Below are 56,239 nucleotides of genomic sequence, written 5' to 3'. Positions count from 1 at the left end.
CGACGGTTTCGTAGGCTCGCAGATAGACCTCCTCGTATTTGACGCTGCGCCACAGCCGTTCGACGAACACATTGTCCCGCCAGGCCCCTTTGCCATCCATGCTGATGGCGATGCCATTGCTGGCGAGCAGGCCGGTGAACGCCGCGCCGGTGAACTGAGAGCCCTGATCGGTGTTGAAGATGTCCGGCTTGCCGTGGCGAGCCAAGGCATCTTCCAGGGTCTCGACGCAGAAGGCCGCCTCCATCGTGATCGACAGCCGCCACGACAGAACACGACGTGTCGCCCAGTCCAGCACCACGGCGAGATAGACGAAGCCGTGCGCCATCGGAATGTACGTGATGTCCATGGCCCAGACCTGGTTCGGCCGCCGGATCTCGATGCCGCGCAGCAGATACGGATAGATCTTGTGGCCGGGCTCGGGCTTGGTGGTGCGCGGACGGCGATAGAGCGCCTCTATCCCCATCCGCCGCATGAGCGTCTTCACATGCCGGCGGCCGATCTTGCACCCCTGCAAAGCCAGCAGGCCTCGCAACATACGCGAACCGGCGAAGGGATACTCCAGGTGCAGCCGATCGAGACGCTGCATGATCTCGAGGTCGGCTGAAGAGACTGGACGCGGCAGATAGTACACGCTGCCGCGACTGACCTTCAAAATCTCTGCCTGCTTGGTGATCGACAGATCGTGCTTACGGTCGATCATCGCTTTGCGCTCAGCAATCCCGCCTTGGTGAGCGCGCCTTCTAAAAAATCGTTCTCCAGCGTCAGCTCCCCGATCTTGGCATGCAGCGACTTCACATCGACCGCGGGCGTGGCCGGCGTCCCGCCCCCCGATCCGAAAATATCAGAGGCGCCGCCCTCAAGCTGTGATTTCCAGGCCGTAATCTGATTGGGGTGAACGTCGAAATGCTCCGCCAGCTGGGCTATCGTCCGATCGCCCTTGATGGCGGCCAGAGCCACCTTCGCCTTGAAGGCCGGTGAGTGGTTCCGCCGGGGTCGTCTGCTCATGGTCTCTCCTGTTCACGGCAATTATCGCCGCTGTCAGGCAGAAATTCCACTTATCGTTCTGTCCAGATTTCCGCGACCGGCTCTAGCATAGGCATTGTCGGAGTCAACACCGCGTGGCTTTCTAAGGATGACGCTGACCGCCACTTATTAACGCTGGGTCCAAATATTTTGGAAGACGCGTTGACGAACATTAAAGGCGCCGCCGTCAGAATAGTTTTGGGACATCATCCACTTCACTGGCTGGCGGATCACGATGCACAACAGATACGAGTCGTCTTAGGAAAATTCAACGCGATATATCTCCACGGCCATCTTCACATGAATGACGTCCGCTACGATGATGGTGGCTCCAATTTGTTTCTGACAATTCAGTCGGGGGCAGCCTTTCAGGGGCGCGCTGAAGACAACCCCCAACTCGTCAGCGGACTTGTGTGGGCGGATTTGAATGTTAACGAAAAGAGCATCTTGCTTCAGCCTGAGCACTGGTCCGTGCAGCATCGTGAATGGAAAATATCGACCGATGCATTTTCGAATCAGAGACGCCTTGCAGGGCTGGACTGGTGGCAATTTCCGTTACCCGGAAACGCACCTTTAGCGCCGCAGTCTCTATCCCCTCCCGAAGCAAAAAAACCTTCCAAACAAAGCCCACAACAATCGCAAGAAGCAATTCCAGTTCGAAATGGATGGGAGTTTGTCGATAAGACCTTTCTGCAATCAAGATCCACTCAAGAGCCTCGAGAGCAACTCTTGCAATGAGCTGGCCCCGGTTGTCTGAACAAAAATTCCGCGTCGATAAGTGGAGCCTCTGCCGAGGTTAGGCCGCCGCGCGGAGCGGCGGAAGATCGAAGTAGGCTTGATCCGGGGTCATGTCGTCAAGACTCGAATGAGGACGTCGGCCGTTGTAAAAGTCGAGATACCGGCCGATCGAATGTCGCGCCTCGCCGACGGTTTCGTAGGCTCGCAGATAGACCTCCTCGTATTTGACGCTGCGCCACAGCCGTTCGACGAACACATTGTCCCGCCAGGCCCCTTTGCCATCCATGCTGATGGCGATGCCATTGCTGGCGAGCAGGCCGGTGAACGCCGCGCCGGTGAACTGAGAGCCCTGATCGGTGTTGAAGATGTCCGGCTTGCCGTGGCGAGCCAAGGCATCTTCCAGGGTCTCGACGCAGAAGGCCGCCTCCATCGTGATCGACAGCCGCCACGACAGAACACGACGTGTCGCCCAGTCCAGCACCACGGCGAGATAGACGAAGCCGTGCGCCATCGGAATGTACGTGATGTCCATGGCCCAGACCTGGTTCGGCCGCCGGATCTCGATGCCGCGCAGCAGATACGGATAGATCTTGTGGCCGGGCTCGGGCTTGGTGGTGCGCGGACGGCGATAGAGCGCCTCTATCCCCATCCGCCGCATGAGCGTCTTCACATGCCGGCGGCCGATCTTGCACCCCTGCAAAGCCAGCAGGCCTCGCAACATACGCGAACCGGCGAAGGGATACTCCAGGTGCAGCCGATCGAGACGCTGCATGATCTCGAGGTCGGCTGAAGAGACTGGACGCGGCAGATAGTACACGCTGCCGCGACTGACCTTCAAAATCTCTGCCTGCTTGGTGATCGACAGATCGTGCTTACGGTCGATCATCGCTTTGCGCTCAGCAATCCCGCCTTGGTGAGCGCGCCTTCTAAAAAATCGTTCTCCAGCGTCAGCTCCCCGATCTTGGCATGCAGCGACTTCACATCGACCGCGGGCGTGGCCGGCGTCCCGCCCCCCGATCCGAAAATATCAGAGGCGCCGCCCTCAAGCTGTGATTTCCAGGCCGTAATCTGATTGGGGTGAACGTCGAAATGCTCCGCCAGCTGGGCTATCGTCCGATCGCCCTTGATGGCGGCCAGAGCCACCTTCGCCTTGAAGGCCGGTGAGTGGTTCCGCCGGGGTCGTCTGCTCATGGTCTCTCCTGTTCACGGCAATTATCGCCGCTGTCAGGCAGAAATTCCACTTATCGTTCTGTCCAGATTTCCGCGACCGGCTCTCAATTCTTCGACGGGAGGCCACCGAATTGGAGGTTGGCGTTATCCTCGTCAGTTCCTCGTAGAGCAATTGTTGAGGTCGTTTGCGGTCGCATGAATTCGATTGAAGACGCTTCAAAGCCAACAATTCTAAATCTGATTGGAGCTGGAGGGGAAGGAAAGTCTACGGCGTTCCTTCAAATCGTTGCTCGGCTGGTGAACGAAGGAAATTGGATAGCGCTTTGGCGTCATAGCGATTCGCAAAGCATCGATGTCGAAACAATAGAACGCTTTTCAAAGCAGTTCCCGCGAGTAATTGTTGCAATCGATGAGGCTCATTCGGCGGCGAGTTGGTTGCCCCCCCTTGCTCGTCAGGATGAAGCGTCTTGCCAGGGCTAACGTACATTTTCTACTTTGCTCGCGGTCAATCGACTGGCGCGCAGAAGCAAAAGAATTGGGTCTGATAACCAGAGATTCCGACTATCAAGAGATCCGATTGCGAGGTCTAACGCAACTTGATGCACGCGAGGTTGTCCGCGCTTGGGGCGCACTTGGCCGAGAGGGTTTACGGAACCTGTTTGGGCAAGAGGAAGAGAGGGCCGCTGAAAACCTGTGCGGAGCGTCGATCAGTCCGGACACCGAGGAACAAGAGGGCGCCTTCTTAGGCGCGATGTTACGCTTGCGCTATGGCGATACCCTAAAAGACAAAATTCGCTCGATTCTTTACAGATTGAAAGATATTCCAACTCCCGGCGGCTCCCTGTTAGATGCTTATGCGATGATTGCGGCCATGCACAACGAGGGACTTAGATTTCTATCCCTCCCGGTTCTCGCCGAAGCTTTAGGCTGCTCACATAGCGAGGTTCAGCGAAAAATTATAAATCCATTAGCTGACGAGGCGATTGCTGCTGGGGGTGGCAGATTTGTGCTTTGCAGACATAAGGCAATCGCTGAAGCCACGGTAGAGGTTCTCAACGAAACAAACCTTTACGGTGAGATTGATGAAAGCTTCGCAACTCTTAGCCGTGCGGCCATCATCGCGCGGCAAAAAGGACAGTATGTCCCCGATTTGCAAAAGTGGGACTATTTACTCCCCGAACATTTTAGTGAATCCGGCCGCAACAAAATTGCCATCGATGCAGCGGAACAAATGCAAGCTGCAGATCCTACTGACATTCGTCTGAGGGTCAATCTTTCGAAAGTTTACCGCCAAACAGACGAGAATTTGAAAGCCGCTAAATTGTTCCGCGACTTCGAAGGCGAGTTGAGCACGCGCGTCGCGTGGCACGAATGGGCCGTCGCGGAACGGGGCAACTCGAATCACCTTCCTTCACTGATCTTGGCCGCAATCAGTATCTGCGACCTGCCATCCTCATTGCCGACAACGAGAAGCTCCGCAGCAAAGGCTTTGAGTACAATGTCGCTGAATTTTTATTCGCTTTATGATCGGTACAAAGATCCGATTTATTTGCAAGCGGTTCTAGTTGTGACCCAACTTGTCGAAACGTTAGGTGTAGTCGACATCGACGCGAACAAGGCGACGAGCGAGCTTAACCAATTTGCTCTTGAGCATGGCGCGACGCTGCCCGAACGAAGCGAATTGCTCTCCGCTTTGAGCGCTATCATTCAGGGTGTTGCAAGCCTCGTCGATTTTGAGCTCTTTGCGAAAGGCCGAGTTCCTCGAGCCGCCATAGCAAAGTATGAAGGGCTTGCAAGCCACTTTAGGTAGTAGGGTGGACAGGGAGACACGACGGCCGCGGGCCACTTGCCATTAACGGTCGGGTCGTTTCCGGTGGCGGTAAGTAAGGGCGGTTGCCCCTGCGAAATCCCCGCTACTCCGCCGCCGCTTCCCTCACATGCCTTGCCGTCGGCGTCCGCATCGTCACCAACTCTTCCGCAGCGGTCGGATGCAGCGCCACCGTCGCGTCGAAATCGGCCTTGGTCGCTTTCATCTTCACGGCGATGCCGACGGCTTGCGTGATCTCGGCGGCGCCGTCGCCGACGATGTGGCAGCCGAGGACGCGGTCGGTGGTGGCATCGACCACGAGCTTCATGAGCACGCGGGTGTCGCGGCCGGACATCGTCGCCTTGATCGGGCGGAAATCGGCCTTGTAGATGTCGACGCGGGAGAATTGCGCGCGCGCCTCGGCTTCGGTCAGTCCGACGGTGCCGACTTCGGGCTGCGAGAACACGGCGGTGGGAATGGTGGCGTGATCGACCGCGACCGGGCGCTTGCCGAACACGGTGTCGGCGAAGGCGTGGCCCTCGCGGATCGCGACCGGCGTCAGGTTGGTGCGATGGGTGACGTCGCCGATGGCGTAGATGTTCGGCGCCGAGGTTTTGGACCAGCCGTCGACCGCGATGCCGCCGTTCTTCGGGTTGAGCGCGACGCCGGCCGTCTCCAGCCCGAGGCCTGCGACGTTCGGATGCCGGCCGATCGCGAACATCACCTTGTCGGAGGCGATGCTGGAGCCGCTCGACAGATGGGTGGTGAAGTCCTTGCCGTGCTTGTCGATCCTGGTGACGGTGCAGCCGGTCAGGATGGTGATGCCCTGCTTCTCCATCTCGGCGCGCAGATGCTTTCGGACATCCTCGTCAAAACCGCGCAGAATGTTGTCGCCGCGATAGATCACGGTGACGTCGGCGCCGTAGCCGGCAAAAATGCCGGCGAATTCCAGCGCGATGTAGCCGCCGCCCTGGATTACGATACGCTTCGGCAATTCGGTCAGATGAAAGGCTTCGTTCGAGGAAATCACGTGTTCGATGCCGGGAATCGCCGGGCCGTGATTGGGCGCGCCGCCGGTGGCGATCAAAACATACTTCGCGGTGACGGCTTCGCCGCTGGCGAGCCGCAGCGTATGGGCGTCTTCCAGCACCGCGCGGGTTTTCACGATGCGCGCGCCTGACTTCTCGACATTGGCGGCGTAGATGCCCTCCAGCCGCGCGATCTCCTTGTCCTTGTTGGCAACCAGCGTCGGCCAGTCGAACGAGACTTCGGGGATGGTCCAGCCGAAGCCCGTGGCATCCTCGATCTCGTGACGGACGTGGCTGCCCATCACGAACAGCTTTTTCGGCACGCAGCCGCGGATCACGCAGGTGCCGCCCATGCGGTATTCTTCGGCGACCATGACCTTTGCGCCGTAGCCGGCGGCGATGCGGGCGGCGCGAACCCCGCCAGAACCGCCCCCGATGACGAACAGATCGACGTCGAACTCTGCCATGGCAACCCCTCTTTATTCTCCCTCGCCCCGCTCTTCGCGGGGAGAGGGGCTGTCTCAACGATTGAGATTCGCGGAGAGTCCCCCTCACCCGAAGCCTTCGGCCGTAGCCGAAGCTTTGCTTCGGCGTTTTAAGAACGACCGCCGAAGGCGGCCTATGCTCTCCCCGCAAGCGGGGCGAGGTAAGAAAGCGAGCGATCAGATTTCCTTGCCGCGCTTTTTCATCTCGCCCCGGAACGCGGCGTTGACGGTTTCGGCAAAGACCTGCGCCCACTGGTTCATATAGGACATCGAGAACTGGATGGCGCGCGGCTCGGTCGAGAGCAGCTTCTGGCCGAGCGGCGATTTGTAGAACGTCACCAGATCCTTCAATTCCTGCTCGGTGAACTCGTTGGCGTAGATCTTCGCCATGCCGTCGCCTATTTCCTTTTCGCGGCCCGCCATGTTCTTGGCGACGATGACGGCCACCTCATTGAGGTCTTTTTGATAGTTGAGGTTGGACTGCAGCAGCGCGTTCTTGGTCTGCTCGACGATGTTGGGAACGGCGCTGGCGTACATCGCGCTCGCGTTCTTCATGCCAAGGATTTCCTTGGCGGCGGCAATGGCGGCCGGCGTCGCTTCCTTGAGCGGCGTAGCGGCCGGTGCGGCCTGCTTTGGCGCCTGCGCCATGGCGGGGCCAGCCAACAGCGCCAGGCCCAGCATCAGACCGGCGGCCGACGAACTTCCCGAAAAACGCTTCATTCCAATTCTCCTCAAGGTTCGGCGCTAGCGCCGTTCAATTACGCGAATTCCCTGCGCGCCCGCCAGAACGGCGATGCTGGCAAGGCCGATAAACAGGCCGTGTTCGACGACGCCCGGGATCAGGCTCAGCAAGCCCGCCAGCCGCGGCGCATCATTGATCCGCACCAGATGGGCATCGATGATCCAGTGGCCGCCATCGGTGATAAAAACGTGGCCGTCCCTGCCCTTTCGGACCCCCATTTGCCCGGAAACGCCACTTTCCGCAAATGCCGCGGCCATGGCGCGCTCCGTCGCCGCCAGGCCGAACGGGATCACCTCCACAGGTAGCGGGAAACGGCCGAGAACATCGACCCATTTGGTGTCGTCGGCGATCACGATCATGCGATCCGAGGCCGCCGCCACGATCTTTTCCCTTAAGAGCGCGCCGCCGCCGCCCTTGATCAGATTGAGCGCGGGATCCATCTCGTCGGCGCCATCCACGGTGAGATCGAGCCGGTCGATGTCGTCGAGCGTGGTCAGCGGGATTCCACATGCTTCCGCCTGCGCGCGGGTCGCTTCCGACGTCGGCACGCCGACGATTTTCATGCCGGCGCGGACCTTCTCGCCGAGCAGGTCGACGAAATGCCTGGCGGTCGAGCCGGTGCCGAGCCCGAGCTTCATGCCGTCCTGCACATGCTCCAGCGCGCGGGCTGCAGCCTGCCGTTTCAATGCGTCCATGTCCACGTGACGACGATGCCCCTTAAGTTGCGGGCGCATATCTAGCGTCGTTTTCAGCCAAGGAACAGCGCTATAAGCGGCTGGCGCCACCTGAAACGCGACCTGGATCAGGGCGCCGGCACCTTGTCCATCGCCGCCAGTATCGCGGCAAACCGCCCCTCCACCTCGGCGCGCATGCCGGGGTGGGTGAAAACGTAGAACTCGTCTTCGCGGATCGCGGCAAGCACGCGGGCTGCGACGAAATCAGGCGCGAGCCCGGTGTCTATCAACCTTTTGATCTCGGCGACCATGGCCGCGGCCGGACTGGCCGGATCGGGCACGCGCGCCGGGCCGTAGCGCTCGGGCCGGTTGCGCCCGCTCTCGCCGATGCCCGTGCGCACGAAACTCGGGCACAGCACGCTGACGCCGATGCCGTGCGGCTTCAGCTGCGCGGCGAGGCCCTCGGACATCGCGACCACGGCGAATTTGCTCGCCGCATAGGGGCTGAAGCCGAGGCCGCCGTTCATGCCGGCCATCGACGCGGTGTTGACGATATGACCGCCTTCGCCGTGCCTGCGCATATGCGGCAGAAAGCTGCGGACGCCGTGCAGCACGCCCATCAGGTTGACGTCGAGCACCCAGCGCCAGTTGTCGAGCGAGATCAGGTCGATGCCGCCGCCGGCGGCGACGCCGGCATTGTTGCAGACGACATGGACCTTGCCGAACGCATCGAACGTGGCTTGCGCGGCGCGCTCGACGCTTACGGGATCGGCGACGTCGCACATGGTGCCGCGGACGTCAGGCCCGATCTCCTTGAGGCTGCCGACCGCGGCCTGCAGCGTTTCGGCCTCGATATCGGCGAGCATCACCTTCATGCCGCTTTGCGCAAACGCGCGGCCGAGCGCTAGGCCAATACCGCTGGCGCCACCGGTCACGAAGGCTGTCTTGCCGGCCAGTTCGCGCATGATTGTTCCCCTCCGGTATTTTTGATGATCACCGATCATCTCTACTTGCATGATCGCGTGGCGATCGATAGCGAATTCAGGATGAACCCTCCCCGCATGCTCGTATTCGATCTCGACGGCACCCTGGTCGACACCGCGCCGGACCTGATCAGCGCGCTCAATTACGTGCTCGATCGCGAAGGCATGGCGCCGGTCCCGCCGGATTCGGCCCGCAACATGATCGGCGCCGGGGCGCGCAAGCTGCTCGAACGCGGCCTCGAGGTCGATGGCCGCGTTATGAGCGTCGCCGATATCGACCGTCTGACCCGCGATTTCATCGATTACTACGCCGACCACATCGCCGACGCCTCGCGTCCGTTCGATGGACTGGAAAGCGCGCTCGACGATCTCGCAGGCCAAGGCTTTCGCTTCGCGGTCTGCACCAACAAGCTGGAGTGGCTGTCGAAACGCCTGCTCGACCAGCTCGGACTGAGCGCGCGGTTCGCCGCGATCTGCGGCGCCGACACCTTTGGCGTCGCAAAGCCGGATCCGGCGATCCTGCGCGAGACGGTGGCGCGGGCCGGCGGGCAGATCGCCGCAACCATCATGGTCGGCGATGCCGGCCCCGATGTCGGGGTGGCCCGGCGCGCCGGCGTTCCCGTGATCGGGGTTGAATTCGGCTACACCGATGTTCCGATCGCGGAACTGAAGCCGGACCGGCTGATCGGGCATATGCGCGACCTGCCGGCGGCCGTGGATAGCATCGTCCGGGCCAATGGAACTTTCTAAGATATTGATTTAACTAAGATATCAAAAAGCTGTCGATTCCTGCGTTAACCATCCTTTAACGATTGCGCCTGCCCCGGTTGACCTCTATTCCCACGCTCATATGGTCGGGCCGGGGATTGTGGCTGTTCGCCGCAGTAGAGTGATTAAATCATGCGTCGTGTCATCGTGATTGCCGTCGCCGGGCTGAGCCTGGCCGGATGCTCCTCGTTCTCGCTGGATTCCTTCAAACCCACGCCACCGCCGATCCAGGTCCAGCTCGACTCAGCACCTCCGGGCGCCGATGCGGTGACCTCGCTCGGACCGGGCTGCAAGACGCCCTGCCAGGTCTCGGTGCCCGCGCCCGACGCCGGGTTCTCCGTCACCTTCAACCTGCCGAAATTCGAGCCGGCGACCGTGGCGGTGCGGGTGATCCGCAACCCCGGCGACTTCGCCACCCCCGCCTCCACCACCGTCGATCCCAGCCCGGTATTCGCGGAACTCAAGCCCGCCGGCCCGCCACCGAAGGTGCACAAGGCGATGCGGCCGAAAAAGCCGAAAAAGCCCAAGGCAGCGCCCGCCGCCGCCGAGGGCTCGCCGTTCCCGGAGCCGAACGCTGCCCCGCCTGCGGCAGCGCCGCCGCCGGCGACCCGCTGATCGCTTGCACTGCACATGCGGACTTGCGCATTGTGAGCCGGTGGCAACGTGCCTAGATTGTGCTAGCGGGACAGGCGGATGTCGTAGCTGCCCGGCGGGACAAGGCACTTCCAGAAATGAGCGGACCCTCGTTGAGCACTCCAGAACTGTTGGCGCCGATGACCGACCCGTTCGGCCGGACCATCCGCTATTTGCGGGTGTCGGTCACCGACCGCTGCGACCTGCGCTGCTTCTACTGCATGTCCGAGGACATGACGTTCCTGCCCAAGGCCGATCTGCTGACACTGGAAGAACTCGACCGGCTGTGCTCGGCCTTCATCGCCAAGGGCGTGCGCAAGATCCGCCTCACCGGCGGCGAGCCCTTGGTCCGCCGCAACGTGATGACGCTGGTGCGTTCGCTGTCGCGGCATCTCGGCACCGGCGCGCTCGATGAACTGACGCTGACCACCAACGGCTCGCAACTTCAGCGCTTCGCCGGCGAATTGCGCGACTGCGGCGTGCGCCGGGTCAACGTCTCCCTGGATACGCTGGATGCCGCAAAATTCCGCGCCATCACCCGCTGGGGCGATATCGACAAGGTTTTGGCCGGCATTGAGGCCGCGCGCGAAGCCGGCCTCGCCGTCAAGATCAACGCGGTGGCGCTGAAGAACATGAACGAGGAGGAGATCCCCGCGCTGATGGAATGGGCGCACGGCAAGGGCATGGCGCTGACGCTGATCGAGGTGATGCCGATGGGCGATATCGGCGAAGGCCGCATCGACCAGTATGTGCCGCTGTCGCTGGTGCGCGCCCGCCTCGCGAAGTCATATACCCTCACCGATCTCGCCGACGACACCGGCGGCCCTGCCCGCTACGTGCGGATCAGCGAAACCGGCGGCAAGCTCGGCTTCATCACGCCGATGACCCATAATTTCTGCGAGTCCTGCAACCGGGTCCGGATCACCTGCACCGGCACGCTGCACACCTGCCTCGGCCATGAGGATGCCTCCGATTTGCGCAAGCCGTTGCGGGCCTCCGCCGACAACATCCTGCTCGCCGCCGCGATCGATCGCGCCATCGGGCTGAAGCCGAAGGGTCACGACTTCATCATCGACCGCCGGCACAACCGCCCGAGCGTCAGCCGCCATATGAGCGTGACGGGTGGCTGAGGATTGCGGCTGAGAGCCGCCGCCGCGGCCGAACCCCGGCCTTTGGCGCAAATTCCCGTTCAACATCAACAAACTTCCAATTGACGACAGCGCTGCCCGCTGGTTTGGTGCGGCTGCTTCATGCTAGCCCGGCTAGATAAGCCGACGGGTGCAGACAAGACGGCAGAAGCGCAACTGGGGGAGGACTATCGTTGCAATCGCTCCTGCGAATGAGCCGTGATTTCACGCGATCTGGCGCTACGCGCTTTTCGCGCGGTGGCGGCGCGATGTCAGTTGAAACGTTCGGCGCGCTTTGATGGCGAGCGCCCAGGAGACCACGATGCGCCCATTACTGGCATTGAGCACCGCGATCGACCTGCTCAATGAAAAGATCGGCTACATCTGCAACTGGCTGGTGCTGTTCGCCTGCGTCGTCAGTGCCGCAAACGCCATGATCCGCTACGCCTTCGGCTACTCTTCCAACGGCTGGCTGGAGCTGCAGTGGTACAGCTTCGCTATCCTGGTGATGTTCGGCGCCTCCTACACCTTCAAGCGCAATGAGCATGTCCGGGTCGAGATCTTCTATCTGTTCCTGACCGAGCGCGGCCAGCTCTGGCTCGACATGATCGGCACGCTGTTCTTCCTGATCCCGTCCTGCCTCTTGCTCAGCTATTTGTCCTGGCCGTTCTTCCTTCAGGCCTACGATGTCGGCGAAATGTCCGGCAATGCCGGCGGCCTGGTCCGCTGGCCGATCAAATTCGTGATTCCTGCCGGCTTCGTGATGCTGGCGTTGCAAGGCGTCTCAGAGGTGATCAAGCGGATCGCCGCACTGCAGGGCTATGTGACGATCGATGCGAAGTACGAGAGGCCGACCCAATGATTACGCTTCAGATGATGCCGCCGCTGATGTTCGGCGGTCTGGTTCTGGCGATGCTGATCGGCTTCCCTGTAGCGTTCACGCTGGCCGCGGTCGGGCTCTGTTTCGGCTTCCTGTCGATCCATCTCGGCTTCTTCGACATGAATTTTCTGCAGGCGATCCCGGGCCGGGTGTTCGGCAGCGTGCTGTCGAATGAACTGCTGCTGGCGATCCCGTTCTTCACCTTCATGGGCGCGATCCTGGAACGCTGTGGGTTGGCCGAAGACATGCTGGATTCGATGGGCCAGCTGTTCGGCCCGATCCGCGGCGGCCTCGGCTATTCCGTCATCATCGTCGGCTTCATCCTCGGCGCGATCACCGGTACGGTGGCGGCGCAGGTCATCGCCATGGCGCTGATCTCGATGCCGGTGATGATCCGCTACGGCTACAACATGCGCTACATCACCGGCGTGCTGGCGGCCTCGGGCACCATCACGCAGCTGGTGCCGCCGTCGCTGGTGCTGATCGTGCTGGCCGACCAGCTCGGCAAGTCGGTCGGCGACATGTATCTCGGCGCCTGGGGCCCATCGATCTTCCAGATCATGCTGTTCGCCGGCTACACTTTCATCCTCGGCCTCGTCAAACCGCATTATTTGCCGGCGGTGCCGAAGACCGAATTGACGCTGACGGGCTGGCCGCTCTGGAAGAAATGCCTGATGGGCATCATCCCGTCGGCGGTGCTGATCTTCGTCGTGCTCGGCACCATGATGATGGGCTTGGCGACGCCGACCGAAGCCGGTGCCATGGGCGCGATCGGCGCGATCGTGCTGGCGGCGATCCATCACAAGGATTTCAGCACGGCCGGCAGCAAGATCCTGATCATCGGCATCATCGGCGCCGGCGTCGGCACGATCGTCGGGATGTTCTTCACCGAAAACCTGCTGTTCAAGCTCGCCTTCGCCGTCACCTATCTCGCCGTGGTCTGGATCTGCCTCGAGGCCGTCCGCATTCCGGAGCTGCGCGACCTGATCAAGCAGGGCTACGAGACCACCATGCGCATCACCACCATGGTCACCTTCATCCTGATCGGCTCGACCTGCTTCTCGGTGGTATTCCTCGGCGTCTCCGGCGGCGTCTGGCTCGAAAACATGCTGACGTCGCTGCCCGGCGGCGTCTGGGGCTTCCTGATCTTCATCAATCTCTTCATCTTCTTCCTGGCGTTCTTCCTCGACTTCTTCGAGATCGCCTTCATCATCCTGCCGATGATCGCGCCGATCGCGCAGAAGGTGCTGGCGCCCGTCGTCGGCCCCGATGCCGCGCTGATCTGGTTCGGCGTCATGCTCTGCGTCAACATGCAGACCTCGTTCCTGCATCCCCCCTTCGGCTTTGCGCTGTTCTATCTGCGCGGCGTCGCGCCGAAGGAGGTCAAGAGTTCCGATATCTACTGGGGCGCCATGCCCTGGATCGGGCTGCAGGCGATCATGGTCGTGCTGGTGATCGCGTTCCCGATCACGGTGACCGGCCTGCTCGACAAGCCGCTCAACGTCGACCTGAACAAGGTCAAGATCGAAGTGCCGCAGATCGACCTGCCGCCGCTGGATTTCGGTCCGCCACCGAAGCAATAGCGATCAGGTGGAAGCCACTTCGCCGGCCAGACGGAAACGCAGGGTAAACTGGGCCCCGCCCGTCGGAAGGTTCTCGACCGCCACCGTGGCGGCGTGATCCTCCGCCACCCCGTGTACGATCGAAAGCCCGAGCCCCGCGCCGTCCGTGCGCCGGCGATCGCCGCGCCAGAAGCGCTGGAAGATCAGGCCATGTTCGCCGGGCGGAATGCCCGGCCCGCAGTCGCGCACCCGGACCGAGCCGTCGTCGCGCACTTCGATATCCACCGAGGTGTCCGGCGCGGTATACTTGATTGCATTATCGGCGAGATTGAAGATCGCGCGCTGCAGCATCTCCGCATTGCCTCTGATGCGGACCGCGTCGGGGGTGCCCTTGAGCGCGATATCTCGCTGCCGGGCGAGTGCATATGGCGCGATCGAACCGACCACCTCGGCGCAGACGGCGCGTAAATCGGCGGTCTCCGACGGATCCAGCACGAGCGTGTCCAGTTCCGCGATCTCGAGCAATTGACCGACGATCCGGCTCATGCCCTCGATGTCCGCATCCAGCTCCTGCGTTCCAACGCGGTCGCCAAGGGTCCCGAGGCGAGTCCGCAGGATCGCCAGCGGCGTCCGCAGCTGATGGGCCGCATCGGCCGTGAACTGGCGCTGCACGCGAAAGCCGTCCTCGAGCCGGTCGAGCGCCTGGTTCACGGCGGTGACCAGCGGCAGGATTTCGCTCGGGATCTGCTCGGTCGGCAGCCGGACGTCGGTACGTGCGGGCCCGATGTTCTTTGCTTCCTCCGATGCGCGGAGCAGCGGGGCAACGGCGCGCCGGAAGATGACGATATCGATCGCAAGCAGGGTCAGCAGTATCGGAATGGTGATCCATCCGACGCGCCGGAAGAAATTGGCGATGATGTCGTCGATGATGACATCCCGGTGCGCGAGATCTTCCGCCACCCGAATGTGCACGGTCTGCCCGCCGATATCCCGGCTGACGCTTGCTCCGGAAATCGTTCCGGGAGATTCCACGTCCGGGCGAACGATCGGCCCGGCATTCTTGTGGGAGGAAAACAGCACGCGGCCCGATCGATCGAAGATATCGTATTGATATCGTCCATAGGCCTCCGAATACAGGTCCTTGAGGCTCTCGGGCAGATCAAGCGCAATCGTGCCGTCCGGCTTGACGGCGAGCCTCTCGCCCAGCGCCTCGGCCTGATCCCGCATCGCGTCGCGATGCAGATGATTGACCTCCGAGTTCAACAGCCAGAGCAGGATCAGGGGCAGGAGAATCGCCGCGACGGCGACCGCCACGATGTGCAGCAGCACGATCCGCGATGTCAGCGATTTGAAACGGATCACGCTATTTCTCCTCGGCCATCAGATAGCCCACTCCGCGGATCGTATGAATCAGGATCTTGGCGCCGTATTCGCCCAGTTGCTTGCGAAGCCGCGATACATAGACTTCCACGGCATTGGAAGCGACATCGCCGGTGAGCCCGAAGATGTGGTCTTCGACGTTCTTCTTTGGCACCACCCGGCCCTGCCTACGCAGCAGGATTTCGAGCACGGAAGTTTCGCGCGAAGAGAACATTCTCGGCGCCCCGTCGATGAATATCTGGCGGCTCTCGGTATCGTAGACGAGATTGGCGAGGTTGAGCGAACTGCCCAGCAACTGGCCGGGGCGGCGCAGGATCGCTTCCAGCCTTGCCACCAACTCCTCCAGCGCGAACGGCTTGGCCAGATAATCATCCGCACCGCTGCGCAGACCGTTGACGCGATCCTGCAGGCCGTTACGCGCGGTCAGCACCAGCACCGGCAGCGGATCCGTCCGGCGCCGAAGCTCGATCAACACTGACAGGCCGTCTCCGTCCGGCAAACCAAGGTCGAGGATCATGGCGGCGTAGCTGACGCTGCGCACCGCGTCGCGCGCCTCGCCGGCGCTGCTCACGACATCCGTCTCGTAGCCTGCCGCCGTCAAACCGGCGGCAACGAGCCGCGAGAGTTCGATGTTATCCTCGACGATCAGAAGCCGCATCTATCCAACCTGAATTACAAACCGCCGGGCCGATATTCGAGAGCCACCGATATCCCCCATTTCCCAAAGCCGATATCGCCTCGACGGAAAAAATTTTTGGCGGACCGGTGTTTGGGCAAACAAGCTGTGCAAACGGTCCACATTTAATCAGACTCTTTCAGGCGAGCCAATCGCGCTATCTTTTCTATATGAAAGGACGCCCGTTTCTTATCGAAATCAGACAAAATTTGCTCCTCGTTCCCGCGCGTGTGCCGACGCTTGTAAGGTTGGCGTAAGCTAGCCTTGATAACAGGTCCCTGTGTGCGTGCGCGACGCAGCGAGATTGGGAATCGCGCGAACTTTTCCAATGCTCCGGGACAAATGGAAGCTGTAATGTCATCTCGCCTGAAGCGTGCAGGCTACGCTGCCGCCGCCGTCACGGCCGCAGGTTTGACCGCTGCATGGTTGCTGACGCACGCCGGCACTTCGCCGGCCCAATCGGCCCCGACACAGGCGAAGGCGGACGTCAACGTCGAGCAACAATATCTCGACATCACCGAAAAGCAGGCCGCTGCTTTCAAGGTCATGCCGGCGGAGCCACGTGCGTTCAAGGTTCTCAAGAATGCGGTCGGCTCCATCGATTTCAATCAGAATATGCTGGTGCAGGCGTTTACCACCAATCCCGGCAGGATCGTCGACACGACCTTCAACGTCGGCGACGAGGTCAACAAGGGCGATACGCTGTTCACGATCGACAGCCCCGATCTGTTGCAAGCCGAATCTTCGCTGCTCGCCGCCTCCGGCGTGCTCGAACTGCAGACGCGGACACTTGCGAGGGTGAAGCAACTGCTGAAAACCGGCGGAGGCGCGCAAAAGGATGTCGACCAGGCCACTTCCGACCAGCAGACCGCCGAAGGCAACTTCAAGGCTGCGCGCGACGCGGTGCGGATTTTCGGTAAGACCGACGCCGAGATCGACCGCATCGTGGCTGATCGCAAGGTCGATTCGATCCTGACCGTGCCGAGCCCGATCTCCGGCCAGATCGTCGCCCGCAACGCCGCGCCGGGGCTCTACGTGCAACCGGGCAATGCGCCGGCACCGTACATGCTCGCCGACCTGACGACGATGTGGATGGTCGCCAACGTGATTGAAACCGACGCGCCGGCCTACCGGCTGGGGCAGCCGGTAGAAGTGACTGTGCCGGCCTATCCCGAAACTGTATTCCGCGGACACGTGACGACGATCGGCCTGAACCTCGACCCGAATTCGCACCGTTTGCTGGTCCGCTCCGTGGTCCAGGATCCGCAGCACAAGCTGCGCGCGGGCATGCTGGCGAGTTTCACCATCGAAACCGAAAGTCCGAAATTGTCAGTGGCGGTCCCCTCGGATGCCGTCGTCCGCGAGGGAGACGGGACCATGACCGTGTGGGTCACCACCGACCGGCGGCGGTTCGAGCGGCGTGCAGTGAAGACCGGGCTCACACAGGACGGATGGCTCCAGATCCTCGCCGGCCTCGATCCCGGTGAGCAGGTTGCCTCGACCGGCGCGATCTTCCTCAGCAACAAGTTTGCTAACGCGATCACGGGATAGAGCGTGACGCGACCTACCACAGAGCGCGTCCGGCCGGCAAAAGCGCGCGCCGGTTCGGCTTGGCTGGAAACGGACCACGCCCGGGAAAACCACCGCGCCGACTTCATTTCGAAAGCAAGTGTGTAGCCTTGGTCAAGAGCATCATTCAATTCGGCCTGACCCGCAGCGCAATCATTGTGCTGGGCCTGGTGGTGTTCTGCGCAGCCGGCATCGCCGCATTTACCAAACTGAACATCGAGGCCTATCCGAATCCGGCACCGGTGATCCTGGAGATCACCGCGCAGGCACCCGGTCTTTCCGCGGAGGAGATGGAGAAGTACTACACTATCCCGATGGAGGTCGGGCTCTATCCCACGCCGGGCGTGGTCAACATACGCTCGACGTCGTTTTACGGCCTTTCCTTCGTCCGCGTGACGTTCAAATACGGCGTCGACTACTACTTCGCGCTGACCCAGGCCGCCAACAGCATCCAGCAGAACATCCAGCTGCCCGGCAATCTGGTCCCCACCATCCAGCAGTCCAGTCTCGTCGGCGAGATCTACCGTTATCAGCTGGTCGGTCCGCCGAATTTCGGCCTGACCAATTTGCGGACGCTGCAGGACTACGTGGTCACCCGCCGACTCATGACCATTCCCGGCGTGGTGCAGATCAATTCCTGGGGCGGCACCACCAAGCAATTCAATGTCGATGCGGACCTGCAGAAGCTCGAGGCCTACAATATCACCGTGCCGCAGCTGGTCTCGGCGCTCGGCAACGCCAACGTCAATGTCGGCGGCCGCGAGATTGCGATCGGTCAGCAGTCCGTCAACATCCGCGGTATCGGCCTGATCGACTCCGGCGGCGCCGACGACATCACCAAGGGTTACAAGGTCGAGGATATCGAAAACATCGTGCTCAGCCAGTCCGGCGGGCTTCCGATCCAGATCAAACAGGTCGCCAAGGTCTCGGTCGGCTATGTGCCGCGGCTCGGGATCGCGGGCAAAGATAGGGATGATGACGTCGCCGCGGCAATCGTGGTGATGGGACGCACCCAGCATACCAACGACATCATCCCGAAGGTGCAGGAAGAGGTCGCCAGGATCAACAGCGACGGCACCCTGCCCGCGGGCGTCAAGATCGTCCCCTATTACGACCGCAGTTCGCTGGTCGGCGTCACCACCCACACCGTGCTGCACAATCTGATGTTCGGCTGCATTCTGGTATTCGTGATCCAATGGATATTCCTGGGCGATCTGCGCAGCGCGCTGATCGTGAGCGCGAATATTCCGTTCGCGCTGTTCTTCGCCATCATCATCCTGGTGCTGCAGGGCGAAGACGCCAATTTGTTGTCGCTCGGGGCGGTGGATTTCGGCATCATCGTCGATTCCGCCGTCATCATGATGGAAAACATCTTTCGTAACTTCCAATCGAATCCGGAAAATCGTCAGCGGGTCCTGCAACATCTGTCGGAAGGCTATTGGGGCGCCGATCCAACCGCCTCGACTCACGGCCAACCCTCGGCGGCTCGCTGGACCGAACGGCTGCGGATGATCTTCGTCAGCGCGCTGCAGGTCGACAAGGCCGTCTTCTTCACCGCCGCCATCACCGTCACCGCCTTCGTGCCGCTGTTCACGATGCAGGGCGTCGAAGGCCAGATCTTCGGGCCGATGGCACGCACCTATGGTTATGCCCTCGCCGGCGCTTTGCTTGCGACATTCACGGTGACGCCGGTACTGGCCTCGCTGTTGCTGCCGAAGCACATCGAGGAAGCCGAGACGATCATCGTCCGCGGCCTGCGCAAGGCCTACACCCCGGTGCTGCGCTGGTCGCTCGGCAATGTGAAGGTCGCGGTCACCGCGGGAATCCTCTTCCTTGCGATAAGCGCGCTGGCCGCCAGCCGGCTCGGCAGCGAATTCCTGCCGGCGCTGGAGGAAGGCAATTTCTGGATCCGTGCCTCGATGCCGCCGACCATTTCGCTCGATGCCGGCACCGAGCCGACGCGCAAGATGCGGGAGATTTTGCTGCGCCATCCCGAAATCATCACGGTGGTGTCGCAGCACGGCCGTCCCGACAATGGCAGCGACGCTTCGGCGTTTTCCAACGTCGAACTGTTCGCGCCGATCAAGCCGTTCGACGAGTGGCCGCCGGGCCTGACCAAGGAAAAGCTCACCGAAGAGCTGCAGAAGGAGTTCGACGAGGAACTGCCCGGCGTCACACTCAACTTCTCGCAGTACATCCAGGACAACATCGAGGAGGCCCTCTCCGGGGTCAAGGGTGCGAACTCGGTGAAGATCATCGGGCCCAACCTCGACGTCCTGGAGCAGACCGCGGCCAAGGTGATGGAGGAAATGGCGAAGGTGCGCGGCGTCGCCGATCTCGGCATCTTCCACCTGACCGGACAACCCAACCTCAACATCAAGGTGAACCGGGAAAAGGCGGCCCGCTACGGTCTCAACACCGGCGACGTCACCACCGTGGTGCAGGCGGCACTCGGCGGCACCAACGCAACCACGGTGCTCGAAGGCGACCGCTCGTTCGGAGTCGCGGTCCGCCTTGACCCCAGATTCCGGCACAGCATCGACGCGGTGCGCGACATCAAGGTCGCCTATCAGACGCCGGCAGGCAGCAACGCCTATATACCCTTAAGCGAACTTGCCGATATTTCGCTCGATACCGGTGCGCTGTTCATCTACCGCGAACGCAGCCAGCGCTACATCCCCATCAAGTTCAGCGTGCGCGGCCGCGATCTCGGCGGCACGGTCGCTGAGGCGCAGCAGCGCGTCGCGCAGGCGGTCCAGCTTCCATCCGGCTATCGCATCATCTGGTCCGGCGAGTTCGACAATCTCGAGGCCGCCAAGGCCCGCCTGATGATCGTGGTGCCGATTACGCTGCTGCTCATCTTCGTGCTGCTCTACAGCCTGTTCAATTCACTGCGCGACAGCCTGCTGGCGCTGGCCGGCATTCCCTTCGCGGTCGGCGGCGGACTGATCGCCCTTTTCCTCGCCGATCTCGATTTCAGCATTTCGGCGGCAATCGGGTTCATCTCGCTGTTCGGCGTCGCCGTCATGGACGGCATCCTCAACATCACCTATTTCCGCGAGTTGCGGGCCTCGGGAATGAGCATTGCGGATGCGGTCTTCAGCGGCGCGGAGCAGCGCATGCGGCCGATGCTGATGACCGCGCTGTCCGCGGGCGTCGGCCTGTTCCCGGCGGCGCTGTCGCACGGCATCGGAAGCCAGGTGCAGCGGCCGCTGGCCACCGTGGTCGTCGGCGGCATGTTCATCGGGCCCTTGTTGCTGCTGATCGTTGCGCCCGCCTTGCGAAAAATCTTCCTGTCGCGGGAGACGGCGGTCACCCCCGAAGAACCCGCTGCCGCAATGCCGCCGGAAGCGGCGCATTGAGGGGGATGTCGTTGATGCGTAACACCCCCACCATGGTTCTTGCCGTCCGCTTCGGCAGATGCAGCGTCGTGCGGCTGCGGGCGCTTTGTGCCGGAGCCGCCGGACTCGTTCTGGCGAGCTGCGCGGTTGGACCAAACTTTGTTCCGCCGCCAGCCCCGGATGTGACCGGCTACACGCCGGAGAAGCTTGCTTCCCCCAACACGGGCGCTGGGGGTCCTCGTTTGTCACAGCAGCATTTCGTCAGCGGAGAGGATGTATCTCTGCGGTGGTGGACGGCGTTTCGTTCGAAGCCACTCGACGAACTGATCAAGATGTCGGTCGAACACAACCCCTCCCTTCAGTCGGCCGAAGCGGCGATCAGAATTGCGCAATACAACGCGTTGGCCCAGCGCGGGCTTTTCTTTCCGCAGATCGGTGCGAATTACACGCCCTCCATCCAGCAAATTTCCGGCGCCTCGAGTTCGGGCCCCGGCGGCCAGTCGCCGTCCGTATTTACACTCCACACCGCGCAACTGAACGTCAGTTTCGTGCCTGATATCTGGGGCCAGAATGTTCGCGCCGTCGAGAATCTCGACGCAATATCCGAGCAGCAATTGTTCCAACTGGAAGCGGCCTATCTCGCGCTGACTGCCAACGTCGTTACTGCCGCGATCCAGGAAGCATCACTTCGCGGCCAAATCGCTGCGATCCAGCGCGTCGTGAAGATTGAGCGCGGCATCCTGGATATCGTGAAAAACCAGTTCACCGCGGGCCAGACCGCCCAGGTCGACGTGCTGGCGCAGGAAGCGGCGCTGGCACAGTCCGAGCAACTCCTGCCGCCGCTCGAAAAGCAGCTCGCCGTTCAGCGCGACCTCTTGACCGCGCTTGCCGGGCAATTCTCCGCGGACGAAATCCTGCAAAAGTTTACGCTCAACGGGTTGACGCTGCCCGCAAATCTGCCGGTGAGCCTGCCGAGCACGCTGGTACGGCAGCGTCCGGACGTCAGGGCCGCGGAGGCGCTGCTGCACTCCGCAAACGCTCTGGTCGGCGTGTCGATCGCAGCCCGGCTGCCGAACGTTACGATCTCCGGAAATGCCGGAGCCGTCGGCTTCAGCCTGGCTGAGTTGTTTACACCGGGGACCAGCTTTTATGTTCTCGCTGCGAGTGCAACCCAGCCAATCTTCGATGGCCTGACGCTTTACCACAAGCAGAAGGCCGCGGAAGCCGCGGTGGACCAGGCGGATGCACTCTATCGCCAGGCCGTCATCACGGCGGTGCAAAACGTCGCCGACGCGCTACGCAGTTTGCAGGCAGATGCGCGCGCCGTGAAAGCCGCGGTCAAGGCCGAACTCGCCGCGAAGGCAAGCCTCGACATCATTCAGAAGCAGCTCGTTCTGGGCCAGGTCAATCAGGTGGTCGTGCTCAACGCCCAGCAGGTATATCTGACGGCTGCGGTCGTCCGCGTTCAGGCCAAGGCTACGCGCCTCTCGGACACCGCCGCCCTGTTCATGGCGCTCGGCGGCGGCTGGCCCGCGGGCTGTTCGACGGCGGTCTGGCGCGAATGTGTGATGCGGGGCGCGGCCGCCGCGCCGGTGTTGGCGGCCGCGGCGCAGTGATTGCCGGCCGAAGCGACGCCTACCAGATGACCACGGCGCAAAGCAGCGCCAGCGGCACCGCGGCTATTCCGATCGGGACCCATTTGCGCATGTCAGCCGGGTCTCTGGAGTAGCGAAAGATCTGCACCGCGACGAAGCAACAGACGGCGGCGCCCAAAACGGCGCGAAGCAGGTCGGAGGGGGTGTCGTAGGCCGATAACAGCGTCTCGGTCTGCGGGCTGGCGACGCGCGCCGTCACCGCGATCACGAGGAGGAGAAACATCGTCCGTAGGGTGAGACCGACAATCCGCATATCGTGCCGTCACTGCGACCGGAACGCATGATAGCACAGGCCCGGCAAAAAAGTAGTCAGATGCCCGGATTTTCGGCCGCCGAACCAACCAGCTGCGCCAAACGAAACCCCGGAGTTTTGCTCCGGGGTTTTGCCGACCTGAACGTCCGCGCGCGATCAGCTCTGCGAGTGGCGCGCCATGAAGCTGTCGTAACCGACTTCGGCGACCTGGAACCAGGAGTAGCCGTTGTTCGCGTAGTTGGTCAGCGACTCATAAACCTTCTTGAAATTCGCATTGGTCGCGGAGACTTCGTTGTGCAGTTCCTTCGCGGCCTTGAAGGAAGCCTCCATGATCGGCGGCGAGAAGGCGTGCAGCTTGGTACCGGCGGCGAGCAATTTGCGCAGCGCCATCGGATTGACCGTATCGTACTTCGCCATCATCCAGTTGTTGGCGTAATGACCGGCCTGTTCGAGCACGCTTTGGTAGTATTTGGGCAGCGCGTTCCACTTGTCCAGGTTGATCAGGGCGAGCAGCATCGGTCCGCCTTCCCACCATCCAGGATAATAGTAATGCGGCGCGACCTTGTAGAGGCCGAGTTTTTCGTCGTCATAGGGACCAACCCATTCGGCCGCATCGATCGTGCCTTTTTCCAGCGCCGGATAGATGTCGCCGCCGGCCAGCTGCTGCGGCACGCAACCGAGCTTCTGCATCACGCGCCCGGCAAAGCCGCCGATGCGGAATTTGAGGCCCTTGAGATCCTCGACGGTATTGATCTCCTTGCGGAAGAAGCCGCCCATCTGGCAGCCGGTGTTGCCCGCGAGCAGCGAGGTGACATTGTAGCTCTTGAAGAAATCGTTCAGCAGTTCCTTGCCGCCGCCCAGCGTGTACCAGGCCTGGTTGATGCGCGAGTTCGGCCCGAACGGTACCGCGCAGCCAAACGTAAAGGTCGGGTCCTTGCCGAAATAATAATATGTGGCGGTATGGCCCATTTCGACGGTGGCGCTCTGTACGGCGTCGAGCACTTGCAGACCCGGAACGATTTCACCGGCGGCAAACGTCTGGATCTGGAATTTGTTGTCGGTCGCTTCACCAACGGCTTTCGCCATCATCTCGGCGCCGCCATGCAGCGTGTCGAGCGATTTCGGCCAGCTCGTGGTCATGCGCCACTTGATCTCCGGCATCGACTGCGCGATCGCCGGTGCGGCCATCGCGGTTGCGCCAGCCGCGCCTAAACCGGTGACCTTGAGAAAATCTCTTCGCTTCATTGGAGTCCATCCCTTGTGGTTGTGTCAGACAGCCTTCGTGTCGAGGCCTGTAGCCAGCATGGAACATCCCTTTGCCGATTTCCATCCCGAACTGGCCGGTATGACACAAAAAGCCCGGCCTCCTTGCGGAGACCGGGCCTCTTTACTTGCTACTAAAGGTGTAGATCAGCCGCGCGTGCGCGAGCGGATCATGAAGCTGTCAAACGTGTATTCGGCGACCTGCCACCACAGATACTGATCGGAGCGATAGGCCTGCATCGCGTCGATCGATTTCTTGAAATCGGCGTTCTTGGCCGAGATCTCGCCCCACAATTCGTTGGTCGCCTTCAGGCAGGCTTCCAGCACTTCGGTGGTGAAGGGACGCAGCTGCGTGCCGCCGGCGACCAGACGCTTCAGCGCCGACGGGTTCTGCATGTCGTAGCGCGCCGCCATCCAGCTATTGGCGTTCGCCATCGCGTTGGTGAGGATCGCCTGATAGTTCTTCGGCAGCGAATTCCACTTCTCGAGATTGGTGAAGGCGTGGACCATCGGGCCGCCTTCCCAGAAGCCGGGATAATAGTAGTACTTCGCGACCTTCTGGAATCCGAGCTTCTCGTCGTCATACGGACCGACCCACTCGGCCGCATCGATGGTGCCCTTTTCCAGCGCCGGATAGATGTCGCCGCCGGCGAGCTGCTGCGGCACCACGCCGACCTTCTGCAGAACCTGTCCGGCGATGCCGCCGATGCGGAATTTGAGGCCGGAGAGATCGGCGACGGTCTTGATCTCCTTGCGGAACCAGCCGCCCATCTGCGTGCCGGTATTGCCGCAGGGAGCGCCGATCACGCCGAACTTCTTGAAGAACTCATTGCCAAGCTCCATGCCGCCGCCCTGATACCACCAGGAGTTCTGCTGGCGCGCGTTGAGGCCGAACGGGACCGAGGCGTAGATCGCAAAGGTCGGATCCTTGCCGACATAATAGTAGGAGACGGTGTGGCACATCTCGACGGTGCCGTTGGACGTCGCATCCAGCGCCTGCAGGCCTGGAACAATTTCGCCCGCCGCGAACACCTGGATCTGAAACTTGTTGTCGGTCATTTCGGCGACGTATTTCGACACCTCGACCGCGCCGCCATAGATGGTGTCGAGCGACTTCGGGAAGCTCGATGTCATGCGCCATTTGATCTCAGGGGACGATTGCGCGATCGCCGGCGAGGCAACGGCTGTCGCGGCAGCACCGGCCGCCGAAACCTTCAAAAAATCACGACGCTTCATTCAGGCATCTCCTTAAAGTCTGGGCGTTTCCCATATTTCCTCGAGCATTCCTCCGGCGGGGCGAATTCCACGTCATCCGGGGCGCTCTGGCCGGGGGGCTTTAACACGGAAGTTGCCGCGCGAAAACGCGACAATGGCATGACTGCACTGATTAAACGAAAGTCGAATGAGGCGAAAAAAGCCCTCAGGCCGCAGCGATGACGCCCTGAAGCTGGTCGCGCACCTTGGTACCGATCGCGCGGTAAATCGCCGCGTGCGGTCCATCCGGTTCGCTGGCCACCACCGGGTTGCCAGAATCCGACGTGGTGCGAATCGACATGTGCAGGGGTATCTCGCCCAAAAACGGCACGCCCAGCCGCTCCGCCTCATGGCGCGCACCACCGTGACCAAAGATGTCCGACCGGGTGCCGCAATGCGGGCACTGGAAATAGCTCATGTTCTCGACAATGCCGAGCACGGGCACGTTGACCTTCTTGAACATCGCGAGGCCCCGCCGCGCGTCGATCAGGGACAGATCCTGCGGCGTCGAGACGATGACGGCGCCCTTCAGCGGCACGTTCTGCGCCAGCGTCAGTTGCGCGTCGCCGGTGCCGGGCGGCATATCGACCACGAGAACATCGAGCGTGCCCCACGCGACATCGCGCAGCATTTGCGTGATCGCCGACATCACCATCGGCCCGCGCCAGATCATCGCCGTGTCTTCCTCGACCAGGAAGCCGATCGACATGATGGCGAGGCCGAAACGGGAAATCGGAATCATTTTCCGGTTGTCGTCGAGCTGCGGCTTCTCGTGAATGCCGGTCAGCCGCGGCACCGACGGCCCGTAAATATCGGCGTCGAGCAGGCCGACGCGCAGGCCGAGATCGCGCAAGCCCAGCGCCAGATTGAGCGCGGTGGTCGATTTGCCGACGCCGCCCTTGCCCGACGCCACCGCGATGACGGCGGCGACGCCCGGAATCTCCGACTGCTTGGACATCGGCGAACTCGGGCTTTGCGGCGGCTTATGCGCTGACACCGGCTGCACGCCGTGAGCATGGCGATGCGGTTGCGGCGGCGGTGCCGCGGCGCCTGCCTTGCGCTCGGCCGTCAGCGCGATCATGGCCACCGTGACGCCGGGAATGGCGCGCACGGCGGCTTCGGCTTGCGCGCGCACGCTTTCCCACGCGCGGGCCTCGGCGGCATCGACATTGATCGAAAAGAACACCTTGCCGTCGGTGACCGTGATCACCGACAGCACATTGGCGTTGGTCAGGGCGACGCCGCGCGGCGACGCCACCTTGGCCAAGGCATCCTGAACCTGTTGCTGGGTTACGCTCACGGCGCATCTCCTGGATAAACTAGGATGCGACCCTTAAAGCGTTACAGCGCGAAAGGCTATATCGCTCGCATATCATCCGCCCGTTCGGCGGGCGCCATGTCGCCGCTTTCCTTGGCAGCCTCGTAGTTCAGTTCGATCATGACGCCATTGGGGTCATTGACGAAGATCTGCCAGAGATCGCCGCCGGGAACCTGGCGCGAGTCGTATTTGAACCCGCCGGACTGCAGCCGCTGCATCATGCCAGCAAATCCCCGGCTGATGAAGGCGACATGATGGACCACGCCGGAATCCGGCTTTTGCGGCTCATCGGTCCGGGAAATATCGACCAGATGCACCACCGGCTTGCCCTCCGAGTACATCCAGGCGCCGGGGAAGGCAAAGTTCGGCCGGGGCCCCTTCTCCAGGCCCAGTACGTCCTCATAGAACCGGACCGTGTCGTCGAGTTTCCGGGTCCGGATGTTGAAATGATCGAGCACGCCAACGCTGACGCCCATGCGATACACTCCCTTTTTTGTGAAGTTTGTTTTCGACGCCCGATCCTAGCACAAACCGCGCCCCGCGCGCCAAACGAAGGCGGTTGCCCTTCGCGGCGCAGGGGTTATGGTGCGGCCTCCCTCCTCCAGAAAGACGCCCGGCCCGCTCCATTCTGCCGGCAAAACCCCAAGGTAATGGCCCGGAAGGGCAAACGATAAGGTAGCACAGATGGCTAAAGTCGCTTTTCTCGGTCTCGGCGTGATGGGTTTCCCGATGGCAGGACACCTCGCAAAAAAGGGTGGCCATGAGGTGACCGTGTACAACCGCACCGCGGCGAAGGCGAAGGAATGGGCCGACAAGTTCGGTGGACGCGCAGCACCAACGCCGAAGGCCGCCGCCGACGGCCAGGATTTCGTGATGTGCTGCGTCGGCAACGACAATGATCTGCGCGCGGTGACACTGGGCTCCGACGGCGCCTTTGCCGGCATGAAGAAGGCCGCCACCTTCGTCGATCACACCACCGCTTCCGCCGAGGTCGCGCGCGAGCTCGATGCCGCCGCCGCCAAGGCCGGCTTCAAGTTCATCGATGCGCCGGTTTCCGGCGGCCAGGCGGGTGCCGAAAACGGCGTGCTGACGGTCATGTGCGGCGGCAAGCAAGACGCCTATGCCGGCGCCGAGCCGGTGATCGCGGCTTACGCCCGGATGTGCAAGCTGCTGGGACCGGCCGGTTCCGGGCAACTGACCAAAATGGTCAACCAGATCTGCATCGCCGGCCTGGTTCAGGGGCTTTCGGAGGGCATTCATTTCGCCAAGAAGTCGGGCCTCGACGTCCATGCCGTGGTCGAGACCATCTCGAAGGGCGCCGCCCAATCCTGGCAGATGGAGAACCGCTACAAGACCATGAATGACGGCAAGTTCGATTTCGGCTTCGCAGTCGAGTGGATGCGCAAGGATCTGTCGATCTGCATCGCCGAATCCCGCCGCAACGGGGCGAACCTGCCGGTGACCGCGCTGGTCGATCAGTTCTACTCCGAAGTGGAGAAGATGGGCGGCAAGCGCTGGGATACGTCGAGCCTGCTGGCGCGGCTGGAGCGCTGAGGAACATCGGCGGCGCAATCCGCCACTGTCATTGCGAGCGCAAGCGAAGCAATCCATCGTGCGGAAGGCGGAAAGCATGGATTGCTTCGTCGCTATCGCTCCTCGCAATGACGACAAGGCTTCCGGCCTACCGGAACCAGAGGTTAATTTAACCCCGCGTTAACGGGATTTTTTAGCTATTTAAGGCATCGCTTAAGGATTTAGGCCCAGAGATAGACAATGCAAAAAGCCCGCGCTCTTCGCGGGCAGGACTTGTGTTGTTTGATGAGTAAACCCGCAGAAAAGCCTGAAGTTGTCCAGCTTCCGGCCGAGCCTCAGGTCGCCGCGCCGGTTAACACCCGCCGCGCCGCAGCCCAGCGGGTGCGTGAGGCCCGCGATCGGTTAACGTCGACCAGCGGAACCCGCCCGGCCTTCGATACCGAACTGCTCCGGCAATATGCCCAGACCCGCATATCGGCATCCTATGTCGTCATGCTGCTGGTGATTGCAACCGGCGTGATGTTCGGCGTCTGGATGCAGCCGGTGCCGGCCGCGGCCTGGACCATCGGCGTGCTCTGCGTCCACGCCGCCATCATTCGCAATTGCCGCAGGTTCCTCGCCGAGCCCCCTTCGCTCGCCGCCACACGCAAATGGCGCACGCAATTCGTGCTGCTCGACCTGCTCTACGGCCTGTGCTGGACCGCGGTCCTGATGCATCCGGCGGGATCGGACATCGTCTCCAACACGCTGATGATGTTCCTGATGCTGCTGGTAATCGCAGTATCGAGCATGCTCGCGGCCTCGCTCCCGATCGCAGCGCTTGCGGCAACCGCGCCAGTGACAGCCGCGATTGCGCTGAATTTCGTGCTCAGCGGCACGTTCGACAATTACGTGCTCGCTTTGCTCGCGATCGCCGCCGAAGGCTATTTTGCGCTGCTCGCCCATCGCCTGCATTCGACGACGCTGGCGACGCTGGAGGCGCGCGCCGAAAAGGACGCGCTGATCGGCGAACTCGAACAGGCCAAGGCGATTTCCGACGAGGCGCGACACCGCGCCGAATCCGCCAACGTCGCCAAGTCGCGTTTTCTGGCGCAGATGAGCCACGAATTGCGCACGCCGCTGAACGCGATCCTCGGCTTCTCCGAAGTGATGAAGAGCGAGATTTTTGGCCCGCACACCGTGCCCGTCTACAAGGAATATTCCGCCGACATCCACAATTCCGGCGTCCACCTGCTCAACCTCATCAATGAAATCCTCGACCTGTCGCGGATCGAGGCCGGACGCTACGAGCTCAATGAAGAGGCCGTCTCGCTGGTGCACGTCGTTGCCGACTGCCATCATCTGCTAAAGCTGCGCGCCACCAGCCGCGGCATCACCATCCATGAGGTGTTCGAGCAGGGCATGCCGCGGATCTGGGGCGACGAACGCGCCACGCGCCAGATCGTGCTCAACCTATTGTCCAACTCGATCAAGTTCACCCCGCAGGGCGGCGAGATCTGGCTGAAGGTCGGCTGGACCGCGTCCGGCGGACAATATCTCAGCGTGAAGGATACCGGCTCCGGCATCGCGGAAGACGAAATCCCAATCGTGCTGGCCTCGTTCGGCCAGGGCTCCAATTCGATCAAGTCGGCGGAGCAAGGCGCCGGCCTCGGCCTGCCGATCGCCAAAAGCCTGATCGACATGCACGGCGGCACGTTTACGCTGAAATCCAAGCTGCGGATCGGCACCGAAGTCATCGTCACCTTCCCGCCGGAGCGCGTGATGTCGGCGTTGGCGCCGATGGCGGAAGAAGCCCCGCCGCTGCAACCGGAAACTGTAACCGTTCCCGCCGACGACAAGCGGCGGGCGCGCAACAAACCGATCATGAGCGCGGGGACCGGGTTGTAACTGGAGCGCTTGCGCAAGCAGGTAAAACCGTTTCACACTTCCAACATGAGCAAAGAAACGCCGTGTATCGCAGTCTGCATGATGGACCCCAAATCGAAACTCTGCTTCGGGTGCGGACGCACGCTTCCGGAGATCGCGCGCTGGCACCGGATGGAGCGCGCGGAACGGCTCGCGGTGATGGAAATGTTGCCGGCACGGATGGCGGACGCCGGGCTGGAGCCGATGGCGGCCAGTTCAACGCCCAACTGACCGGCAGCCGGAGCAACGGAGGCAGGCCATGAGCCGCATCCTGCTCGTCATCCTCCTGCTCGCCGGCACCGCCGGCGCCGTCGTCGCCTATGGCGACCCGGAACAGATCGCGCGCGCCAGCCAGCAGGTCTCGCAGATGCTGCGCCAGCGCAGCACCGCGTCCGCACCCGCGGTGCAGGTCTCGCGCGGACAGGGCGGCGAATTCGCGCTGCGCGCCAAGATCAACGGCGTCACCGCACCGATGGTGATCGATACCGGCGCGACCTCGGTGGTGCTGACCTGGGAGACCGCGAAGGCCATCGGGCTGCCGCTCGAAATGCTCGAATATGATGTCGATGTCGAAACCGCCGGCGGCCACACCAAGGCGGCACGGCTGACGCTCGACCGGCTCGCCGTCGGTCAACTGGTCGAGAAATCTGTGCCGGCGCTGGTGGTGCCGCGCGGGCAGATGAAGACCAACCTGCTCGGCATGAGTTTTCTCGACCGGCTGGAAAGCTGGGGCGTTCGCGCCGACAAGCTGATGCTGCACGGCTACCCCGACGTCTCAGGCCGCCATCGGCGCGACCGCGCGGCCTTCGACTAGCGCGATCGCATCGCGCAGCACATTGACGCCGGCGCCAGGGCGGACGCCGTTCTCGGCGAGATGGCGGCGGAATGCGCGGGCGCCGGGCACGCCGTGGAATGCACCGACGAAATGCCGCGTCATCGAATGCAGCCGCGTGCCCCGCGCCAGCTGATCCTCGATGTAGGGCATCATGGCCTCGAAGACGTCCTTCATCGTCGTATGCGGGGCCGCTTCGCCGAACACTTCCGGATCGACGTTGAGCAAACGCCACGGCTCCTGATAGGCCGCCCGCCCCAGCATCACGCCATCGACATAAGCGAGATGCCGCTTCGCCTCGCCGAGGCTTGCGATGCCGCCATTGATGATGACGGGCACGCCGGGCATGGCGGCCTTCAGCCGATACACCCTGTCGTAATCGAGCGGCGGGATGTCGCGGTTTTCCTTCGGCGACAATCCGTTGAGCCAGGCCTTTCGGGCGTGCACGATCAGCGCATCGGCGCCGGCCGCGACCACGCCGCGCGCCAGCACGTCCAGCGCCAGTTCCGGATCCTGATCGTCGATCCCGATCCGGCATTTGACCGTGACCGGAATTTTCACAGCGCGCTTCATCGCGGCTACGCCCGCGGCTACCAGCGCGGGCTCCGCCATCAGGCAGGCGCCGAAGCGGCCGTCCTTCACCCGGTCCGACGGGCAGCCGACATTGAGGTTGATCTCGTCGTAGCCGAAATCCTCGCCGATTTTGGCGGCGGTTTCGAGATCGCGCGCCTCGGAGCCGCCGAGCTGCAACGCGAGGGGATGCTCGCTCGGATCGAAGCCGAGCAGCCGGCTGCGATCGCCATGAATAATGGCGCCGGTCGTCAGCATCTCCGTGTAAAGCCGCGCCCGCCGCGTCATCAGACGGTGGAACACCCGGCAGTGCCGGTCGGTCCAGTCCATCATCGGAGCGACAGAAAAACGAGCTTCTAACATATTGTTTTCATTGACTTTTGCGACGCGAGTCCGTCCAACCGTCTTCTGGGCCGACAAATGATCGGAGCGATAGACCTAAAGCATTTTCCTTTCTTTTCAACTGGTTGAACCAATTCTGGCAACTTCATGTAACTCGCCCTTGTCAATTTTCTCGATCCTTTAGTGCATTGCTGTACTGGATAAGCACGTGCAGTACCGCGTGCTGCGCGCTGCCGGCTGCGACCTCGGCTGCTGCAATCTCATTAGCGTCAAACGATTGGAAAGCCGACCAAGTCAGAAGCAAAGTATCGCTGCGCTTTGCCGGTGCCTGGGCCGGCAATGCTCCGCTCGTAGATTCGGTGGCCGTATCGCGTGGAAAGTTGCGCGCGGCGGGACGCGCGATCATCCGCGCTTCAACGTCGGCGCAGCTCGGGAAATACCTGAACAGAACGTGAGATACATCCTGGAATTGGATCTCCCCGCAGGAACGGCAAAATATATTTGCACTTGACGCGAGGTAGATCGAAACGGAGACTGATCCGGACACCGAGGCAAATCCAGGTAAATCACCGGATCAAGCGAGAACTCTTCAACCGAAGCGTCGGATTCCAGCGTTTGCCTTGAAGGAACGAGTCCGCAGTTGCCGCAGAAATCAATGACGGGAACATCTAACCGATTTCCGACGGGTTCAACCCGCCGTTCGTATCCGGGCTTTGAAGCCTTGCGCTTCACCAGGCCCCTGCGTTCCTGCAGCGAAGCTTTGGTGCGAAGCTCCACAAACCGGATCAAGCGCATTTCCGGCACCACCGTCCGTTTGCCTTCGTGATCACGAAAGCGCGGTCATTGCTGGCCCTGTTGCGCCGAAGTTTGTCGCAAGACATCCCCTACGTAAGCATCGAACGTCCGGTCCGGGAAGGTACAAGTGCCGTCCTTGCGTTGATCAGCCTGATCGTGATCGTCGCGGGCGTCGGCGCGGCGGTCGCTCTCACCCAGATAAGGTCGTTGAAATCGGAAATCGCCGCGCTTCATCGCGAACTTGCACCGCTCAAGGAGCGAGTCGCACAACTGGATCAAGCCGAGAAGGCAAGACGGCAGGCTGAACAGCAGCAGGATGCAAAGGACAAATCTGCCATCGAGAGAGATAATCGTTTCGGGGAAACGAAAGCCGCATTGAATCTCTCATCCGAGGAAATTCAGCTGGTGAAAGTGTATATCAGGCCGGCTCCTTCGACAGGCGCTCCAGCAGACCCCATCAAGGTTGGCGACATCGTGGACGGTGCGATGATTCCGCTGCCATCACCACTCACGGAGAAAATACCAAAACTGCTTGGTGCCAGATTTGCAATCCGAAACGGAGCGATCATCATCGTCAGGAAAGGTAGTCGCCAGGCAGACGTCGTGTTGCCGGCGTATTGAAGTCAGCTAAACCTCCCGCCTACAAATAGGCTAAGCCTACAAAATCAATTACTTACGCCGGTTCAATTTGCAGAAATACTCGCGTTCGTTGCATGCACGCCTCCTGCAAGCATCGCTTGCAACATAAAATCCGCTGGTATATGACGACCATCATTTTTTGGTTCTGGGAGCGGTATCATCCGGTCCTTTAAGTTGGTTGGATGGCTTGCTTTCGATCAGCTTGGGCTGTCGGGACTGATCAAGTTGACGAGCCATCTTCAGCTGCCACAAACGCTTCAGCGCGCGATCGATGCCTGCGTCCAGGCGCTCTTCCACGTCTAAATCCTCGATGACACGATCACCGGTAAGAAAAGCCGCCGCCGTCTCGAAATAGGCGCTGCGATCAGGAGCGCGGTTGCGCACCATGGGCAACAAAACGGTGTCGACCTCTTTCTTTACAGCCACAATCCGATGAGCAGTCGATTCGAAATGTTGGCTGAGCACTTTCTCGCGAAGATGAGCGGAGAACTCGTCCGGCAACATGCCGATGTTGAATTCCAAAAACCTGTCCTTAAGGTCGCCATAAAGGCTCGCACTGAACCGCAGTAACTGCTGATAGTCGTCACGCGGCTTTGTCCGCGGGCTGCCTAGCATCTCACGCAGGGCATGGATGCTTCTCTCCTCGGATGTGTCGAAAAGCGGAGGAGGATGTTTCCACAACTCGCGATTCTCGACGCGCTCAAGCGCCGCCGCTGTATCGAAGTTACGCTTGTCACGTACCCGGCGCTTACGCCAGATGTACGAAGCGATGGTGTTAACACATTCCGCCTGCAACGGACCTTCTGGTTGATGCTCTTCCATCAAACTACGGCGCAATTCTTCGAATTCGCTCGGATCTTCCCAAGGGAGGAGCTCGCCGCCGGAGAACCCTCCATGTTTGAGAGCATTGGGCTTACGATATCGCTTGACTGACGTCACCGCAGTTTTTCCTTGCATAGTCACCTTCCATGAAGCGCCAAGCGATGCAGCCACGCGCCGTGATCTTTAGTCTGAAGAGGGGGTGTTGGATGGCCGCTTTGCCTTCGGCTCTTGACTGACGGCAGAGCAGGTATCTCGCGATTGGCTCATGCTGAAAGTTTCCGATCTGTATCTACCTTGTTGGTAAAGGAGGCGGGCGCGGATTGCACACGCTCGTCCACAGATTTCTTTTTTTCTGTCTCGTTCGATCCGCCGCGTCGAGGTCCAGAGGGTGCGCGCCGTTGCGACGGGATCGATAGCCCGTCTCTCCCACCAGGCGACTTCGTCTCCATAGTTGTGATTGTCCCTGTGGTGGGCTCTGCACAAAGGCACCATGAATTCGTCGCTGACCTTGAGGCCCATCCCCCGCGACTGGGTGAACCGCAGATGATGGGCATCCAGTCCCCGTTTCCTCGCGAGGCCGACCGCAGCTTTCGCTATGCCTCCTTAGCCAGTGGATTAGATTTGGTGCGCAAGTGTCTCGGCCAGCACGAGATTGCGACCATTCAGACCACGGCGATTGACGATGCAGCGCGGTTGATTCGGCTCACCATGACGCTTGCGCATTCGTCCGGCGAATGGATCTCGTCGGACTGGCCGGTATGCCCGGTCAGCGAGACCAATGCCCCGCATCGGATGGGCGCCGCCCTCCCCGGCGCTATGCGCTGTTCACTTTGGTTGGAATTGCCGGCGAGGATGATCTCGATGCGCCGGACCTGCCGGCGCTGACTGCCGACGCACCGGTACCGGCTGCGAACGGTCATGGACCCGGCAAAACCAATGGACATGCGGCAGCATCCGTTCCCGCAGGCACGGCCCGACGAAAGCAAAGCCCTCCCCCAGCGAAGCCGTCCTTGGATGCGGTAGCTTCCGCCGGCGTCCGCGAGCAGCTCCTGATCGAGCTGGCTGGGCCGACCGTGGGCGAGGATCTCGATCGCTGGGCCCATCGCTGCCTGCCGACCAAGAACACCCTGACTGCTTCCGACGCTCCGACGCCTTGTTAGGGACGAAGGCGGCCAGTGGTTGAAATTCCAGCATTCCAGCCGGCGAGCCCAGCCATGCTTGCAGGGAATTTTATGTCCGCCAGCAGGCAACTTCGCTGGCCAGGCAGGGAAAATGGGTTTGCCACGCGCTTACACGAGTCTGGAAGTCAGACGCTTTCACTAGGTTCTTCAATGGGTTTTCCGACAAATCGCAGCCAACACGCGAGGAACGCTATTTGATCGTCGCGTGTACAGTAATTACCGTCGTGCCAGAAGCCGTCGGCCCCTGACCCGTTGCTTTGATGGCAAAAGTATCGCTTCCCTTATATCTAGCCTTCGCCTTGTATTCGTAAGTAGTTACATTGAGCTTTTTCAACTTGCCATGTACCGGCTTTTGGAAAATGTCGGAGCTACTCACCGTGCCGGGCATCCTGATCGGAAATAGGCAACTTCCCCCAGACGCAACGCTAATGTCGCCGGTCGCATTCTCACCCCAATCCGCTAGTTCTACTGATTTTGGACAGTCAGAAGCGGCCAGCGCTTGAGACACGGACATTGAGCTTGTTGCTCCAACGATAAGCGCGAAAGCAGCGATTTTAGACAACCGCACAGTCAACTTCCTCGTTTTCCTGCAAACACTGTCCAAACTATTATCGTCGCCGATGCGGTGTATGTTTTGGAGGGTCTGTTCCGATAATTGCCCGGTACCACGCGGCGTCTGATTGCGCGCGCGCTCTGGCAGCGGCAAGATCCGATTGTCCACGGTAGAACTGCCTTAGGCCGAGGTAGCAGTCGGTGCGCGCCGGTCCGTGAGGTATCGCGTCGCAGTTCACCTGCGCGCTCACGACGCCCGGAAAACTCGCCAGCAATACTGCGACGACAGTCGCGATCCAACGTGTCATGCTGCCTCCATATGGGGGACCAGATCGAAATTTTACGTCTGCCCTTGGGGCGTGCAAAGAATACTTGGAATTCAATGCGAGACCATCGCGGCGAGGTCCCCCTTTGGACCTGTTGCGGACATTAGCCCTCAGGCACCCCGGCTAGGCGCATGGCCTCAAGGATGCGCTTGCCTCCGACGCGGTAACTCGGATGGTTGCTCGGTGCGCTGGCGCGTAAGCAGCGCAGGTTGAAGTCTGGATTTCACGGGGAGATAGCCGGAGCGCCTCACGGCGGTCGCCTATAATGCCACCGCGTGGATGCGAACCCAGAACATCGTCGCCAACCTGTGACCTAGCGAATACATTGGCTTCGTTCTGCCGTTTTTTGCGACCATGATGACGGTCCCCCTGTGTTGTATCAGTCTGCTTGGTGCCGACTGCGGCGCCAGTTTCCTATCCGTCATTGGTGGGCAGGTCTCCCAGCTTGCTGCGTGACAGCTAGATCACCCGCAATTGCCGCCAAGCGGCCGCAGCCGGTCAATCTCGATTCTGGAGCCGCTTCGCTTAGTCGGACGCTTTTTTTAGAAGCCGCTTGATCGAATCCAATGCTTCAATTAGCGGCGGCGCCAAGACGAAAAACGCGCCCATCGCGACCGAAATAATCAGGTGGCGAAGTGAAAGGGGCTCGTCCTGATCGAAGGGATGGGCGTTCTTGTGGATTGGTGCCGGCGAGAGATCTGCTCCGGATGACGGCGGGGGAGTTCGCGGCTTGCGCGGGGGCGCCATGACCACGACGAACAGCACGTTGATCAGCAGCCATATCCCCAAGATGAGTAGGATCGCACGCAAACTAGCCCGCCAGCAAAAACTTGAATTAAAATATCGGCAGAAGCGTACCCGTTACCCCGTCGCATGGCGTGCACAAATTTGCGCCATCCGAGTGGACCCCTTTGAAAACCTTAATGGCAGGACCAGCCCGGCGGCAACGTTGAACTGGTCGGCGTCGGTGCGCTGTTGAATCGGATGGATCATTTGTGATTCAAGGGTGGTGGCCTGATTCGTAGGAGCCGCCCATGTGGACGACGAACAACCGCGCTCGTTATGATCGTAGCTTCTTGCGCTATCCCAGCGATCTGACTGATGACGAATGGGCGCTTGTTGAGCCGCTGATCCCGCCCGCCAAGCGCGGCGGCGACAAGCGCACGGTGATCATGCGCGAGGTGGTGAACGGCCTCATGTATATTCTGTCGACAGGTTGCCAGTGGCGGGCCATTCCGAAAGACCTGCCGCCGCGTTCGACCATCCATGGATATTTCGATCTGTGGAGCTGGGATGGCACGCTCGATCGCATCCATCACATGCTCTATGTGAAATGTCGCGAAGCGCTTGGCCGGGAAGCCAGTCCCACCGCCGCCGTCATCGACAGCCAGAGCGTCAAAAGCGCTGAAAAAGGGGGTCTTCGATCGATCCGCCGGGTTACGATGCGGGAAAAAAGATCAAGGGCAAGAAGCGCCACATTCTCGTCGATACGCAAGGCCTGCTGATCCACGCCATCGTGCACGCCGCCGACATTCAGGATCGCGATGGCGGCGAACTCGTCATGGCGACGCTATTCGGTCTTTATCCATTCCTGCTGAGGCTCTACGCCGATGGTGGCTATCAAGGCCCCTTGTTTCGCCGCGCTATGGCAAAAATAATGGCGCAAGTAAATGTCGAAATCGTCAAGCGATCCGATCACGCGAAGGGCTTCATCGTCTTGCCCAAGCGATGGGTCGTCGAGCGCACGTTCGCGTGGCTTGGACGATGCAGGCGCCTGGCCAAGGATTGGGAAAATCTCAACCGCCGAGGCCTCGCATTCCTACGTCTCGCGTCGATCAGGCTCATGCTGAGAAAGCTATGCAATCCAACATGATCTTTCCGGACAGACTCTTACCCCGGGAGACGACCGGATAGGTGGGCCTATCGCCGCCTACCGACCAAGAACACCCTGGTCGCCGCTGACGCGAAGCTGGTGGAGGACGCCTTCCGGGCTAAATTGGACGAGTTGGATACCCCTCCCCGGTCCAAAGAGCCGAGCCCTTCTTCACCGGGTCACTCTGGGGCCGCTGTGGCCGCCAACCGTGCGATGCTCATCATTTGCGCTTTGCACAATCACGCGGCCTCGGCCTGAAGGTCAGCGATGAGTTCACTGTGCCGCTTTGCCGGGCGCATCATCGCGAGCTGCACCGCGCCGGCAAAGAAGCGGATTGGTGGGCGAGAGCCAACCGGTATAGTTGACCGTTTGCCGCGGCTTCGAGGATCTTGGAGGCAACGTGCGTTCTGGCACCGGACTCATAGACGGAAATATTCTCGCACACCTCCTCGAGCACGGCCCTGAGTAGTGCAGTCGTTTCGGCGTCGAACATGCCCCCGCGCCCCGCCTCCGGTCATGAGAGGATGCTGACGCCGCGCGAGCGGAGTATGTTCGCTCGGCGGCGCCCGCCACGCATTCCAGTCTGGGCCCTGAAATCCCAGCGAGGAAAACCTTGCACGAAATATGCCACTGGTTTGTGACAGGCCCGCTAACTTGATCGCGCCGCCCCAGATTACCTCACGCTTTTTGGTGCTCATGGCCGTCGATTACGGCGCTGCCGAACGCTCTGCGCAATCCGCTCCCCGGCCGGAGAATCGTTCCTACGCTAGGCCCGCCAGCGTCAACCCGGTGGGGCCTTAGAACGGCCCCGGACGCAAAACACGCCGGGGCCGCCATTCCAATGCTTCCGGATTCTAGCAGGGGCTGGGGGGCCGAAACCCGGAAGCGTCGTATTTTTATTCTGGTTGCGGAAAATTATCACGGCGGCTGCCCCGCCCAGAGCTGGGTCTGATTGGGTACCCCTTAGGCGGCGCCCACACTCGCCTAGCGATTATGCTCGCTGGGGCGGGTCTTGGCGCTGTTCAGATGTTGAAGATATATAGTCCCTGTGCAAGCAGGTCGGTCTTCTGTCGCCATCGAACAGCACGGTGATACCGGTGGTATGGCGGCTCACGCCGACAACGACACCGACCTTGTCCGCCAGGCTTGGGCAACGAATGGCTCGAAGCTTATTCATCTTGAAGCGAGCGCCGATGGCAATTCTATCTTTCAAATCCATGGATCACCCCCCGCGATAAGGACATATCATCTTCAATGAACTGAAACCCCTGAGTGGCAAATTTATTTCCTACAAAACATCTAGATCATTGACCTCCTATGTTTCAGGATCATTTCGTGGCCCTCAGAATTGGCCGGGGAACGGGCCACCGCTGGACTGGTTAGTTGTGGAGGACGCCAGGCGCATTCTCGGAGAATACATCGAACCGGGCCCGCGCGATGCCACGCAAACGGTCGAGCGACTATTGGCGGCCCTCGATAGTGACGATTTTATCCGCGCCTTGGACAGGATGAACCGGCGCCGGATTCTTCGCCTCGTGGAATGAGAACGGCCCCAGCGGAGGCGATGCCGGGGCCGCCACTCCAAGCGCTCGCTGGGAAGGGGCATCCCAGTCTACGCCGAGCCAATTCCCAGGGCGGGGAATTGTACTCGATGCCGCGCGGCGCCCACGCTCGGTCTAACGGGGTACTCCGTAGGCGCCTCTTGTAGAGCTGGGCTGAAAGTGAAGAAATACCTTGTCGCACAGGCTCGGCGGGGAGACCGCGATGCCATTGTTGGAATTACCGCATTGATTGATGATTGCCGGAGCCCTGTTGGTGATGGTCGGAGTCATTGGGCTGGCGCTCAGTCAAAAAACGAGGTCGAAAACGATCCCGTTCTGCTCCCCGGAGATCTAGCCTCATGGAAAGCTCAGCAGCCCACTACGTCATCGGGAGCCCGCCTCCAGGATGAAAAAACACGATCTTGATTTAAGGCATGTCGCAGAGGACGCCAGGAGCTAAAAGAATTAGAGGAAATGGCAGCGGAGTTAAGGGCGAGCGCCCTCAAACTGCCGCCGGGAGCCAATCGCGTCAACGCTCTTCGACGGATCAACAGATTTGACGAGCAGATAGCCGTCTTAAAAGAGACCTACGAAATAAAAAATCTCACTCGATTGAATGAACAGAAGTGCTGAGAGGCGGGGGCCCCGCTCCCGCAGGGCCGAAATAGGCCCACTCTAAAACAGAATTTAATGGTTTGGGCGGGTATGCGAACCGACATCAGGATCGTGCCCAGACTGGAGAAATAGGCAGATGAGGTTCGTGCTGCTCGCAGGGACTGTCCTGGCACTCGGGAATATCGCCGCTGCTCATTCGACCGATGCTGTGCCAGACCTAAAATTTGAGCTTTACTGCAACTTCGCTGCGGACAGAGAGCAAGTTGAACCGGAAAACCGCAGCGCCTTCATCTCAACATGTCAGCATGAAGACGAAGGCGCGATCCCGCTGGTCAGTCAAAAATGGCAATATGTACCGGCCGACATACAGGGCCGGTGCTTGGAAGTTGCCCATGATAGTTATGGCCGCTTGAACCGATGTCTTGACCAGGTGCTCGACGCCGATCCTTCGTCGATCCCGCACACAGACCTTTCCGAGAGCGGCCGAATAACTCGGCGATTCTGGACGATCGGCGAATGCTTGCGTCATCGCCCTGAGGGAGCGGTTTGTATCGCACGCTGACCGGCAGCAGCCCTGCGAAACGTCTGCGCGCACGCCCAATTAGCCTTACGTACGTCGCAAGTCGCCCAAGTGTTGCATCTGATCCCCGCAATCTTCGCAATTGCGAATGCGGACGCTTTCCGGCGGATGGGCGAGTGCGGTCATGGAAGTCATTTGCTTTAAGCTCTGAATCAACAGTCCCACTGAGAGTCCAACTGTTCTGTGAGTCGAAATCGTGTACATTCGCACCCGTAGAAATACGGATATCACTCACACCGATTCTCCCGCCGACCTATCGACACCCGCGACGCTCAGGTTCGTTGCCAGCCATTGACCGCGACGCTTTCGTCCTGGCTATGCATTGGCGTCAGAAACCCAGCCCTCGATTACGCTACTGGATGGGGCGGGACTTTCTCTTACGTGCGCGGGTCGGAACGCTGCGGGCATTGAACGCCGGCGATCCAAACCCGGACGTCACGCCAACGGGAAGGAAAGCTAAGACATACAGGATTGCCCGATGGAACCACATCGGCCGGCGAGCGGCAACAGCGTAGGTTAACAAGCAGGCTTAAAGGTCCCTCCTTCTACATTTGAGACTTCCGCGAGAAGCCGGGAGCGCTATACTCACCTCCATTGCATTCCGTCTTTATTGCGTTGGGGACAGTCATGTTGACCGATGAATTTAAGAAGCAGCGCGCCAGGGTCGTGCGCGATCTCGCCGATCAAGCCATCGACCCTTTCATCAAGAACCGCCTCCTTAATCTCGCAGCACGATACGACGTGAACCCGCCGCCTGCGCGCGCCGCGACAACGCCAATAGACCTGCAGTTCGCTAGCCAGGGCAATGGGCCCGAGCGATAACAGAGATCAGGTTGAGGGCGAATACGATGGCAGCCGCTGAGTTCATCGACTGTTACGAACTTCTAGAAATCAGCCCGAATGCCAATTCGGGAACTATCGAGCGGATGTTTCGCTATTTTGCTCAGCTCTACCATCCCGACAATCGGGATACCGGCGATCGTTCGCGCTTCGACGTAATGTTGGAAGCGCACAATACGCTCAGAGATCCGGTCAAACGCGCAATACGATCTTGAGCACAACAATCAATTGAACGTGCGCGCAAAGTTGGTCGCGGCAGGCCAGATTCATGACTGAGGACTGCGAAGCATGCCAATACGACTGGCCTGCCATCGAAGCTAGGTTAGCGCTTCTGCTCTTCCAGTTTGCGACCAAGGTAATCGGTGAACAGATCAACGTGAACCCGTTAGCGGCTGAAAGCGCGATCCGATATTGCCAGAGCAGGGTTGCGGGCGGGCCCCACAACCCTGCACGTCAAGAGCACTTCATGGACTTCATTTACCGGCATGGCGGTTCGTTAGAGTGGGTCTTGTTCGGCGATATCAGCGGATTGCTCGTCGGGTATGCAGAGGCAAGACCGAAACTTCCGCCGTATCGGGCTGGTCTCTACGACACGAATGACGTTCCCCCGCTCGATGACGAGCCACTACGCGCCTGATCTGCGTTACGAAAGGCCGCCCCTTTTCTATTCGCTCAATTATCGCTACCCTGCGAGACCATCCGCCACCTTGTCGTCAGTGAAGGCTCCGAAATGAAGGCCTTTTGGAAGAAACTGAGGCGCCTGCGAAGGTTCGTGTTCAAAAGGCGGAGAATGCGAAAAGATGCACGGGCAATCGATGTCGGTGAAAACAGACGCGAATGATACTGCCTTTACCTTAGTCGGCGAATACAGGAAGCCCTTGTCTCGGGGGAGGCAATCAAAATGCGCCAGGAGGTAGAAACAAGAACCGTCATCCTGACGGCCGCGGATCCAGTTGAATTGGAGCTGGGCATCATCATGCCCGCTGGACGCTACCGCGGCGCATCGAAACGTATGCTGAATGGCTTGAGTTGGACAGCCCCGGATTACAGCATCAAATTTTCCCGTCAGAAGCTGGTCGCCATGGGGATGAAAGACGCTGAACACGTTGTTTCGATTGATTGGACCGTCACTAAGTTTGTCCGAGACGGTAAGATTGTCGTTCGGCTAGGTTTACGCAGACCCCCATTTCGGTCCGCGCTCAATGCGGGACGGGAGAAAGCCCGGCGGCTAACCAGGCCGGGCTTCCTTCGAACCACGTTCCGCCGGACGGAGCCCAAATAAGGACCCCACATCGGCGAGACGTTCTGCCATTCTTGGCTGGAGGAGTTCATAAGCAACCAATTTTGAGCCCGACATAGCCCGCGTCACCGCTAAGTTGTGGGTCAATTGCAGGCCGAATGACAGCAGCCCTGCGACCCGCATCACCTGCGCTTTGCGCAATCCCGCGGTCTCGGACAAAAGGTCAGTGACGAATTCACCGATCATCGCGAACTGCACCGCGCGGGTAAGGAAGTCGACTGGTGGGCGACGACGGGCATCGAGCCGACCGACATTGCCCAGAGGCTGTGGATCGAGACCCACCCACTTGCCGTCTCTGCAAGCGGTGTGGCTGAGGGTGACGCAGCGCTGGGTCCTTCGCTCCCGATGACCGGAGATGGCACCACGGACCTTCGAAAGCCGGAGCAGCGGACCCGAATCACGAAACGAAGGCAGCCCGGGCATTCGACGTGACTTCGCTAGGCGCTGGCACCATTCCATACCGTTGCAAGAGGCCGGGCTGACCAAGCCCGCCGGCGACGATCATGTTCGAGAAGTTCGGTCAGCATCTGCCCCTGAACCGTCAGGCCGAACGTTACGCTCTGGAGGAGGTGCCGATCGGGCTCTCGACCATGGCCGACGCGGTGGAATCGGTCTGCGCAGCGCTTGATCCGCGAAGCCGCTGTGCCGTTTTTAGTAAGATACACAGCAGAGCTCCAATTTCCTCCAGTACGGCATAGAAATAGAGCAGGTGCGTGATCGCAAAGGACAGCAGGCAAGTCCCTAAAATGGTCGCCATCACGTACAGCCCAGGACCCGACGGGACCGCAACGGGTACCAGCGATGCCTGCGTAATTGTGGGTACGCCAACCTGCCAGGAGAGGACCAAAAAGCCCGCATAGACTGCGCTCAAGTGAGTTGCGATCGTGAACGAGAGCCTCCGCTTGGCTGCGAGCCCCAAGCAGGCCAGCAGGAAGATCGGAAGCGCAAGCCCGAAGAACTGAAACCCATCAATCGGAACGATCTCGCTCAATAATGCGTGGCTTCGCTGAAAGAGGCCGAACATCCTGAGGTTGATGAACCAGAGAAGCTCGGAGCTGGGGAAATATTGAAGGGCACGCGCCGCCAATTCGGCGCAAAGCGTGGCTGCAAAAAGCGCGAGTGGTCCCAGGAATTGCAGTTTGAAAAGACGGTTCATGCGACAAGCCTAACGTCAGAAATGTTTAACTTGTCTTAAGGGTTCCCCGGCGCAAGGGGCACCTTCTAGCCTTTATTAATAAAAATCCAACGATCACGCAGCCTTTATCGATAAAAATCAACCGATCACGGGTAGTTTATGGCTGATTTTCGGCCGGCCTTTCAATGAACCGTCGGCTGCCATTGAGAAGCTGAAGATTATTGGCAATAACAGGGTTAGTCGGATCAAGCGAATAGGCCTTCTCAAACTTCCGGCGCGCTGCACTCAGATTGCCGCGCAGCATATATGAATATCCCTGGTCATTCAGGACTTGCACGGTTACGCCGCCGAGCCGGATCGCTTGCCCATAGGCTTGGTCAGCGAGGTCAAAGCGCCGCAGCCGATCATAGCTCGCCGCGAGCCCGATCCAGGCGGTGACATCCTTCGGCGATTTCTCGACAGCGTCCTTGAAATAGCGCTGGGCGATCCCGTAGCTGCCGCGGTTGAATTGCTCCAATCCCATCCGGACCGGCTCGTCTGAGGGGTAGTATTTGACGTCGGTCGGCTCCTGCACAGGGTCTGGACCGGCTGGAGCAACGGGCGCAACGACAGCAGCGTCTCGCACTGTAGGTTCTTGCACCGTTTCGCAAGCGGCCAAGGCTGTGGCCAATAGAGCGCTAGCAAGCAAAAAAAGAAGGCGCCGCATAATCCGTTATCCCCGCCCCACTTACTGCACCGTTCGAAATCAATCCCACAATAACATAAGCGGGGTTAGAGACGTGTTACCGGTAAGCCACATGCTCCTATTGAAAAAGACGCCGGATAAACTCCCCTGCCCGGCCGACCCCAGCGTTCAAGTATATGACCAAACGCCGCGCTCAACTTTACTACTACCGGTAGCAAAACAACCAAAAGCCCGGGTAAATACAGATTCGGAGGTAGTACCATTTTTACCTGTAATGGTCACGCTGCTTTACCTGTAATGGTCACGCTGCCGACCGTCCAGCCGGGAACGCGCGGTGTCCCTGCCGGTGGCGACGCCGATTCGTTAAATCTGAAGCTCATGTGGCTGACTTTGTCTTCTTTGTCTCTCAACTCATTAACGTGCGGCAGCACCTCCAACGCCCACGCTCACGCCGGCACCGCCCAAGATGACGCCACCACCTGCGTCGACTGTTGCTGCCGTTGCGCCCGCAATTCCCAATGGAAGGCCCCCCAACCCGATCGCAGGTAACGGATCGCGTGGTTGGGTACCGCTACGATAACGCGCAATAGCACCTCCCGTCTTCGCCGCCCCAACAACGATCCTGCGATCGCCGACGTAGCTCGGCCAGGGATTGATCGTGTGGGTCACGGCATTGGCCTGCTTCGCGTCGCCGGCACTTAAGGTGACGGTATCTGAACGCTGGAAATAACGATCCATTTCGTCATTGCCGGCCAAGCCGTTGCAAGACCCGAGTGTAAAGACCGCAAGTAACACCGTGCATGTCATATCGGTCGTCCTTCAGTTGAGGGTCTTGACAACGGGCTGGTCGGTCACAACGGTCGGCGGTTCTGACAGGCGCACATCGGGCGCGATGATGTGCCCGTAAGGCCCCTTGACGTCGCCGCCGGAATTGACGTAGTCGTTATAGCGCTTTTTCACCTCCATCTGGCCGTTGAGGAAGAAATCGACGTCGTTCGCCGGCAGGCGGGAATCTAGCGGTGACGCCAACACCTGCCCAGGCGCCGCCGGCGCCACCAGGCGCGGCGTGACGATGATGACGAGATCAGTCTCCTGCTGCTGGTACGACTTGCTGCTGAACAAGGTCCCAAGCACCGGCACCGAACCGATCCAGGGCAACTGCGAGACATTCTGGACGTTCCGGGTCTGCAACAGGCCGGCAACCGCAAAGCTCTGGCCGTCACGCAGCTCGACGGTAGTTCTTACGCTCCGACTAGTCAGTGCTGGAATTTGAGTTCCGGCAATCGTCACCGCATTCGCGAAGTCCAGTTCGCTTACCGAAGGTTCGATCCTCAAATTGATAGTGCCTCGCGAGAGAACTGTGGGAACGAACACTAATTCCACGCCGAAAGGCTTGTATTGGGTCGTAATGGTGGGGACACCATTTCCGCTTCCCGGCTGCACACTGGGAACTGGGATCTCGCCACCGGCCAGAAACCGCGCAGAGTCGCCCGAGAGCGCGATCAGGTTCGGTTCCGCCAGCGAGCGAACCAAGCCTTTGGTTTCCAATGCGGAGATCAGCAAGTCCACTGAGCCGCCGTTGCTGGTTCGGATAATGCTGGTCAACAAACTTCCGAACGGGGGAGGAGCTGCGTTGCCCGCGACACCCAAGAGCGTCCCCACTGTTCCGAGTACCGGAAGGCTACCCGTTGGAGGAGAACCGACAGAACTCCCCCCAGCACCGAGGGGACCAGGGGCGGTATTAATACCACCAATCGGTGATCGACCGGCGGCGGTCACAGAGCCCGGCCCGGTATTAGCGATGTTAGTGCCGTTTGCATTGGCGGCAAAGAGATTGACACCCAGGTCACGACCGGCAGAACGGGTGACTTCGAGAAAGCGCACCTCCAGCATGACTTGCTGCGGCCCCGCCACATTCATGGCGTTAACCACGACGCCGCCCTTCGGGACGATGCCGGTGGCAATCGCCATGGCTCGCTCGGCGGCGACCGCATCCGTGGCCGTTCCGCTGAGCACAACCTGGCCCTCCGCGGCTGTGACACGGATGCCGCGGGTGCCGGTCGAGGACTGGATGTTCTGCTGCAGATTGCCGGTATCGATCGCGACCTCGACATCGAGGATGCCGATCTGCTTCATCGTATTATCGAACAGGATGACGTTGGTGGTACCGGTCTGCTTGCCCTGGATGTAGATCACGTGATCGCTCAGCGACCTCACCTCGGCGATGTCGGGCGAGCCCGAGACAATGGTCGAAAAAGCTGTATCGACCCTGAAGGTGCGTGACTTGTTGATGGTCACCTTGACGCGCTGGACGTCGCTCATTTCGCCGACGAAAACGCCGCTGGAGGAGGCCCGCCGATCTGCCGCACCCGCGCCGTCCGCCGAGCCAAACAAGGCAAGCGCAGCGCCAACAGCTATCGCGCTCAAGGCGAGAAGCCTTTGTCCTTCCTTGCTCGCAACGCGACCGCCACTCATTCCAATCCCCTTCGCCGCGATACACGGCTGTCCCCGCAATATACGCCTTCAGCGTCCTGACAACTCTCCTTCGCCCCCCGCGTCGTAGAGCTTACAATCTGTCCCGTTATAAATCGTTACCTTCGTATTTCCTTATCCCGGCGGGCACCGGCTTTGGGCACAGAATCAGTTCGGCCCCTCATGGCAAATGCGCCAAGGTCATCATCCGTCGTGCGGCTCGTTTTGCAAGGCGCAAACTTCACCGGGCTATCGCAACATCAGAGAAAGTTTTCCAATGTTGCCAGCGAGCACCACCTTCTGTGCGTGCTCGGGAGTGACCTGCAACGCACAATCACAACCAATAGCTGAAGGTCAGATTAATCACTACGTGAAATTGATCTTGGGGTTCATTCGGTCAACGTTTTTATAACATTAGTGCCTTGAGGTTACGTGGCCGCTCGCCGGCCCTACCAGGCAGCCTGACTCGCGGCAGAGTCTCCATTACCGACGCGGAAATCGCGGCCGACCCACCATCGCTTAACCGTAATCCAGACGATTCCCAGGACGAAGGGAACGTGCTTAACCAGTTTATATTCGCGACCTCGCCCGGCTTCACGGCCGGGCTTTTCGTTGAGCGGCCTGTCTTGGAATCTGCAAGTAGCCTAATTCGGCCTGTATTCGGCGGTACTGGCCCCGTTAGATTTTAGGAGCGGACTCTCCGTTCTGTGTTCACTTTGGAACTGAGCGCCGGTCGGCGGAACCTCTGGCGGCGCTTCGAATTAATCCTAAATTAGTTTTGTAGTCCTAGAAGCGCGTAGGCATCTATGGCCAAGTCCGGCATTTCGGCACCGGGAGTCCAAGAAAATGAGTTCGGTTAAGGCGCTGTTGTTGCTCTCTTGCTTTGTATTTGGCTGCGCTGATCTCTTGACCACGAATGTGATTCTGGATCACGGCTTGGGCGAGTTGAACCCGTTCATGCGGCTGGCCCAGTCATCGCTCGGTGAATGGTGGCTTATTCCAAAACTAGGTGGAACGTTCATCATGACTTTGCTGCTTTCGCGCAGCAAAAACATTTACAATATTGGTCTGGTGGTAGCGTTTTGCTCAACGCCCGTGCTAAACAACCTCGTCGTTATCTCTGGAATCAACTGAACCAATCTCGTCGAGCTGGGGCGGAAAAGTGAGACGTGGCGGCACATCGACTCTCTCCAGTTTCTCGACGTCGAAAAACGCCGAAACCCGGCAGGCCTGCGAGTAGGACGCCGTCGTCATCGTACCGCTTTACAAATCCCCCATGCCGACACTTTTTGCAAGAGGCGGGAACTAGCTTCAAAAATTTGGCCGATGCACTCGCGCGCTGGCGCGGATTTGAAGTTTTGGCTATGATCCGGGCTAAGGACCGCTCGTCCTCACGATCCGGGCAATGCGCCGACGGTCATTCGACCACCGAGTATTGCCGAGCCTCTCGCTCTGCTAGAACGGAACTGAGGTCGACGCGCTCGGCGCGTTCAAGGCCGTGCCCCATACCGGCATTATCATGGCGAAGCCAGGTTGAGACGCCGTCACAGTAAGTGCAGCGGCTCCCGCAGTGGTGCTAACTGTCGGCGAGGAACTACCATTGCTATATAGGAAAGGGGCAGCGGTCTGCTTGTCTGTGGCCGAAAGGTAGTCACTCGTGCAGCTCGATGGAGATGTCTTACTTATTACGGCAGGCGTATAGCAATTGATCATCATTGCCCGAGCACCGGCATTCGCAAGCGTCCGCAATGACTGGGCGGTGATTGCATAACGTCCCAGATCGAAAATGACGAACATCAATGTGAACAACGGCACGGCGACAAGGCAAAATTCCAACGCCGCGACGCCGCGCTGATCGAGCTTTCTCATCACTGCACCAATTGTACGATTTGGCTCTTAAGTTTTATTTTGTCAATGCATCCCTGATTGTTGAAATTCGGCGTACCGGCAAGCGTGATTGATGCGGCGATGACTTCGGTGCAGGTACTGACCTGGCCAGTGCTACTACCCTGCCAATTGAGGGGGTCTGCTTTCGGGAGGTAAAACACACCACTACCTGCCATTGTAGAGGTTCCAGTCGTCTGTGGTGATTGTTCAGGATCGAACAACGCCATACTCGTCAGAAGATTGGCGACAGATGAAAGCTGACTGGGAATCGCGGATGCGGATGGCGCGGTTGATGGTGCAGTGATGTTGAATTTACTACCGCCAGCCATCTTCAAACTGGTTTTGTTGCCTGAAACCGGCAGCACGATAATCGTCGCTGTTACGATCCCCTTTCCTGCGCATAAAGGGTCGGGATCGCCGGAACCAGTGCAAGTACGAAGGCCTCCGTTGCCCCCCAGCGAGAGGCCGCCAGAGAAGAAGTAGACGCCACTGACAGTTAGGCTGGTAACGCTATTAAGCGTCGTGTTGTCATTAGCGCATAGGCCGGTGGCATAAGGCTGCAACGTTGATCCCTTACACGCCGTCAGAGTCAAATTGTCAATCGCGCTCGTGAGAGCAGAAAAGGGGTCAATCACCCTTGGATTATAAGTCGAGACAGAGCTACAGAGTGAGGCGTTGCCGCTGCAGCCACCAGCTGTCGACATTGATCCGACAACAGGTGGGCTATTGAGACCGGTTTTGAAGTTAAAGCCGATCGGCGAACCGTTTGATGCGAGTCCACAGTTTGGGGCGTTGATGTTGACAGAAGCGTCCTGGAAGCTAATCGCACCGGATTCCGCTAGAACGCAAGGAAGGATCGTTGGCACTATAACGCTGGCAACGGCTGTCGCGGGTATGTTGACCGTGGAAAAACCAAGCACTGCTGCGAGCTGCGCCTGCTGTTGTTGGCTAACAGTGGCCTGAACGAAATTTCCGGGGGTCCCGTTCCAAGAAGTCAGCAAAGCGAGCTGGACGGTCTGCGAGGTTCCACTCGGAAGGCTAGTCGCACACTTGGAGCCAAGATACGAGATATCGCCCGCGTTGCAGAATGCGTTCCGCGCTGCAAACTCCTTGCCACGATAGTCCACCGAATTTGCATCAACGCACGATGGATCAAGAGAGCACGCCAAGCGCAACGCGCCCGCATACGCTGCCGCATCAGCGGCATTCTGTGCGTGTTGCTTGGTGACGTACCACGATCCGGCCTCGGCCCCGAGGGCAACCGCTCCAATCAGCGGCACTAAGGCGACGACGGTGGCGAATGCGACTGAACCTCGGCGGCAACGGAGCAGTTTACGCATTGGAAATCTCCTATTGAAACCGTTCTGAGTAAGCCAGTGTGTAGGCACACGGATCAGCATTGCCACTCTGACACATCACCGACTTCGGAACCACCATGGGTGCCAGGGTGACGGTCGTCGTGTATGAATAGTACTTGGGGGACGCAGTATTGGATGCGGAGCACGCAAAAGCGCTATCACCGCAAACGAGTTGAATACTGGGGATGGGAAAACGGGAATCGGCTTTGGCGAGTGCGCTTGACGCCCAACTTGAAGCGTTGGTGACGTCAGGTGGCGGTGCGTACTGAACGTATTGCCCGAAGGCGCGCAATGCCTGCCACGCGGATATATATTGGAAGCCAGCGACAGCAACGTCGGCAAGCGGCAGAAGCAGGAACAAGCACAAGAACCAGTAAACGATGATCATCTCAAACGCGACGGCGCCGCGTTGATCCGCTATCAAAGAACCTTTCTTGCTCATAAGCCTACCTCGACGGGGGCGACCGAAAGTCCGATCGTTAAAACCAGTGGTTCCACAGGGTAGTCACCGTGCTCATCGCTTACTTACTGGAAGCTGGTGAATGTACGAACAAGGCGCAGAAACGGGCTTCCACCCATAATGACGAACATGGCTGGAAGCAGGAACAACACCATCGGAATAGTCAGCTTGGCCCCTAACTTGTGCGCTCTTTCTTCCAGCTTGGTAATGCGTTCTCGCCGCAGGTCGACCGCGATACCGCGCAGAGCCTGGCCCAATGGCGTTCCGTATTGCAGGCTTTGGCTGACCATGGCAGCAAATCGGCGAAGCCCCTCCGACGTAGCTCCCAATTTCTCGAATGCGTCGCTGCGATTTGGCAATATCCGCAGATCATCAAGGAGACCAAATAAAACCCGGGCCAAGGCAGGATTCGTCTGGTTTAATTCTTGCGCAACTCGTTGCACCGCGCTCTCCAGACCCATTCCCGCTTCGCTGCACACAACCAGCAAATCAATAGCATCGGGCGTGCCTACTCGAACGGCAGCTTCAAAACGACGTCTCAGTACCATCAGAATTAATCGCGGCCCCATAATTCCGATCACCACCCCAATCAGCGTAAAGATCAGCACATCGGTCAGTGGCTTCCCAGAAAGCTGCGCAACAAAAAACGCGACGATCGGGAATAAGAACATGCTGACAGTTTTGACGCCGATCCAGACCGGCAGGGTTCGATGATGATTGAAACCTGACGATTGAAGGACCGTTCGTAGTTGTTCCAGATTTTCCGAAGCGTAGAAGCGCCGGTACCGCATGCCGAGCGATGACATCCAGCCGGTCATGTCCTGGAATCGTGCTGGCTGGTTAGGAATGCCCAGTACCGCGTTTGTTACCCGTGTGTTCAATGTACGAAGGTGTACTTCGTAAATGATCAACATCAAGGTCACAGCCCCAGCCGCTATGGCCAGCGTCACCATGCCGAGACCAAACGTCATAGTTTTGTTTCCCTTCTGATCATCCAGCTTATAACCAGGTGCCCCATAACCACCGAGGTGACCGCGTAGGCCAGGAGCATGTTTCCAGTCGGATCCGTGAACAGTAGATCAATTGATTGCGGATTGACCCAGTATAGTATCGCTCCAACAACCAAGGGTGAGATTGCAAGCGCTCGTGAGGAAAAGATCACCTCTCCTGCCAAAGCCTTCGCGCGCGCAGCTAGCGCAACACGCTGACTCACAGTGTCTCCCAGTGTCTGCAAGGTTTCGCTCAAACTGCCACCCGACTTCAACTGGACTGCCAGCGTCATCGCAAAGATTCCATACTCTGCCACCTGCGTTCGCCAATAGACATCCTCGATAGCTTCCTCTGGAGGTCTCCCCAACCTTACTTCGTTACATACGATGGCAAACTGCCCAGCAGTTGGCTCGGGCATCTCGCGCGCGATAGTGCGAAATGCTTCGTTCACAGGCAGCCCGGATCGAACGGTACTTGTCACCAGCTGGATCGTGTCAGGTAGCTGTCGAAACAGTTGATTGGCGAGGCGACGGCGCTGCCATCCAAACAGACCTCGCACCACCATGATGTCGACAATTGCAGCCGCGAGGGACACGTAGAAGGTGGAAAATCCCAGTAGGCTATTAGCATAAAAGACTGCCACTGCTGCGATGGCACCGGCAAGCAGCACATACGCGGGGTGCCAGTCGTAAGCCATCTCGGGACTGAAATTGGCAAAGCGGTGGAAAAACCGCCACCGGGACCCGGCTTGTAACCGACGAATGGAGGGCAGCCTCGCAGGGTCTGAGGTTGGTAGAGCGATCGCTAGTTGACGATCGAAGCGCCTGTGTCGTGCGTCGAGCCATAACGTCTCGGCCGCTGCGCATAGGACGAGCACCAGGACAATGATAATCAAAGGCTCCGCCATCATAGCTGCCTCATGGCGTCAACCCAGGCTCGATCAAGCCCAAAATAGGTAAGACGGCTCTTGAATTTCGGGATTGCTTGGGTGGACCTATAGGTACCCGATATCCGCCCGTGAACATCCTCCTCTTCGTACTCGAACGCCGCGATGTCATTGGTGGTGATCACATCGCCTTCCAGGCCGATCACCTCGCTAATCTGGATGACGCGACGCTGTCCATCCCGCATGCGTTCTACTTGCACGATGATGTCCAACGCAGCGACGATCTGAGACCGAATCGCCCGTAGCGGCAGATTTGGCTGCCCCATCTGAACCATGTTTTCAATTCGAGTCAGTGCGTCGCGGGCTGAGTTGGCATGCACCGTGGAGATCGAACCATCATGACCTGTGTTCATCGCTTGCAGCATATCAAATGCTTCAGGGCCGCGCACCTCGCCTACGACGATCCGGTCAGGACGCATGCGCAGGGCATTCCACACCAGATCACGTTGTGTCACCTGCCCCGTGCCTTCGAGGCTAGGAGGCCGGGTTTCCAAGCTGATCACGTGCGGTTGTTGGAGCTGCAACTCTGCCGCATCCTCGATGGTGACAACGCGTTCACTGTGATCAATGAATTGGCTCATAGCGTTCAACAGCGTCGTCTTGCCTGAACCAGTACCGCCAGAGACCAGAACATTGAGGCGAGACCGGGCAGCAATCTCCAGCAATTTTCCCATGGCCGAAGTCAGTGAGCCGTTTTGGATCATACCGGCCATATCCAAACGGCGACTTGGAAATTTTCGGATGGAAATGCAGGGGCTATGGATCGCCAGCGGCGGAAAGATGATGTTGACCCGGCTGCCATCCGGCAGGCGGCAATCCACCATCGGACTTGATTCGTCAACGCGCCGTCCAACCTGCGCCGCAATCTTCTGCGCCACCGATGCGATGTGAGCATTGTCGCGGAATCTTATCGCGATTCGTTCCAGCTTGCCGTTGCGCTCGACATAGACGTTACTTGGTCCGTTGACCATGATATCGTTAATCGACTGATCCATCAGGAGCGGACGGAGCGGCCCATAGCCGGTCATGTCGTCCGCTATCTCGTCTGCTAGCTGAAACTGCTCGCGACCTGACAATTCGAGTCGGTCCTGGTTGGCGATGCCATGGATGATTTCCTCGATCTGCCGCCGGAGCACATCGCGCGAAACAGTTGCCGCCACCGATGGCTCAATCTGCTCAATGACCCGTTCGCGCAGTGATGCTGGCATCTCGACGCGCGCGCGCAGCGAAGATGGCATCACGATTTGTTCGCGCAGCGAAGCCGGCATCACGGGCTGCTCGGTCGAAGGTTCGCCTGGCATCACCGGCTGCGCGGTCAAACCGTCGTCGCTTGGCATCAATTCAAGCAAACCAGTTGGCCCGCCATCCCTTGGCGTCGATTCAGGAAAACGGGTTGGTGTGCCATCGCGTTCGCGCGTACCAAATTTTTTCGTCACCGGAACAGCCTCCTGAACCATCCCTTCCGCTGGGCGCCGATACCGGCGATCTCCCGCACAATCGGGGCGAGGTAACGACGCAGTTTTGATACGTGCTTTAAAGCTGGAATTCCGAGATTGACCGCTTGGGTCATCCCCTTGCCGAGATCGGGAATCACCATGTCGGGTTCTGCGCCCAAGGCCTTGACGATCGTGGCCCGGGGAAGGCCGCCGGCACGATTGGCACGATTGAGCAAAGTGAAGACCCGATCCTTACCGGCAATGTTGGTGACGGCATTGCGGAGTGCATGGGCGTTGCGAAGTCCGGTCACTTCCGCCTCCAGCAGCACCAGTACGTGGCGCGAAAGTGTGATCACGGGATGGATGGATGGCGGAAACGGCACCGGTATGTCGACAACGATGTAGTTGAACCGTTGACGGAGCAGACCCAGCACGTGTCTCACTCCGGCTTCAGTGATGTCCAGCTGCGCATCCAGATCCTCATCGGCGGAAATCAAGCAAACCCGCTCGTTGATATCAATTGCCGCGCGTTCGAGAAACAAGGTGTCCGCCCGCATCGGGTTTTCCAGAGCGATCCGCAGCCCCGGCCCGGGCCGAACACCCAGCATCACTGCCGTTTCGCCGTTTTGCAAATGAAGGTCGAGCAGCGCGACCTTGGCCTTTGTGGTCTCGGCCAGTTGCAGTGCGAGATTGATAGCGATACTCGTTGCTCCGGCGCCCCCCTGCGCGCCGCAGATCGAGATCACATGCCCGCCCCGATCGGCCGCACCGGGTCTCACGTCGCCAAGCAGCTTCGGGCGCAACTGATGCAGCACCATATCGCGCGTGAGCGGCCTCGGAAGGTACTCGGTCAAGCCGATTTCCATCAGCTCGCGGTAGAAAGTGATCTCCCGGCTCTCACCGATCAGCGCCACCAGAACATCGGGAGGGCAGACGGCGGACAACCTTTCCAGTTCGGTAAATGGATCATCGAGTCCACTGATGTCTGCCACCAACGCAAATAGCTCGGTGTCGGTCTCGAGCATCCGTATGGCATGACTGATCGTGCCACGTCTGATTGACAAGTTGCTACCTTCGAGGCCTTTTCGCAGCGCTGCTGCACTGAGCTCGTCATTTACGAAACAAACGATTCGGTTGCGCGTTACAAGAGACGCAGCTTCTTCGGTCGGACTGACTATTGCCATGTTAATGCTCATCGCCGTTTCTCCAGCGGCTTTACGGCCTCAACCTCATCAGCCGCATGGACCACCACCGTTTCGCTCTCGCGGGCAATTTTCGGCAAAACGCCACAACCGAAGGTTGAATCTTGTTTCCTGACTGAGTATTCCTGAACCTTACCGCCTCCATAAACCACCACCGCTGCGCTCTGGCCGGCAATGGCATTCTGGCGGGCTATTTCCGGCGATACATCGCAACTGGAAATAGTGCGACTGTCCGCTGTATCCCGTAGCTCGACCGCTGACCGCATGGCCAAGGAAAGCGATCCGAGATTTTTTGCGACCGCAATCTTCTTGACCTGCTCTGGCGCAAGCTGCAGTGACACGGTTTGCGCTACCTTCGCGGCCGTGGTGTTATTGGCTCCGCCGCCTTGCACAATCTCCTGGTCAATCGCGATGATTCGAACATTTTGGAGAAGGGTTTCGCTGAGGGCCCGACGCGCGACATCTGCGTTCGCGACCACTTGGGTCAACACGACATCCACATAGTCACCCGGCTTGATCAGGCCCGAGACACCAGATTCTGCATCAACCTTGATGCTGATGGCACGGGTACCCGGTTCCAAGACGCTGGCGAGGAAACCCCGATCTCCTCGGAGCAATACGTTTTCTGATGTGATAAGACTGCCAGTGTCGAGGTTCTTGCGAACCAGGGAACCGAGAAGTTTGTTCCTATCCTCGGTCGTATCACGTATCGCCCCCGCTGGAACACTATCCAACGGCTCGGAACGGAAATCTTCGTCGCGTGTCAATGTACCCGCCTTCAACGGACGTGCCGCGACAAGGTACCGAGTGAGAGGCGCCGACGCCTTCTCCGTGACCTGTACCGGGACCTGTGCTTTCGACACGTTCATGTTGTAGGCGATAAGCCCGAGCGCAGTGGTTGCGAGCAAAAACACTAAAATGATCGAGAGACGCAAACTAGACGACATGTCAGAATCCTCGGTTCAAAACGGTCCAAATACCACCGCACGCTATCGCAACTCCGTAAGGAAGCGGCGCGTGTCGCAAATGGCGCCAGCGCTCGATCGCGTAGACGCGGCGTACGAACGACGATCCGGCGGGCGCCAGCCTGGGA

At 59.9% G+C, this 56,239-nt stretch carries 58 protein-coding genes and 1 pseudogene (2 of these 59 cut by a window edge); 24 read left to right on the top strand and 35 right to left on the bottom strand.

The genetic code is table 11. From position 1 onward, the window contains the following. Nucleotides 1-1,005 (bottom strand): IS3 family transposase gene (locus NL528_RS18845; protein WP_143206051.1). Its coding sequence is split into 2 segments (ribosomal slippage): nt 1-750 and nt 750-1,005, totalling 1,134 coding nucleotides; it reaches 128 nt to the left of the window's first position; the frame shifts between segments, so codons are not numbered across the junction. A 180-nt stretch (nt 1,006-1,185) separates the two neighbouring features. Here NL528_RS18845 and NL528_RS18840 point away from each other — a divergent pair. Next, nucleotides 1,186-1,761 (top strand): hypothetical protein, encoded by a 576-nt coding sequence (locus tag NL528_RS18840; protein ID WP_309184185.1) that lies wholly within the window; start codon nt 1,186-1,188, stop codon nt 1,759-1,761. Nucleotides 1,762-1,819: 58 nt separating this feature from the next. Here NL528_RS18840 and NL528_RS18835 read toward each other — a convergent pair. Continuing rightward, nucleotides 1,820-2,952, bottom strand: a protein-coding gene (locus NL528_RS18835; protein ID WP_143206051.1) for an IS3 family transposase whose coding sequence is annotated in 2 segments (ribosomal slippage) — nt 1,820-2,697 and nt 2,697-2,952 — 1,134 coding nt in all. Because the reading frame shifts where the segments join, the coding sequence is not laid out codon by codon here. Between the two features lie 174 nt (nt 2,953-3,126). Here NL528_RS18835 and NL528_RS18830 point away from each other — a divergent pair. Further along, a complete protein-coding gene (locus NL528_RS18830; RefSeq protein WP_309184184.1) occupies nt 3,127-3,411 on the top strand; it encodes a hypothetical protein in 285 nt (94 codons plus the stop codon). Then, a complete protein-coding gene (locus NL528_RS18825) occupies nt 3,389-4,741 on the top strand; it encodes a hypothetical protein (RefSeq protein ID WP_309184183.1) in 1,353 nt (450 codons plus the stop codon). Before NL528_RS18830 ends, NL528_RS18825 begins: the two co-directional genes overlap by 23 nt. Nucleotides 4,742-4,844: 103 nt before the next feature. On the opposite strand, the gene gor is transcribed toward NL528_RS18825, so the two are convergent. From gor to NL528_RS18805, 4 genes are all read right to left on the bottom strand, one after another. Further along, nucleotides 4,845-6,233: a glutathione-disulfide reductase gene (gene gor, locus NL528_RS18820; protein WP_309184182.1), complete on the bottom strand. Its 1,389-nt coding sequence runs from the start codon at nt 6,231-6,233 to the stop codon at nt 4,845-4,847. A 195-nt stretch (nt 6,234-6,428) separates the two neighbouring features. Continuing rightward, entirely contained in the window at nt 6,429-6,971 is a 543-nt protein-coding gene (locus NL528_RS18815) for a DUF2059 domain-containing protein (RefSeq protein ID WP_309184181.1), read from the bottom strand. A gap of 24 nt (nt 6,972-6,995) precedes the next feature. Next, on the bottom strand, nt 6,996-7,694 hold the full coding sequence (gene rpiA, locus NL528_RS18810) for a ribose-5-phosphate isomerase RpiA (RefSeq protein WP_309184968.1): 699 nt from the start codon (nt 7,692-7,694) through the stop codon (nt 6,996-6,998). A gap of 101 nt (nt 7,695-7,795) precedes the next feature. Beyond that, on the bottom strand, nt 7,796-8,632 hold the full coding sequence (locus NL528_RS18805; RefSeq protein WP_309184179.1) for an SDR family NAD(P)-dependent oxidoreductase: 837 nt from the start codon (nt 8,630-8,632) through the stop codon (nt 7,796-7,798). An 81-nt stretch (nt 8,633-8,713) separates the two neighbouring features. Between NL528_RS18805 and NL528_RS18800 the strand changes: the two genes are divergently transcribed. The 5 genes from NL528_RS18800 to NL528_RS18780 all read left to right on the top strand — a co-directional run bounded on the left by NL528_RS18800 (nt 8,714) and on the right by NL528_RS18780 (nt 13,641). Beyond that, complete coding sequence (locus NL528_RS18800) at nt 8,714-9,400, top strand: HAD-IA family hydrolase (RefSeq protein WP_309184966.1); 687 nt, start codon at nt 8,714-8,716, stop codon at nt 9,398-9,400. 150 nt (nt 9,401-9,550) lie between these two features. Continuing rightward, nucleotides 9,551-10,033, top strand: a complete 483-nt coding sequence (locus tag NL528_RS18795; protein ID WP_309184178.1) for a hypothetical protein — start codon at nt 9,551-9,553, stop codon at nt 10,031-10,033. A 116-nt stretch (nt 10,034-10,149) separates the two neighbouring features. Further along, nucleotides 10,150-11,181, top strand: coding sequence for a GTP 3',8-cyclase MoaA (gene moaA, locus NL528_RS18790; protein WP_309184176.1), 1,032 nt, complete (start codon nt 10,150-10,152; stop codon nt 11,179-11,181). 319 nt (nt 11,182-11,500) lie between these two features. Beyond that, complete coding sequence (locus tag NL528_RS18785; RefSeq protein ID WP_309184175.1) at nt 11,501-12,040, top strand: TRAP transporter small permease subunit; 540 nt, start codon at nt 11,501-11,503, stop codon at nt 12,038-12,040. Next, nucleotides 12,037-13,641, top strand: a complete 1,605-nt coding sequence (locus NL528_RS18780; RefSeq protein WP_309184174.1) for a TRAP transporter large permease subunit — start codon at nt 12,037-12,039, stop codon at nt 13,639-13,641. The genes NL528_RS18785 and NL528_RS18780 overlap by 4 nt, the downstream gene beginning before the upstream one ends. A gap of 3 nt (nt 13,642-13,644) precedes the next feature. Here NL528_RS18780 and NL528_RS18775 read toward each other — a convergent pair whose 3' ends face one another. After that, on the bottom strand, nt 13,645-14,982 hold the full coding sequence (locus NL528_RS18775; protein WP_309184173.1) for an ATP-binding protein: 1,338 nt from the start codon (nt 14,980-14,982) through the stop codon (nt 13,645-13,647). A 1-nt stretch (nt 14,983) separates the two neighbouring features. Beyond that, nucleotides 14,984-15,658 (bottom strand): response regulator transcription factor, encoded by a 675-nt coding sequence (locus tag NL528_RS18770; RefSeq protein WP_309184172.1) that lies wholly within the window; start codon nt 15,656-15,658, stop codon nt 14,984-14,986. 372 nt (nt 15,659-16,030) lie between these two features. Between NL528_RS18770 and NL528_RS18765 the strand changes: the two genes are divergently transcribed. The 3 genes from NL528_RS18765 to NL528_RS18755 all read left to right on the top strand — a co-directional run bounded on the left by NL528_RS18765 (nt 16,031) and on the right by NL528_RS18755 (nt 22,202). Then, entirely contained in the window at nt 16,031-17,227 is a 1,197-nt protein-coding gene (locus NL528_RS18765; protein WP_309184171.1) for an efflux RND transporter periplasmic adaptor subunit, read from the top strand. 128 nt (nt 17,228-17,355) lie between these two features. Continuing rightward, on the top strand, nt 17,356-20,607 hold the full coding sequence (locus NL528_RS18760; protein WP_309184170.1) for an efflux RND transporter permease subunit: 3,252 nt from the start codon (nt 17,356-17,358) through the stop codon (nt 20,605-20,607). A 14-nt stretch (nt 20,608-20,621) separates the two neighbouring features. Further along, nucleotides 20,622-22,202 (top strand): efflux transporter outer membrane subunit, encoded by a 1,581-nt coding sequence (locus NL528_RS18755; RefSeq protein WP_309184169.1) that lies wholly within the window; start codon nt 20,622-20,624, stop codon nt 22,200-22,202. A 19-nt stretch (nt 22,203-22,221) separates the two neighbouring features. Here NL528_RS18755 and NL528_RS18750 read toward each other — a convergent pair whose 3' ends face one another. From NL528_RS18750 to NL528_RS18730, 5 genes are all read right to left on the bottom strand, one after another. Continuing rightward, complete coding sequence (locus NL528_RS18750; protein WP_309184168.1) at nt 22,222-22,464, bottom strand: hypothetical protein; 243 nt, start codon at nt 22,462-22,464, stop codon at nt 22,222-22,224. A gap of 186 nt (nt 22,465-22,650) precedes the next feature. Then, complete coding sequence (locus tag NL528_RS18745) at nt 22,651-23,739, bottom strand: TRAP transporter substrate-binding protein DctP (RefSeq protein WP_309184167.1); 1,089 nt, start codon at nt 23,737-23,739, stop codon at nt 22,651-22,653. Nucleotides 23,740-23,904: 165 nt separating this feature from the next. Beyond that, nucleotides 23,905-24,993, bottom strand: a complete 1,089-nt coding sequence (locus NL528_RS18740; protein ID WP_309184166.1) for a TRAP transporter substrate-binding protein — start codon at nt 24,991-24,993, stop codon at nt 23,905-23,907. Between the two features lie 184 nt (nt 24,994-25,177). Then, entirely contained in the window at nt 25,178-26,311 is a 1,134-nt protein-coding gene (locus NL528_RS18735; RefSeq protein WP_309184164.1) for an Mrp/NBP35 family ATP-binding protein, read from the bottom strand. A 56-nt stretch (nt 26,312-26,367) separates the two neighbouring features. Next, complete coding sequence (locus tag NL528_RS18730) at nt 26,368-26,805, bottom strand: VOC family protein (RefSeq protein ID WP_309184163.1); 438 nt, start codon at nt 26,803-26,805, stop codon at nt 26,368-26,370. Nucleotides 26,806-27,013: 208 nt separating this feature from the next. Between NL528_RS18730 and NL528_RS18725 the strand changes: the two genes are divergently transcribed. From NL528_RS18725 to NL528_RS18710, 4 genes are all read left to right on the top strand, one after another. Further along, nucleotides 27,014-27,883, top strand: a complete 870-nt coding sequence (locus NL528_RS18725; protein ID WP_309184162.1) for an NAD(P)-dependent oxidoreductase — start codon at nt 27,014-27,016, stop codon at nt 27,881-27,883. Nucleotides 27,884-28,147: 264 nt separating this feature from the next. Next, on the top strand, nt 28,148-29,749 hold the full coding sequence (locus NL528_RS18720) for a HAMP domain-containing sensor histidine kinase (RefSeq protein ID WP_309184161.1): 1,602 nt from the start codon (nt 28,148-28,150) through the stop codon (nt 29,747-29,749). 45 nt (nt 29,750-29,794) lie between these two features. Beyond that, nucleotides 29,795-29,998 carry a DUF1289 domain-containing protein gene (locus NL528_RS18715; protein WP_309184160.1) on the top strand — a complete coding sequence of 68 codons (204 nt, stop codon included), beginning with the start codon at nt 29,795-29,797 and terminating at the stop codon, nt 29,996-29,998. A gap of 28 nt (nt 29,999-30,026) precedes the next feature. Next, nucleotides 30,027-30,581 (top strand): TIGR02281 family clan AA aspartic protease, encoded by a 555-nt coding sequence (locus NL528_RS18710; protein ID WP_309184159.1) that lies wholly within the window; start codon nt 30,027-30,029, stop codon nt 30,579-30,581. On the opposite strand, the gene dusA is transcribed toward NL528_RS18710, so the two are convergent. Beyond that, nucleotides 30,543-31,502, bottom strand: coding sequence for a tRNA dihydrouridine(20/20a) synthase DusA (dusA, locus tag NL528_RS18705; protein ID WP_309184965.1), 960 nt, complete (start codon nt 31,500-31,502; stop codon nt 30,543-30,545). The genes NL528_RS18710 and dusA overlap by 39 nt on opposite strands. 172 nt (nt 31,503-31,674) lie before the next feature. Further along, complete coding sequence (locus NL528_RS18700; RefSeq protein WP_309184158.1) at nt 31,675-31,917, bottom strand: hypothetical protein; 243 nt, start codon at nt 31,915-31,917, stop codon at nt 31,675-31,677. 437 nt (nt 31,918-32,354) lie between these two features. On the opposite strand from NL528_RS18700, the gene NL528_RS18695 reads away from it, so the two are divergent. Continuing rightward, a complete protein-coding gene (locus NL528_RS18695) occupies nt 32,355-32,927 on the top strand; it encodes a hypothetical protein (RefSeq protein WP_309184157.1) in 573 nt (190 codons plus the stop codon). 150 nt (nt 32,928-33,077) lie between these two features. On the opposite strand, the gene NL528_RS18690 is transcribed toward NL528_RS18695, so the two are convergent. Beyond that, the gene (locus NL528_RS18690) at nt 33,078-33,938 is read right to left on the bottom strand and encodes a hypothetical protein (RefSeq protein WP_309184156.1); all 861 of its coding nucleotides are present in this window, start codon (nt 33,936-33,938) and stop codon (nt 33,078-33,080) included. Nucleotides 33,939-34,429: 491 nt separating this feature from the next. Continuing rightward, nucleotides 34,430-34,711: a hypothetical protein gene (locus NL528_RS18685; protein ID WP_309184155.1), complete on the bottom strand. Its 282-nt coding sequence runs from the start codon at nt 34,709-34,711 to the stop codon at nt 34,430-34,432. Between the two features lie 66 nt (nt 34,712-34,777). Between NL528_RS18685 and NL528_RS18680 the strand changes: the two genes are divergently transcribed. Next, nucleotides 34,778-34,927, top strand: coding sequence for a hypothetical protein (locus NL528_RS18680; RefSeq protein WP_309184154.1), 150 nt, complete (start codon nt 34,778-34,780; stop codon nt 34,925-34,927). 211 nt (nt 34,928-35,138) lie between these two features. Here the strand turns inward: NL528_RS18680 and NL528_RS18675 are convergent, their stop codons facing one another. Then, nucleotides 35,139-35,669 (bottom strand): hypothetical protein, encoded by a 531-nt coding sequence (locus tag NL528_RS18675; protein WP_309184153.1) that lies wholly within the window; start codon nt 35,667-35,669, stop codon nt 35,139-35,141. Between the two features lie 682 nt (nt 35,670-36,351). Beyond that, nucleotides 36,352-36,591, bottom strand: coding sequence for a hypothetical protein (locus tag NL528_RS18670; protein ID WP_309184152.1), 240 nt, complete (start codon nt 36,589-36,591; stop codon nt 36,352-36,354). 269 nt (nt 36,592-36,860) lie between these two features. Here NL528_RS18670 and NL528_RS18665 point away from each other — a divergent pair. After that, nucleotides 36,861-37,699, top strand: a protein-coding gene (locus NL528_RS18665; RefSeq protein ID WP_309176895.1) for an IS5 family transposase whose coding sequence is annotated in 2 segments (ribosomal slippage) — nt 36,861-37,245 and nt 37,245-37,699 — 840 coding nt in all. Because the reading frame shifts where the segments join, the coding sequence is not laid out codon by codon here. Nucleotides 37,700-37,997: 298 nt separating this feature from the next. Here the strand turns inward: NL528_RS18665 and NL528_RS18660 are convergent. Both NL528_RS18660 and NL528_RS18655 read right to left on the bottom strand, forming a co-directional pair. Then, the gene (locus NL528_RS18660) at nt 37,998-38,192 is read right to left on the bottom strand and encodes a hypothetical protein (protein ID WP_309184151.1); all 195 of its coding nucleotides are present in this window, start codon (nt 38,190-38,192) and stop codon (nt 37,998-38,000) included. A gap of 498 nt (nt 38,193-38,690) precedes the next feature. After that, on the bottom strand, nt 38,691-38,918 hold the full coding sequence (locus NL528_RS18655; protein ID WP_309184150.1) for a hypothetical protein: 228 nt from the start codon (nt 38,916-38,918) through the stop codon (nt 38,691-38,693). Between the two features lie 1,073 nt (nt 38,919-39,991). Between NL528_RS18655 and NL528_RS18650 the strand changes: the two genes are divergently transcribed. From NL528_RS18650 to NL528_RS18635, 4 genes are all read left to right on the top strand, one after another. After that, nucleotides 39,992-40,417, top strand: coding sequence for a hypothetical protein (locus NL528_RS18650; RefSeq protein WP_309184149.1), 426 nt, complete (start codon nt 39,992-39,994; stop codon nt 40,415-40,417). 645 nt (nt 40,418-41,062) lie between these two features. After that, nucleotides 41,063-41,257: a hypothetical protein gene (locus tag NL528_RS18645; protein ID WP_309184148.1), complete on the top strand. Its 195-nt coding sequence runs from the start codon at nt 41,063-41,065 to the stop codon at nt 41,255-41,257. A gap of 26 nt (nt 41,258-41,283) precedes the next feature. Beyond that, the gene (locus NL528_RS18640) at nt 41,284-41,490 is read left to right on the top strand and encodes a J domain-containing protein (protein ID WP_309184147.1); all 207 of its coding nucleotides are present in this window, start codon (nt 41,284-41,286) and stop codon (nt 41,488-41,490) included. A 53-nt stretch (nt 41,491-41,543) separates the two neighbouring features. Further along, nucleotides 41,544-41,912: a hypothetical protein gene (locus NL528_RS18635; RefSeq protein ID WP_309184146.1), complete on the top strand. Its 369-nt coding sequence runs from the start codon at nt 41,544-41,546 to the stop codon at nt 41,910-41,912. A 591-nt stretch (nt 41,913-42,503) separates the two neighbouring features. Here NL528_RS18635 and NL528_RS18630 read toward each other — a convergent pair. Further along, nucleotides 42,504-42,857, bottom strand: a complete 354-nt coding sequence (locus NL528_RS18630; protein WP_309184145.1) for a hypothetical protein — start codon at nt 42,855-42,857, stop codon at nt 42,504-42,506. Nucleotides 42,858-43,022: 165 nt separating this feature from the next. Here NL528_RS18630 and NL528_RS47125 point away from each other — a divergent pair. Further along, a pseudogene (locus NL528_RS47125) lies at nt 43,023-43,207 on the top strand (transposase); the annotation flags it as partial. Here NL528_RS47125 and NL528_RS18620 read toward each other — a convergent pair. The 4 genes from NL528_RS18620 to NL528_RS18605 form a co-directional block, all read right to left on the bottom strand. After that, nucleotides 43,129-43,731: a hypothetical protein gene (locus NL528_RS18620; protein ID WP_309184144.1), complete on the bottom strand. Its 603-nt coding sequence runs from the start codon at nt 43,729-43,731 to the stop codon at nt 43,129-43,131. The pseudogene NL528_RS47125 and the gene NL528_RS18620 overlap by 79 nt on opposite strands. 136 nt (nt 43,732-43,867) lie before the next feature. Then, on the bottom strand, nt 43,868-44,416 hold the full coding sequence (locus NL528_RS18615; RefSeq protein ID WP_309184143.1) for a tetratricopeptide repeat protein: 549 nt from the start codon (nt 44,414-44,416) through the stop codon (nt 43,868-43,870). 393 nt (nt 44,417-44,809) lie between these two features. Continuing rightward, nucleotides 44,810-45,133: a hypothetical protein gene (locus tag NL528_RS18610; protein ID WP_309184142.1), complete on the bottom strand. Its 324-nt coding sequence runs from the start codon at nt 45,131-45,133 to the stop codon at nt 44,810-44,812. A gap of 81 nt (nt 45,134-45,214) precedes the next feature. Beyond that, nucleotides 45,215-46,870 (bottom strand): type II and III secretion system protein family protein, encoded by a 1,656-nt coding sequence (locus NL528_RS18605; protein ID WP_309184141.1) that lies wholly within the window; start codon nt 46,868-46,870, stop codon nt 45,215-45,217. A gap of 843 nt (nt 46,871-47,713) precedes the next feature. Between NL528_RS18605 and NL528_RS18600 the strand changes: the two genes are divergently transcribed. Beyond that, a complete protein-coding gene (locus NL528_RS18600) occupies nt 47,714-48,001 on the top strand; it encodes a DUF5658 family protein (protein ID WP_309184140.1) in 288 nt (95 codons plus the stop codon). 321 nt (nt 48,002-48,322) lie between these two features. Here NL528_RS18600 and NL528_RS18595 read toward each other — a convergent pair whose 3' ends face one another. The 9 genes from NL528_RS18595 to NL528_RS18555 all read right to left on the bottom strand — a co-directional run. Beyond that, on the bottom strand, nt 48,323-48,664 hold the full coding sequence (locus tag NL528_RS18595) for a pilus assembly protein (protein ID WP_309184964.1): 342 nt from the start codon (nt 48,662-48,664) through the stop codon (nt 48,323-48,325). A gap of 71 nt (nt 48,665-48,735) precedes the next feature. After that, the gene (locus NL528_RS18590; protein ID WP_309184139.1) at nt 48,736-50,094 is read right to left on the bottom strand and encodes a pilus assembly protein TadG-related protein; all 1,359 of its coding nucleotides are present in this window, start codon (nt 50,092-50,094) and stop codon (nt 48,736-48,738) included. Between the two features lie 10 nt (nt 50,095-50,104). Next, the gene (locus NL528_RS18585; RefSeq protein ID WP_309184138.1) at nt 50,105-50,554 is read right to left on the bottom strand and encodes a hypothetical protein; all 450 of its coding nucleotides are present in this window, start codon (nt 50,552-50,554) and stop codon (nt 50,105-50,107) included. An 83-nt stretch (nt 50,555-50,637) separates the two neighbouring features. Next, nucleotides 50,638-51,543 carry a type II secretion system F family protein gene (locus tag NL528_RS18580; protein WP_309184137.1) on the bottom strand — a complete coding sequence of 302 codons (906 nt, stop codon included), beginning with the start codon at nt 51,541-51,543 and terminating at the stop codon, nt 50,638-50,640. After that, nucleotides 51,540-52,472 (bottom strand): type II secretion system F family protein, encoded by a 933-nt coding sequence (locus NL528_RS18575; RefSeq protein WP_309184136.1) that lies wholly within the window; start codon nt 52,470-52,472, stop codon nt 51,540-51,542. The genes NL528_RS18580 and NL528_RS18575 overlap by 4 nt, the downstream gene beginning before the upstream one ends. Then, the gene (locus NL528_RS18570) at nt 52,469-53,746 is read right to left on the bottom strand and encodes a CpaF family protein (RefSeq protein WP_309184961.1); all 1,278 of its coding nucleotides are present in this window, start codon (nt 53,744-53,746) and stop codon (nt 52,469-52,471) included. The genes NL528_RS18575 and NL528_RS18570 overlap by 4 nt, the downstream gene beginning before the upstream one ends. 194 nt (nt 53,747-53,940) lie before the next feature. After that, a complete protein-coding gene (locus tag NL528_RS18565; RefSeq protein ID WP_309184135.1) occupies nt 53,941-55,140 on the bottom strand; it encodes an AAA family ATPase in 1,200 nt (399 codons plus the stop codon). Next, nucleotides 55,137-56,093, bottom strand: a complete 957-nt coding sequence (gene cpaB / locus NL528_RS18560; RefSeq protein WP_309184134.1) for a Flp pilus assembly protein CpaB — start codon at nt 56,091-56,093, stop codon at nt 55,137-55,139. The genes NL528_RS18565 and cpaB overlap by 4 nt, the downstream gene beginning before the upstream one ends. A gap of 1 nt (nt 56,094) precedes the next feature. Continuing rightward, a protein-coding gene (locus NL528_RS18555; RefSeq protein WP_309184133.1) for an A24 family peptidase crosses the window boundary here: on the bottom strand, nt 56,095-56,239 show its end. Its footprint extends 362 nt past the window's final position; only the last 145 of its 507 coding nucleotides appear in the window; the start codon falls outside the window, past its right edge; it ends in the stop codon at nt 56,095-56,097.

Source organism: Bradyrhizobium sp. Ash2021 (assembly GCF_031202265.1).
Classification (GTDB): domain Bacteria; phylum Pseudomonadota; class Alphaproteobacteria; order Rhizobiales; family Xanthobacteraceae; genus Bradyrhizobium.
The sequence above is the reverse complement of the archived record's forward strand: the minus strand, read 5'-3'. Positions and strand labels throughout refer to the sequence as shown.

What these genes read in the sequence shown, in the direction of transcription:
- NL528_RS18830 (WP_309184184.1), top strand. Translation starts at nt 3,127, where the DNA reads ATGAATTCGATTGAAGACGCTTCAAAGCCAACAATTCTAAATCTGATT.
- NL528_RS18825 (WP_309184183.1), top strand. Translation starts at nt 3,389, where the DNA reads ATGAAGCGTCTTGCCAGGGCTAACGTACATTTTCTACTTTGCTCGCGG.
- gor (WP_309184182.1), bottom strand. Translation starts at nt 6,233, where the DNA reads ATGGCAGAGTTCGACGTCGATCTGTTCGTCATCGGGGGCGGTTCTGGC.
- NL528_RS18815 (WP_309184181.1), bottom strand. Translation starts at nt 6,971, where the DNA reads ATGAAGCGTTTTTCGGGAAGTTCGTCGGCCGCCGGTCTGATGCTGGGC.
- NL528_RS18805 (WP_309184179.1), bottom strand. Translation starts at nt 8,632, where the DNA reads ATGCGCGAACTGGCCGGCAAGACAGCCTTCGTGACCGGTGGCGCCAGC.
- NL528_RS18800 (WP_309184966.1), top strand. Translation starts at nt 8,714, where the DNA reads ATGAACCCTCCCCGCATGCTCGTATTCGATCTCGACGGCACCCTGGTC.
- NL528_RS18795 (WP_309184178.1), top strand. Translation starts at nt 9,551, where the DNA reads ATGCGTCGTGTCATCGTGATTGCCGTCGCCGGGCTGAGCCTGGCCGGA.
- moaA (WP_309184176.1), top strand. Translation starts at nt 10,150, where the DNA reads ATGAGCGGACCCTCGTTGAGCACTCCAGAACTGTTGGCGCCGATGACC.
- NL528_RS18785 (WP_309184175.1), top strand. Translation starts at nt 11,501, where the DNA reads ATGCGCCCATTACTGGCATTGAGCACCGCGATCGACCTGCTCAATGAA.
- NL528_RS18780 (WP_309184174.1), top strand. Translation starts at nt 12,037, where the DNA reads ATGATTACGCTTCAGATGATGCCGCCGCTGATGTTCGGCGGTCTGGTT.
- NL528_RS18770 (WP_309184172.1), bottom strand. Translation starts at nt 15,658, where the DNA reads ATGCGGCTTCTGATCGTCGAGGATAACATCGAACTCTCGCGGCTCGTT.
- NL528_RS18765 (WP_309184171.1), top strand. Translation starts at nt 16,031, where the DNA reads ATGTCATCTCGCCTGAAGCGTGCAGGCTACGCTGCCGCCGCCGTCACG.
- NL528_RS18755 (WP_309184169.1), top strand. Translation starts at nt 20,622, where the DNA reads ATGCGTAACACCCCCACCATGGTTCTTGCCGTCCGCTTCGGCAGATGC.
- NL528_RS18750 (WP_309184168.1), bottom strand. Translation starts at nt 22,464, where the DNA reads ATGTTTCTCCTCCTCGTGATCGCGGTGACGGCGCGCGTCGCCAGCCCG.
- NL528_RS18745 (WP_309184167.1), bottom strand. Translation starts at nt 23,739, where the DNA reads ATGAAGCGAAGAGATTTTCTCAAGGTCACCGGTTTAGGCGCGGCTGGC.
- NL528_RS18740 (WP_309184166.1), bottom strand. Translation starts at nt 24,993, where the DNA reads ATGAAGCGTCGTGATTTTTTGAAGGTTTCGGCGGCCGGTGCTGCCGCG.
- NL528_RS18730 (WP_309184163.1), bottom strand. Translation starts at nt 26,805, where the DNA reads ATGGGCGTCAGCGTTGGCGTGCTCGATCATTTCAACATCCGGACCCGG.
- NL528_RS18725 (WP_309184162.1), top strand. Translation starts at nt 27,014, where the DNA reads ATGGCTAAAGTCGCTTTTCTCGGTCTCGGCGTGATGGGTTTCCCGATG.
- NL528_RS18720 (WP_309184161.1), top strand. Translation starts at nt 28,148, where the DNA reads ATGAGTAAACCCGCAGAAAAGCCTGAAGTTGTCCAGCTTCCGGCCGAG.
- NL528_RS18715 (WP_309184160.1), top strand. Translation starts at nt 29,795, where the DNA reads ATGAGCAAAGAAACGCCGTGTATCGCAGTCTGCATGATGGACCCCAAA.
- NL528_RS18710 (WP_309184159.1), top strand. Translation starts at nt 30,027, where the DNA reads ATGAGCCGCATCCTGCTCGTCATCCTCCTGCTCGCCGGCACCGCCGGC.
- dusA (WP_309184965.1), bottom strand. Translation starts at nt 31,502, where the DNA reads ATGATGGACTGGACCGACCGGCACTGCCGGGTGTTCCACCGTCTGATG.
- NL528_RS18700 (WP_309184158.1), bottom strand. Translation starts at nt 31,917, where the DNA reads ATGATCGCGCGTCCCGCCGCGCGCAACTTTCCACGCGATACGGCCACC.
- NL528_RS18685 (WP_309184155.1), bottom strand. Translation starts at nt 34,711, where the DNA reads ATGTCCATTGGTTTTGCCGGGTCCATGACCGTTCGCAGCCGGTACCGG.
- NL528_RS18660 (WP_309184151.1), bottom strand. Translation starts at nt 38,192, where the DNA reads ATGTTCGACGCCGAAACGACTGCACTACTCAGGGCCGTGCTCGAGGAG.
- NL528_RS18655 (WP_309184150.1), bottom strand. Translation starts at nt 38,918, where the DNA reads ATGGATTTGAAAGATAGAATTGCCATCGGCGCTCGCTTCAAGATGAAT.
- NL528_RS18650 (WP_309184149.1), top strand. Translation starts at nt 39,992, where the DNA reads ATGAGGTTCGTGCTGCTCGCAGGGACTGTCCTGGCACTCGGGAATATC.
- NL528_RS18645 (WP_309184148.1), top strand. Translation starts at nt 41,063, where the DNA reads ATGTTGACCGATGAATTTAAGAAGCAGCGCGCCAGGGTCGTGCGCGAT.
- NL528_RS18640 (WP_309184147.1), top strand. Translation starts at nt 41,284, where the DNA reads ATGGCAGCCGCTGAGTTCATCGACTGTTACGAACTTCTAGAAATCAGC.
- NL528_RS18635 (WP_309184146.1), top strand. Translation starts at nt 41,544, where the DNA reads ATGACTGAGGACTGCGAAGCATGCCAATACGACTGGCCTGCCATCGAA.
- NL528_RS18620 (WP_309184144.1), bottom strand. Translation starts at nt 43,731, where the DNA reads ATGAACCGTCTTTTCAAACTGCAATTCCTGGGACCACTCGCGCTTTTT.
- NL528_RS18615 (WP_309184143.1), bottom strand. Translation starts at nt 44,416, where the DNA reads ATGCGGCGCCTTCTTTTTTTGCTTGCTAGCGCTCTATTGGCCACAGCC.
- NL528_RS18610 (WP_309184142.1), bottom strand. Translation starts at nt 45,133, where the DNA reads ATGGATCGTTATTTCCAGCGTTCAGATACCGTCACCTTAAGTGCCGGC.
- NL528_RS18605 (WP_309184141.1), bottom strand. Translation starts at nt 46,870, where the DNA reads ATGAGTGGCGGTCGCGTTGCGAGCAAGGAAGGACAAAGGCTTCTCGCC.
- NL528_RS18600 (WP_309184140.1), top strand. Translation starts at nt 47,714, where the DNA reads ATGAGTTCGGTTAAGGCGCTGTTGTTGCTCTCTTGCTTTGTATTTGGC.
- NL528_RS18595 (WP_309184964.1), bottom strand. Translation starts at nt 48,664, where the DNA reads ATGTTCGTCATTTTCGATCTGGGACGTTATGCAATCACCGCCCAGTCA.
- NL528_RS18590 (WP_309184139.1), bottom strand. Translation starts at nt 50,094, where the DNA reads ATGCGTAAACTGCTCCGTTGCCGCCGAGGTTCAGTCGCATTCGCCACC.
- NL528_RS18585 (WP_309184138.1), bottom strand. Translation starts at nt 50,554, where the DNA reads ATGAGCAAGAAAGGTTCTTTGATAGCGGATCAACGCGGCGCCGTCGCG.
- NL528_RS18580 (WP_309184137.1), bottom strand. Translation starts at nt 51,543, where the DNA reads ATGACGTTTGGTCTCGGCATGGTGACGCTGGCCATAGCGGCTGGGGCT.
- NL528_RS18575 (WP_309184136.1), bottom strand. Translation starts at nt 52,472, where the DNA reads ATGATGGCGGAGCCTTTGATTATCATTGTCCTGGTGCTCGTCCTATGC.
- NL528_RS18570 (WP_309184961.1), bottom strand. Translation starts at nt 53,746, where the DNA reads ATGCCATCTTCGCTGCGCGCGCGCGTCGAGATGCCAGCATCACTGCGC.
- NL528_RS18565 (WP_309184135.1), bottom strand. Translation starts at nt 55,140, where the DNA reads ATGAGCATTAACATGGCAATAGTCAGTCCGACCGAAGAAGCTGCGTCT.
- cpaB (WP_309184134.1), bottom strand. Translation starts at nt 56,093, where the DNA reads ATGTCGTCTAGTTTGCGTCTCTCGATCATTTTAGTGTTTTTGCTCGCA.